General features: G+C 74.0%; 48 protein-coding genes and 2 pseudogenes (1 of these 50 running past the window's edge). 32 read left to right on the top strand and 18 right to left on the bottom strand.

Translation table 11 applies throughout. From position 1 onward, the window contains the following. The 7 genes from ABT369_RS06870 to ABT369_RS06840 all read left to right on the top strand — a co-directional run. Positions 1 to 550, top strand: partial view of a cytochrome P450 gene (locus ABT369_RS06870; RefSeq protein ID WP_350610745.1) — the final stretch only. Its footprint begins 713 nt before the window's first position; only the last 550 of its 1,263 coding nucleotides appear in the window; its start codon lies beyond the left edge, outside the window; its stop codon occupies positions 548 to 550. Between the two features lie 143 nt (positions 551 to 693). Continuing rightward, on the top strand, positions 694 to 4,140 hold the full coding sequence (locus ABT369_RS06865) for a PA14 domain-containing protein (protein WP_350610744.1): 3,447 nt from the start codon (positions 694 to 696) through the stop codon (positions 4,138 to 4,140). Between the two features lie 17 nt (positions 4,141 to 4,157). After that, positions 4,158 to 6,242 (top strand): glycosyltransferase family 2 protein, encoded by a 2,085-nt coding sequence (locus ABT369_RS06860; protein WP_350610743.1) that lies wholly within the window; start codon positions 4,158 to 4,160, stop codon positions 6,240 to 6,242. Beyond that, on the top strand, positions 6,239 to 7,750 hold the full coding sequence (locus tag ABT369_RS06855) for an ArnT family glycosyltransferase (protein WP_350610742.1): 1,512 nt from the start codon (positions 6,239 to 6,241) through the stop codon (positions 7,748 to 7,750). The genes ABT369_RS06860 and ABT369_RS06855 overlap by 4 nt, the downstream gene beginning before the upstream one ends. Beyond that, on the top strand, positions 7,747 to 8,199 hold the full coding sequence (locus ABT369_RS06850; RefSeq protein ID WP_350610741.1) for a GtrA family protein: 453 nt from the start codon (positions 7,747 to 7,749) through the stop codon (positions 8,197 to 8,199). Before ABT369_RS06855 ends, ABT369_RS06850 begins: the two co-directional genes overlap by 4 nt. Continuing rightward, on the top strand, positions 8,196 to 8,981 hold the full coding sequence (locus tag ABT369_RS06845) for a phosphotransferase (RefSeq protein WP_350610740.1): 786 nt from the start codon (positions 8,196 to 8,198) through the stop codon (positions 8,979 to 8,981). Before ABT369_RS06850 ends, ABT369_RS06845 begins: the two co-directional genes overlap by 4 nt. 54 nt (positions 8,982 to 9,035) lie before the next feature. Beyond that, positions 9,036 to 9,476 (top strand): universal stress protein, encoded by a 441-nt coding sequence (locus tag ABT369_RS06840; protein WP_350610739.1) that lies wholly within the window; start codon positions 9,036 to 9,038, stop codon positions 9,474 to 9,476. Here the strand turns inward: ABT369_RS06840 and ABT369_RS06835 are convergent. From ABT369_RS06835 to ABT369_RS06820, 4 genes are read right to left on the bottom strand one after another with little or no spacing between them, the layout of a single operon-like run. Further along, entirely contained in the window at positions 9,460 to 10,026 is a 567-nt protein-coding gene (locus tag ABT369_RS06835) for an O-methyltransferase (RefSeq protein WP_350610738.1), read from the bottom strand. The genes ABT369_RS06840 and ABT369_RS06835 overlap by 17 nt on opposite strands. Further along, positions 10,023 to 10,568 carry a GNAT family N-acetyltransferase gene (locus tag ABT369_RS06830; protein WP_350610737.1) on the bottom strand — a complete coding sequence of 182 codons (546 nt, stop codon included), beginning with the start codon at positions 10,566 to 10,568 and terminating at the stop codon, positions 10,023 to 10,025. The genes ABT369_RS06835 and ABT369_RS06830 overlap by 4 nt, the downstream gene beginning before the upstream one ends. Before the next feature lie 7 nt (positions 10,569 to 10,575). Next, entirely contained in the window at positions 10,576 to 12,345 is a 1,770-nt protein-coding gene (locus tag ABT369_RS06825) for a PAS domain-containing protein (RefSeq protein WP_350610736.1), read from the bottom strand. A 47-nt stretch (positions 12,346 to 12,392) separates the two neighbouring features. Further along, positions 12,393 to 13,352 (bottom strand): phosphotransferase family protein, encoded by a 960-nt coding sequence (locus tag ABT369_RS06820; protein WP_350610735.1) that lies wholly within the window; start codon positions 13,350 to 13,352, stop codon positions 12,393 to 12,395. Positions 13,353 to 13,469: 117 nt separating this feature from the next. Here ABT369_RS06820 and ABT369_RS06815 point away from each other — a divergent pair, with 117 nt between their 5' ends. The 3 genes from ABT369_RS06815 to ABT369_RS06805 all read left to right on the top strand — a co-directional run bounded on the left by ABT369_RS06815 (position 13,470) and on the right by ABT369_RS06805 (position 17,218). Beyond that, the gene (locus tag ABT369_RS06815) at positions 13,470 to 15,431 is read left to right on the top strand and encodes a hypothetical protein (RefSeq protein ID WP_350610734.1); all 1,962 of its coding nucleotides are present in this window, start codon (positions 13,470 to 13,472) and stop codon (positions 15,429 to 15,431) included. 18 nt (positions 15,432 to 15,449) lie between these two features. After that, positions 15,450 to 16,514, top strand: a complete 1,065-nt coding sequence (locus ABT369_RS06810; protein WP_350610733.1) for an FAD-dependent oxidoreductase — start codon at positions 15,450 to 15,452, stop codon at positions 16,512 to 16,514. A gap of 185 nt (positions 16,515 to 16,699) precedes the next feature. After that, the gene (locus ABT369_RS06805) at positions 16,700 to 17,218 is read left to right on the top strand and encodes a hypothetical protein (RefSeq protein WP_350610732.1); all 519 of its coding nucleotides are present in this window, start codon (positions 16,700 to 16,702) and stop codon (positions 17,216 to 17,218) included. A gap of 24 nt (positions 17,219 to 17,242) precedes the next feature. Here ABT369_RS06805 and ABT369_RS06800 read toward each other — a convergent pair whose 3' ends face one another. From ABT369_RS06800 to ABT369_RS06785, 4 genes are all read right to left on the bottom strand, one after another. Beyond that, positions 17,243 to 18,436 carry an SWIM zinc finger family protein gene (locus ABT369_RS06800; protein WP_350610731.1) on the bottom strand — a complete coding sequence of 398 codons (1,194 nt, stop codon included), beginning with the start codon at positions 18,434 to 18,436 and terminating at the stop codon, positions 17,243 to 17,245. Next, positions 18,433 to 20,862 (bottom strand): DUF6493 family protein, encoded by a 2,430-nt coding sequence (locus ABT369_RS06795; protein ID WP_350610730.1) that lies wholly within the window; start codon positions 20,860 to 20,862, stop codon positions 18,433 to 18,435. Before ABT369_RS06795 ends, ABT369_RS06800 begins: the two co-directional genes overlap by 4 nt. Before the next feature lie 6 nt (positions 20,863 to 20,868). After that, complete coding sequence (locus ABT369_RS06790) at positions 20,869 to 22,437, bottom strand: ABC-F family ATP-binding cassette domain-containing protein (protein WP_350610729.1); 1,569 nt, start codon at positions 22,435 to 22,437, stop codon at positions 20,869 to 20,871. A gap of 153 nt (positions 22,438 to 22,590) precedes the next feature. After that, positions 22,591 to 23,475 carry a septum formation family protein gene (locus ABT369_RS06785; RefSeq protein ID WP_350610728.1) on the bottom strand — a complete coding sequence of 295 codons (885 nt, stop codon included), beginning with the start codon at positions 23,473 to 23,475 and terminating at the stop codon, positions 22,591 to 22,593. A gap of 142 nt (positions 23,476 to 23,617) precedes the next feature. On the opposite strand from ABT369_RS06785, the pseudogene ABT369_RS06780 reads away from it, so the two are divergent. Continuing rightward, positions 23,618 to 23,722, top strand: a pseudogene (locus tag ABT369_RS06780) (pentapeptide repeat-containing protein); the annotation flags it as partial. A gap of 69 nt (positions 23,723 to 23,791) precedes the next feature. Here ABT369_RS06780 and ABT369_RS06775 read toward each other — a convergent pair. After that, complete coding sequence (locus ABT369_RS06775; RefSeq protein ID WP_350610727.1) at positions 23,792 to 25,015, bottom strand: aromatic acid exporter family protein; 1,224 nt, start codon at positions 25,013 to 25,015, stop codon at positions 23,792 to 23,794. Between the two features lie 220 nt (positions 25,016 to 25,235). Here ABT369_RS06775 and ABT369_RS06770 point away from each other — a divergent pair, with 220 nt between their 5' ends. The 3 genes from ABT369_RS06770 to ABT369_RS06760 all read left to right on the top strand — a co-directional run bounded on the left by ABT369_RS06770 (position 25,236) and on the right by ABT369_RS06760 (position 28,315). Next, a complete protein-coding gene (locus ABT369_RS06770; RefSeq protein WP_350610726.1) occupies positions 25,236 to 25,961 on the top strand; it encodes a tyrosine-protein phosphatase in 726 nt (241 codons plus the stop codon). Positions 25,962 to 26,107: 146 nt separating this feature from the next. After that, the gene (locus ABT369_RS06765) at positions 26,108 to 27,307 is read left to right on the top strand and encodes a polysaccharide lyase family 7 protein (protein WP_350610725.1); all 1,200 of its coding nucleotides are present in this window, start codon (positions 26,108 to 26,110) and stop codon (positions 27,305 to 27,307) included. Positions 27,308 to 27,613: 306 nt separating this feature from the next. After that, positions 27,614 to 28,315, top strand: a complete 702-nt coding sequence (locus ABT369_RS06760; protein WP_350610724.1) for a DUF3159 domain-containing protein — start codon at positions 27,614 to 27,616, stop codon at positions 28,313 to 28,315. 145 nt (positions 28,316 to 28,460) lie between these two features. Here ABT369_RS06760 and ABT369_RS06755 read toward each other — a convergent pair whose 3' ends face one another. Further along, a complete protein-coding gene (locus tag ABT369_RS06755) occupies positions 28,461 to 28,811 on the bottom strand; it encodes an STAS domain-containing protein (RefSeq protein WP_350610723.1) in 351 nt (116 codons plus the stop codon). Between the two features lie 676 nt (positions 28,812 to 29,487). Here ABT369_RS06755 and ABT369_RS06750 point away from each other — a divergent pair. Beyond that, positions 29,488 to 30,147, top strand: coding sequence for a hypothetical protein (locus ABT369_RS06750; protein ID WP_350610722.1), 660 nt, complete (start codon positions 29,488 to 29,490; stop codon positions 30,145 to 30,147). 436 nt (positions 30,148 to 30,583) lie between these two features. Here ABT369_RS06750 and ABT369_RS06745 read toward each other — a convergent pair whose 3' ends face one another. Beyond that, the gene (locus tag ABT369_RS06745; RefSeq protein ID WP_350610721.1) at positions 30,584 to 31,078 is read right to left on the bottom strand and encodes a type II toxin-antitoxin system PemK/MazF family toxin; all 495 of its coding nucleotides are present in this window, start codon (positions 31,076 to 31,078) and stop codon (positions 30,584 to 30,586) included. Positions 31,079 to 31,356: 278 nt separating this feature from the next. Between ABT369_RS06745 and sthA the strand changes: the two genes are divergently transcribed. From sthA to yidD, 6 genes are all read left to right on the top strand, one after another. After that, positions 31,357 to 32,760: a Si-specific NAD(P)(+) transhydrogenase gene (gene sthA / locus ABT369_RS06740; RefSeq protein WP_350610720.1), complete on the top strand. Its 1,404-nt coding sequence runs from the start codon at positions 31,357 to 31,359 to the stop codon at positions 32,758 to 32,760. A gap of 102 nt (positions 32,761 to 32,862) precedes the next feature. Continuing rightward, entirely contained in the window at positions 32,863 to 34,368 is a 1,506-nt protein-coding gene (locus ABT369_RS06735) for an NTF2-like N-terminal transpeptidase domain-containing protein (protein ID WP_350610719.1), read from the top strand. Between the two features lie 43 nt (positions 34,369 to 34,411). Then, positions 34,412 to 35,632, top strand: a complete 1,221-nt coding sequence (locus tag ABT369_RS06730; protein WP_350611061.1) for an MFS transporter — start codon at positions 34,412 to 34,414, stop codon at positions 35,630 to 35,632. Between the two features lie 274 nt (positions 35,633 to 35,906). Continuing rightward, positions 35,907 to 39,017 (top strand): putative bifunctional diguanylate cyclase/phosphodiesterase, encoded by a 3,111-nt coding sequence (locus ABT369_RS06725; protein ID WP_350610718.1) that lies wholly within the window; start codon positions 35,907 to 35,909, stop codon positions 39,015 to 39,017. A gap of 18 nt (positions 39,018 to 39,035) precedes the next feature. Further along, complete coding sequence (locus ABT369_RS06720; protein ID WP_350610717.1) at positions 39,036 to 40,307, top strand: aminotransferase class I/II-fold pyridoxal phosphate-dependent enzyme; 1,272 nt, start codon at positions 39,036 to 39,038, stop codon at positions 40,305 to 40,307. Between the two features lie 48 nt (positions 40,308 to 40,355). Beyond that, a complete protein-coding gene (gene yidD, locus ABT369_RS06715; RefSeq protein ID WP_350610716.1) occupies positions 40,356 to 40,784 on the top strand; it encodes a membrane protein insertion efficiency factor YidD in 429 nt (142 codons plus the stop codon). Between the two features lie 20 nt (positions 40,785 to 40,804). Here the strand turns inward: yidD and ABT369_RS06710 are convergent, their stop codons facing one another. Continuing rightward, positions 40,805 to 41,587 carry a universal stress protein gene (locus tag ABT369_RS06710; RefSeq protein WP_350610715.1) on the bottom strand — a complete coding sequence of 261 codons (783 nt, stop codon included), beginning with the start codon at positions 41,585 to 41,587 and terminating at the stop codon, positions 40,805 to 40,807. A gap of 186 nt (positions 41,588 to 41,773) precedes the next feature. Between ABT369_RS06710 and ABT369_RS06705 the strand changes: the two genes are divergently transcribed. Further along, entirely contained in the window at positions 41,774 to 42,181 is a 408-nt protein-coding gene (locus ABT369_RS06705; RefSeq protein WP_350610714.1) for a hypothetical protein, read from the top strand. A gap of 8 nt (positions 42,182 to 42,189) precedes the next feature. On the opposite strand, the gene ABT369_RS06700 is transcribed toward ABT369_RS06705, so the two are convergent. Next, the gene (locus tag ABT369_RS06700) at positions 42,190 to 43,335 is read right to left on the bottom strand and encodes an ROK family transcriptional regulator (RefSeq protein ID WP_350610713.1); all 1,146 of its coding nucleotides are present in this window, start codon (positions 43,333 to 43,335) and stop codon (positions 42,190 to 42,192) included. 146 nt (positions 43,336 to 43,481) lie between these two features. Here ABT369_RS06700 and ABT369_RS06695 point away from each other — a divergent pair, with 146 nt between their 5' ends. From ABT369_RS06695 to ABT369_RS06685, 3 genes are read left to right on the top strand one after another with little or no spacing between them, the layout of a single operon-like run. Then, complete coding sequence (locus tag ABT369_RS06695) at positions 43,482 to 44,300, top strand: class I SAM-dependent methyltransferase (protein ID WP_350610712.1); 819 nt, start codon at positions 43,482 to 43,484, stop codon at positions 44,298 to 44,300. Between the two features lie 15 nt (positions 44,301 to 44,315). Continuing rightward, positions 44,316 to 46,970, top strand: coding sequence for a DEAD/DEAH box helicase (locus ABT369_RS06690; RefSeq protein WP_350610711.1), 2,655 nt, complete (start codon positions 44,316 to 44,318; stop codon positions 46,968 to 46,970). A gap of 49 nt (positions 46,971 to 47,019) precedes the next feature. Further along, positions 47,020 to 47,310, top strand: a complete 291-nt coding sequence (locus tag ABT369_RS06685; protein WP_350610710.1) for a peptidoglycan-binding protein — start codon at positions 47,020 to 47,022, stop codon at positions 47,308 to 47,310. Here the strand turns inward: ABT369_RS06685 and ABT369_RS06680 are convergent. Further along, positions 47,307 to 48,053: a hypothetical protein gene (locus ABT369_RS06680; RefSeq protein WP_350610709.1), complete on the bottom strand. Its 747-nt coding sequence runs from the start codon at positions 48,051 to 48,053 to the stop codon at positions 47,307 to 47,309. The two genes, ABT369_RS06685 and ABT369_RS06680, sit on opposite strands and share 4 nt — an antisense overlap. A gap of 262 nt (positions 48,054 to 48,315) precedes the next feature. On the opposite strand from ABT369_RS06680, the gene ABT369_RS06675 reads away from it, so the two are divergent. Further along, a complete protein-coding gene (locus ABT369_RS06675) occupies positions 48,316 to 48,786 on the top strand; it encodes a hypothetical protein (RefSeq protein ID WP_350610708.1) in 471 nt (156 codons plus the stop codon). 82 nt (positions 48,787 to 48,868) lie between these two features. Next, entirely contained in the window at positions 48,869 to 49,633 is a 765-nt protein-coding gene (locus ABT369_RS06670) for an SDR family oxidoreductase (protein ID WP_350610707.1), read from the top strand. 398 nt (positions 49,634 to 50,031) lie between these two features. On the opposite strand, the pseudogene ABT369_RS06665 reads toward ABT369_RS06670, so the two are convergent. Further along, positions 50,032 to 51,192: pseudogene (locus ABT369_RS06665) on the bottom strand (MFS transporter); the annotation flags it as partial. Between the two features lie 104 nt (positions 51,193 to 51,296). Here ABT369_RS06665 and ABT369_RS06660 point away from each other — a divergent pair. Then, complete coding sequence (locus ABT369_RS06660; protein WP_502891715.1) at positions 51,297 to 52,106, top strand: winged helix-turn-helix transcriptional regulator; 810 nt, start codon at positions 51,297 to 51,299, stop codon at positions 52,104 to 52,106. 63 nt (positions 52,107 to 52,169) lie between these two features. After that, positions 52,170 to 53,093, top strand: a complete 924-nt coding sequence (locus tag ABT369_RS06655; protein WP_350610705.1) for a GNAT family N-acetyltransferase — start codon at positions 52,170 to 52,172, stop codon at positions 53,091 to 53,093. Positions 53,094 to 53,097: 4 nt separating this feature from the next. Here ABT369_RS06655 and ABT369_RS06650 read toward each other — a convergent pair whose 3' ends face one another. Next, positions 53,098 to 53,556 (bottom strand): group II truncated hemoglobin, encoded by a 459-nt coding sequence (locus ABT369_RS06650; RefSeq protein ID WP_350610704.1) that lies wholly within the window; start codon positions 53,554 to 53,556, stop codon positions 53,098 to 53,100. A gap of 54 nt (positions 53,557 to 53,610) precedes the next feature. On the opposite strand from ABT369_RS06650, the gene ABT369_RS06645 reads away from it, so the two are divergent. Next, a complete protein-coding gene (locus ABT369_RS06645) occupies positions 53,611 to 54,018 on the top strand; it encodes a winged helix-turn-helix transcriptional regulator (RefSeq protein WP_350610703.1) in 408 nt (135 codons plus the stop codon). Here ABT369_RS06645 and ABT369_RS06640 read toward each other — a convergent pair. After that, entirely contained in the window at positions 53,972 to 54,583 is a 612-nt protein-coding gene (locus ABT369_RS06640; RefSeq protein WP_350610702.1) for an HAD family hydrolase, read from the bottom strand. The genes ABT369_RS06645 and ABT369_RS06640 overlap by 47 nt on opposite strands. Before the next feature lie 42 nt (positions 54,584 to 54,625). On the opposite strand from ABT369_RS06640, the gene ABT369_RS06635 reads away from it, so the two are divergent. Further along, the gene (locus tag ABT369_RS06635; RefSeq protein WP_350610701.1) at positions 54,626 to 55,732 is read left to right on the top strand and encodes an ROK family transcriptional regulator; all 1,107 of its coding nucleotides are present in this window, start codon (positions 54,626 to 54,628) and stop codon (positions 55,730 to 55,732) included. Here ABT369_RS06635 and ABT369_RS06630 read toward each other — a convergent pair. After that, on the bottom strand, positions 55,719 to 56,318 hold the full coding sequence (locus ABT369_RS06630; protein WP_350610700.1) for a C40 family peptidase: 600 nt from the start codon (positions 56,316 to 56,318) through the stop codon (positions 55,719 to 55,721). The two genes, ABT369_RS06635 and ABT369_RS06630, sit on opposite strands and share 14 nt — an antisense overlap. 71 nt (positions 56,319 to 56,389) lie before the next feature. On the opposite strand from ABT369_RS06630, the gene ABT369_RS06625 reads away from it, so the two are divergent. Then, a complete protein-coding gene (locus ABT369_RS06625; protein WP_350610699.1) occupies positions 56,390 to 57,535 on the top strand; it encodes a trans-sulfuration enzyme family protein in 1,146 nt (381 codons plus the stop codon). Positions 57,536 to 57,671: the final 136 nt, after the last annotated feature.

Here is a 57,671-nt window from a genome sequence, read left to right as displayed (position 1 = left end):
CCAGCTGGTGCGGCTCGACGACCTGAGCGAGGACGAGCTGCTGGCGACCGCGGGGCTGCTGCTCGCGGCCGGGTTCGAGACCACCGTGAACCTGCTCGGCACCGGCGCCTGGCTGCTCATGCGCCACCCGGAGCAGCTGGCGATCCTGCGCGAGCAGCCGCAGCGGTGGGGCAACGCGGTCGAGGAGACGCTGCGTTTCGACTCGCCGGTGCAGGTGACCGCGCGTGTCTGCCGGAAAGCCACCGAATTCGGCGGAGAAGCGATCGAGCCGGGGCATGTCGTGATGGCGATGCTCGGCGGCGCGAACCGCGATCCGGAGGTATTCCCCGATCCTGACACATTCGACGTGACCCGGACGAATGCGCGCGAGCATTTGTCGTTCTCCGGCGGGGTGCATTACTGCCTCGGCGCCGCGCTGGCCCGGCTCGAGGGCGAGATTGGGCTGCGGATGCTGTTCGAGCGCTATCCTGACCTGCGCATCGACGGCGAACCACATCGACGGACCACCCGGGTCCTGCGCGGATTCGAGTCGCTGCCGGTGACGATCTGAGCAAGCGCGTGTTTCCGGATGAGTCCTGCGGCCTCACGCGTGTGCATCCCTGAATTGCTGGAAACGGCGCCGAATCAATGCTGTGACGGCGTATTCGTGGAAATGCCACGGGCGCATCACACCGCGGCCGGAGCATTCTCGCCGTGCGCCGGACGCTGCCGTTCACCCTCCTGCTGGCCCTCGTGGCCGCGCTGCTCGGGCCCGTGCCCGCGGCCCGCGCCGCCACCCCCGCCGGGTTCGCCACGCAGCTCGTCGTCGGGGCGGGACTGGACGGGCCGACCGGGTTCGAGATCGCGCCCGACGGGCGGGTCTTCATCCTCGAGCGCACCGGCAAAGTCAAGATCTTCAAGGACGGCCACCTGCTCGCGCAGCCGTTCGCCGACCTGCCCTCGGAGGCCTCCGGCGACCGCGGGCTGATCGGGGTCGCGTTCGATCCCGGGTTCGGGGTCGCCAACCACTGGGTGTACTTCTACTTCACCGGCCACGACCTGCGAAACCATCTCGTGCGCTTCGACGCGTCCGGCGACGTCGGCACCGAGGGCCCCTTCACGATCTTCGAGACCCAGTCGCCGTCGCAGCTGCTGCACGTCGGCGGGAGCATCCGCTTCGGGCCGGACGGCAAGCTCTACTTCGCGGTCGGGGACAACGGCTACCCGCCCAACGCGCAGGACCTCTCCAACCCGCACGGCAAGATCCTGCGGATCAACCCGGACGGCTCGATCCCGGCCGACAACCCGTTCGCCGGGCAGCCGGGCCGGCTCGGGGCGATCTGGGCCTACGGCTTGCGCAACCCGTGGCGCTTCCAGTTCGACGCCGCGACCGGGCGCCTCTACGCGGGCGACGTCGGCGACTACACCTGGGAGGAGCTCAACCTCGTCGTCAAGGGCGGCAACTACGGCTGGCCGGTGCACGAGGGCCGCTGCGCCACCGGCTGCGCGGGCTACACCGACCCCGTCTCGGCCTACAACCACGACGGCGGCAGCGGCGCGGTCACCGCCGGACCCGTCTACCACGGCACGCAGTTCCCGGCCGAGTACGCCGGGAGCCTGTTTTTCGGCGACTACTCCCGGGGCTTCATCAAGCGCGCGGTGCTCGACGAGACCGGGCAGGTCCGGCGCGTCGAGGACTTCGACCTCGAGGCGGGCAGCGTGGTCGACCTGAAGGTGGCGCCCGACGGGTCGCTCTACTACCTCACGTACTTCCCCGGCCAGCTCTACCGCGTGTCGTACAGCCCGGCCGGCAACGCCCCCGTGGTGCACGCCGCCGCCGACCCCACCGGCGGCCCGGCCCCGCTGACCGTGCACTTCTCCTCGGCCGGCACGAGCGATCCCGACGGGGACGACCTGACGTACGCCTGGGACTTCGGCGACGGCAGCAGCAGCACGGCGCCGAACCCGGCGAAGGTGTACGCGAACGTCGGGGTCTATCCCGCGACGCTCACGGTCTCCGACGGCACGAGCACCGTCGCCTCCCGGCCGATCGTCGTCCAGGTCGGCACCCCGCCCACCGTGCGGATCGCGGCGCCGGTCGACGGCAGCGCGTACGACTCGGGCGACACGATCACGGTCAACGCCTTCGGCAACGACGCGGCCGGCTTCGACGTCTCCGACGGGGACATCAAGACCGAGGTCTTCCTGCACCACAACACCCACGTGCACCCGTTCGTCGGGCCGCTGACCGGCCGGGTCGGGCAGTTCACGATCCCGACCACGGGCGAGGCGTCGGCGAACACCTGGTTCGAGATCAAGGTGACCGTCACCGACCGCAACGGCCTGTCGAGCGCCCGGTCGGTGTTCATCTACCCGCGCACGTCCACGATGACGTTCGCGACCAGCCCACCCGGCCTCGGCCTGACCCTCGACGGCGTCCCGATCGCCACCCCGGACCAGGTGCCGGGCGTGGTCGGCTTCCAGCGCGAGCTCGCCGCGCCGCCGACCGCCGTGGACGCGGCCGGCACCGTCTACCACTTCACCGGCTGGTCCGACGGCGGCGCGATCCGGCACTTCGTGACCACCCCGCCGGCCGACGCCACCTGGACCGCGACCTACGCCCCGTCGGCCCCGTTCACCGGCGAGTACTTCGACAACCAGAACCTCGACGGCGCCCCCGCGCTCGTCAGGAGCGACAAGACCGTCGACTTCGTGTGGTCCACCGGCTCGCCCGATCCGAGCATCGCCGCCGACCACTTCTCGGCCCGCTGGACGAAGACCGAGTACTTCGCCTACGGCCGCTACCGCTTCACCATCGCCTCCGACGACGGCGCCCGCCTCTTCATCGACGACGACCTCGTCATCGACCAGTGGCACGACCAGGGCCCGACCGCCTACGACCACGTGGCCGACCTCGGCGCCGGTGAGCACACGGTGCGGATGGAGTTCTACGACAACGTCGTGGACGCCAGCGCCCGGCTGAGCTGGGACACGACGCCGGACCAGCCGCGGGACGTGTTCACCGCGCAGTACTGGAACACCCCCGGCTCCGGCGACAAGCCCAGCGTGCCGTCGGCCGCCCCGGCGCTGACCCGCGACGAGCCCGCGATCGACCACGACTGGCAGCTCGGCTCGCCTGATCCGAGGATCGCCGACGACCACTTCATCGCGCGGTGGACCCGGTCGCTGACGCTGAGCGCCGGGTACTACGACTTCACCACCACGACCGACGACGGGGTGCGCCTGTGGGTCGACGGGCAGGTCGCCGTCGACCACTGGGGCGACCAGGGGCCGACGCCCTACACCGCGCACCTGCCGCTGGGCAACGGCGCGCACACCGTGGTCATGGAGTACTACGAGAACGGCGGCGGCGCCCTGGCCCGGCTGGCCTGGGCCCGCACCGGGGACATCCCGGCCGCCCCGCCGTACCTCGCCAGGTACACGGACGCGAACGCCGACTATTACGCGAGCGAGTCCACAGTGGACCACGAGTGGGGCGAGGGCGGGCCCGGGCACGGGATCGGGGTGGACGACTTCCGCGCGGAGTACACCCGCACCGTCGTGCTGCCCGCCGGGCTCTACCGCTTCTCGGGCGCCTCCGACGACGGGGTCCGCGTCTCGGTCGACGGGCTGCCGATCGTGGACAAGTGGCGCGACCAGAACGAGGACTTCAGCGCCGACGTCTCCCTGCTCGGCGGCGCGCACGACATCAGGGTCGAGTACTACGAGCACGCCGCCGGCGCCCGCCTGCACTTCGGCTACAAGCGCGTCGGCGACGTCGCCGCCCCGGCCGGCTGGACCGGCGCCTACTACGTGGGCACCGACCTCGGCGGCGCCCCGGCGATGCTGCGCACCGACGGCGCCATCGACTTCGACTGGGGCAGCGGCTCGCCCGGCCCGGCGATCCCCGCCGACGGCTTCTCCGCCCGCTGGACGAGGACCGACCACCTCGCCGGCGGCGCCTATCGCATCACCGCCACCAGCGACGACGGGATCCGCGTGCGCCTCGACGGGGACGTGGTCATCGACGGCTGGTCCGAACACCCACCGGCCACCTACACGTACGACACCACCCTGCTCGAGGGCGACCACACGATCACGGTCGAGTACTTCGAGCGCGGCGGGAGCGCACTGGCGCGCTGTTCGGTCATCCGTCTGTGATCTTGAGGAGATCCGCTGTGACCAGCCCAAGGGCCACGATCGTCATCCCCTGCCGGCACGAGGAGGACAACGTGGGGCCGCTGATGCACCGGCTCGCCGCGGTCGTCGACGACGTCGAGCTGCTCTTCGTGGACGACAGCGACGACGACGGTACCGTCGCCGCCATCTCGAGCGCGGCCCGCGAACTGCCCGCGACCATGCGCGTGCGGGTCTTCCACCGCACCGGCGCGCAGCGCGTGGGCGGACTGGCCGGCGCGGTCGTCGACGGCTACCGGCGCGCCCGCGCGACCCGGGCGCTCGTGATGGACGCCGACCTGCAGCACCCGCCGGAGCTCGTGCCCGCGATGCTGGCCGCGCTCGACGAGCACGACCTCGTCATGGCCAGCCGCTACCGCGAGGGCGGCACCAGCGGCGGGCTCGACGGGCCGCTGCGCCAGGCCGTCTCGACCGGCTCGACGCTGCTCGCCCGGGCCGCGTTCCCGGTCGCGCTGCGCGGCGTCACCGACCCGATGACCGGGTTCTTCGGGGTGCGGCTGGACAAGGTCGACCCGGACCGGCTGCGCGCCCGCGGATTCAAGATCCTGCTGGAGATCCTGGCCCGCTACCCGCGGCTGCGCCGGACCGAGCTGCCGCTGGAGTTCGGCGCGCGGCTGGCGGGGCAGAGCAAGGGTGACCTGCGGCAGGGGCTGCTGTACCTGCGCCAGCTGCCGACCCTGCGGGCGACGACCTGGTTCGCGACCCCGGCCGCCCGCTGGGGCACGCTGCTCGGGCTCGTCGGCGCGGTCACCGCCGGGCTGGTGGCCGCGCCGCTGTCCGGGGCCGCGGTGCTGGCGCTGCTCGTGACCGCCGTCGCCGTCTACAACACCGTCGTCGGCGCGCTGGAGGTGCGCTGGCGGCTGTACGGCTGGCGCACGCCCGAGGCGGTCTCGCAGATGCGCTGGCCGTTCAGCGACGGCGTCCACCACGAGCGGTTCACGATCATCGTGCCGGCGCTGCACGAGGACCTGGTCATCGCCGGGACGCTGCGGCACCTGCTCGAGCAGGACCACCCGGACTACGAGATCCTCGTGTCGCTGTGCGAGGGCGACGACGCCACGATCGCCGAGGTCGAGCGCGTGCGGGCCGGTCACGACCCGCACGGGCGGGTGCGCACGGTGATCCGCGCCTACGAGCGCTCCAACAAGCCGCGGCAGCTCAACGCGGCCCTGGCGGTGGCCACCGGCACCGTCGTCGGCGTCGTCGACGCCGAGGACGACGTGGCCCCGCAGCTGCTCACGCGGGTCGACACGCTCCTGGGGCGCACCGGGGCCGACGTCGTGCAGGGCGGGGTGCAGCTGATGACGCTGGGCTCGCGGGCGCGGGACTGGTTCAAGGTGCACAACGTCATGGAGTACTTCTTCTGGTTCACCAGCCGCATGTTCTACCAGGTGCGGACCGGCTTCGTGCCGCTCGGCGGGAACACCGTGTTCATCCGCCGCGCGCTGCTGGAGAAGGCCGGCGGGTGGCCGGACAACCTCACCGAGGACTGCGCGCTCGGGGTGCTGCTGTGCACGCGGTACGGCGCGAAGGTCGTCGCCGCCTACGAGCCGGAGCTCGCGACCCGGGAGGAGGTGCCGCAGACCATCGCGAACAAGCGGGCCGGATCGCTGTTCTGGCAGCGGGTGCGCTGGAACCAGGGGTTCCTCAGCATCCTGCTCGAGGGCCGCTGGTCGGCGCTGCCCACGCTGCGGCAGCGGGTGCTGGCGGGGTACATCCTGGCCACCCCGTTCCTGCAGGCCTTCTCGGCGCTGCTGCTGCCGCTGTCGATCGCGACGATCGTGTGGCTGAAGGTGCCCGTGGTCGTGGCCATGCTCATGTACGCGCCGTTCCTGCCCATCCTCATCACGCTCGCGACGCAAATCCTGGGGCTGCGGGAGTTCGCGCGCTCGTACCGGCAGAAGGTCCTGTGGCGCCACTACGCCTTCCTGCTCATCGGCGCCCCGGTGTACCAGTGGGTGCTGATGGGCGCGGCGTTCTGGGCGGTCTGGCAGCACCTCGACGGCAACACCACCTGGCACAAGACGGCCCACGGCGGCCACCACCGCCCGGTGCTCGCGTCATGACCGCGGTCCTGGAGATCGAGCGCTCGGTCGCCGGCCCCGCACCGGCGCCCCCGGCCAGGCGACGGTCCTACCGGTCCGCCTGGATCCTCGCGCCGCTGCTCGTCGTCGCCGGGCTCGTCAACGGGTGGAACCTGCACGGCTGGCCGGGCCGGATCAACGACGACGAGGGCACCTACGTCGACCAGGCCTGGGCGATGCTCGACCACGGCGCCCTGGCCCACTACACGTACTGGTACGACCACCCGTTCCTCGGCTGGGCCATCATCGCCGGGTACGCCGGCCTGACCGACGGCTTCGGCCGCGCCCCCAGCGGCGTCATGGTCGGCCGCGAGGTCATGCTCATCGCCGCGCTGGTCAGCTGCGCCCTGCTGTGGCTGCTGGCCCGGCGGCTGAAGTTCAACCGCGCCTGGTCGGCGGTCGCCGTCGCCCTGTTCGCGCTGAGCCCGCTCGCCGTGTACTTCCACCGCATGGTGTTCCTGGACAACCTGGCCACCATGTTCATGCTCGCCGCCCTGGCCGCGGCCGCCTCCCCGCGGCGCAGCGTCGGCGCGGCGCTGTGGAGCGCGGTGTGGTTCGCCGGGGCCGCGCTGTGCAAGGAGACCATCGTCATCCTGCTCCCGGCGCTGGTCTGGCTGCTCGTGCGGCACACGGACCGCCGCACCCGGCCGTGGAACCTCGGCGTGTTCGGGGTCGCGTTCGTCGTGCTCGTCTCGGCGTACCCGGTCTTCGCCCTGCTCAAGAACGAGCTCGTGCCGGGGGACGGGCACGTGAGCCTCGGCTGGGCGCTGTGGTGGCAGGTGTTCGGCCGCGCGGGCAGCGGCAGCCTCCTCGACCCTTCGTCGGGCGCCTACTCGCTGGCCCACTCGTGGGTGGACCTCGATCCCTGGCTGATCATTCCAGGTGTACTGCTCGTGCCCGCGGCATTGCTCGTCCCGCGCCTGCGCCCGATCGCCCTGGCGCTGCTCATCCAGGTCGCGATGATGTGCCGCGGCGGCTACCTGCCCTTCGCCTACGTCATCGCCCTGCTCCCGTTCGCGGCCCTGCTCATCGCGGGCGCCGGCGACGAGCTGTGGGCGTGGCTGCCCTCCTGGCGCCGGTACCTCCCGGCGGGCGCGGCCGCACTGGTGGCCGTGACCCTCGTGCTCCCCGCGTGGGCCTCGACGATGATCGCCCAGTCGAGGACCGACGGCAGCGCCGACTCCCGCGCCGCCACACGCTGGGTCGTCGACCACGTCCCCCGCGACTCGGTCGTCGTGACGGACGACTACATCTGGCTCGACCTGAAGCTCGCCGGGTTCACGAAGCCCGTCTGGCTCTGGAAGGTCGACACCGACCCGGAGGTGATGGAGGAGGTCCTGCCCGCGGGCGTGTCGAGCATCGACTACATCGTGATGGCGGGCCAGGCCGACAGCACCCTGGCCTCCCTGCCGACCCTGCGCGCGGGCGTCGCCGGCTCCGACGTCGTCGAGCGCTTCGGCGAGATCGAGGTCCGGAAGGTCCGCCGGTGACCCGCCTGCTGCGCCTGGCGGCCTTCGGCGCCGCGGGCGCGTCGGGCGTCCTGCCGAACCTGGCGGTCATGTGGCTGCTGTCGGACCGGCTGGGCGTGCACTACCTGGCCTCCGCGGTCGCGGCGACCGAGGTGGCCGTCCTGTGGAACTTCGTCCTGGTCGACTCGCTCGTCTTCCGGCGCCGCCGGGCGGGCCGCCCCTGGTGGAGCCGCCTGGCCCGGTTCGCCGTGCTGAACAACCTCGACCTGGCCGTACGCCTGCCTCTCCTGACGCTCCTGGTCGCCACCCTGCACCTGAGCTCGGTGCCGGCGAACCTGGCCACGCTGGCGGCGGCGTTCGTGCTGCGCTTCGCCGTGACCGATCGCTTCATCTACCGGGAACCGGCCCCGGAGCCGGCCCTCGCCCCGGCACGCGTCGTGATCGATGGGTACAGCAGGATGGGGGCGTGAGCGACGAGCGACGTATGGCCGGCGGCAACACCGGCGGGGCGGTGCGGGTCGGTGACACCGTGCGGCGGGCGGCCGGCCGCTGGACGCCGTCCGTGCACGCGGTGCTCCGGCACCTGGAGGCGGCCGGCTTCGACGGTGCGCCCCGCGCGCTGGGCTTCGACGAGCAGGGCCGGGAGGTGCTGTCGTTCCTGCCCGGCGACGTGGTGGGCGACGCCCGGCCCTGGCCCGCATGGGTCCACAGCGACGACGCGCTGCGCCAGGTCGCCGGCTGGCTGCGCGACCTGCACACCGCCGTGGCCGGCTTCACGCCCGCGCCCGACGCGGTCTGGCGTGAGGGCGGGTCCTGGCGGCCCGGCCTGGTCATCGGCCACAACGACGCGGCGCCGTACAACGCGGCCTGGTCCGGCGGGCGCCTGACCGGGTTCTTCGACTGGGACTTCGCGGCTCCGGTCACCCCCGAATGGGACCTGGCCTTCACGGCCTTCGCCTGGGTGCCGCTGCACGCCCGGCACGTCGTGACGGCGGAGGGATTCACCGCCTTCGAGCAGCGGCCGCGGCGGCTGCGGCTGTTCCTGGACGCCTACGGCTGGAGCGGGTCCCTCGCCGAGTTCGCCGAGATCGTGCGCCGGCGCGTGAGCGCCTCCGCCGAGGGCATCCGGCGCGTCGCCGCGGCCGGCGACCCCGCCTACCAGCGGATGATCGAGCACGGCGTGGACACCGCGCTGGAGACGGCCGTGCGCGAGCTGGACGGCTTCCCCGGGCCGGAGGCGGCGACCGGGTGACTGGCCACACCCCTCCCACCGGCACGACCAGACCTAGTACGGCATCCTGTTCCCGTGCAGTTCGAACTCGGGACCGACGGCCCGAAGGTCATCGTGGTCGGTGTCGACGGCTCGGACACGTCGATGCGGGCCGGCGCGTACGCCGCGGGGCTGGCCCGCCGCCAGCGCGCCCGCCTGGTCGTCGTCTTCGTGACCGGAGCCCCGGCCGCGAGCCGCCTGGTCGCCGAGGCGGCCGGGGCCGTCGAGCAGGCCATCGCGGAGTCGATCGAGGACATGCGCCGGCAGGTCCACGAGGGCGCCCTGCACACCGGCGTGACGACGGACTTCATCGCCGTGCGCGGCGACCCCTACCAGGAGCTGGTGCGCGTGGCGACGGAGCTGCGCGCCGACGCGGTCGTGGTGGGGGCGAGCCGCCGCTTCGGCCATCGCTGGGTCGGCTCCCTCGCCGTGCGCCTGGTGAAGTCGGGCCGCTGGCCCGTCACCGTGGTGCCGTAGCGCCGGGGAGGTAGGTCGCCAGGAGGGTGGCGGCGTCGGGGGTCACGTTCACCTGGGTCGCGCGCAGGTCAGGGTGGGTCAGCCACCACTGCCGCGCCTCGTCCACCCGGCCCTCGTACGTCGGGGGCCAGCTCGTGCACGGCGTGAAATCGTCCATGACGACGAGGCCGCCCGGGCGGAGCCACTCGGCCGGGTCCAGCGGCGGCTCGGAGCCCTTGCCCTGGCCGCCGCCGTCCAGCACCAGCAGGTCGAACGGGCCGTACGGCCGCAGCGAGCGCCAGTCGCCGGTCACGACCTCGACCCGCGGCTCGTCCCGGAACAGCCGAGCGGCCGCGGCGGCGCGCGCCGGGTCCCGCTCGATGCTCACCAGGCGTGCGCCCGGCGCCGCGCCCGCCGTGAGCCAGGCCAGGCCGACCCCGGCGCCGGTGCCCGTCTCGCCGATCACGCCGTCGCCGACGCCCCGGGCCAGCACGCGCAGCAACTCGCCGTGCTCGTCCCGGCAGGACCGGGCGAAGCCGGCGGCCCGGGCGGCGTCGACCAGCGGGGTCACCACGGCAGGCCGCGCAGGTCGACGAGGCCGGAGGGCCACTCGGACAGGGGGCGGCGGCCGGGGCGGACGAAGGTGGGGAAGACGCCCTCGACGACCGAGCGGGCGTCGCGCACGCGCAGGTGCCGGGTCGGGTTGGGCACGCGCGTCCAGCCGGTCGCGGCGTAGAACCCCGCGACCTCCTCCCGGCACTGCAGGAACCCGAAGTCGGCCGCGTCCGGCAGCACCTCGGCGAGCGCGTCCATCAGCGCCGAGCCCAGGCCCCGGCCCCGATGCGACGGGGCGACGGCCACGTCGCCGACCCCGGCGATGAGGACGTCGCCGGCCGCCGTACCGGCGAGGCGGCGCTCGAATCCGAGGTGCGCGACCGGCCGGCCGTCATCGGTGAGCCAGACGCGGAACTCCTTGCGCGCCCACGACGCCGGCCAGGAGCGGTCGGGCTCGAACTCGGGGCCGGGGAAGGCGGCGCGCAGCAGCGCGGACAGGGCCGTGTGGTCCTCGGGCGTGAGTGCGGTCTCCCAGGCGGTGTGCCGTTGCCAAGTCACCGGCGGGTCACTGGAACTTGCGGGCCGAGCTGTCCCGATTCTGGGCCGCCGGGGTGTCGGTGAAGGCGCGGCGCAGCACTTCGTGCTCGGCGCGGCGGTCCTGGGTGACGTCGTGCAGCGTCACGACCATGCCCCGGACCAGGCGGTCGTCGCGCAGGTCGCGGAAGATGACCTCGAGCAGGATGCGGCGGCCGTCGGGGCGGCGCAGGCTCCACTGGTCGCGGGTGCCGTCGCGGTCCTCGGCGCGGGCGCGGGCCACGGTGCGCTCGACCTGCTCGCGGTCCTCGGGGGCGACGATCTCGCGGAGGGTCGCGAACGGCGTCGGCCAGATGCCGAGCACGTCGGCGACCGACGGGCTGGTGTACCGGATGCGCTGGTCGTCGTCGAGGACGAGCACCACGTCGCCGCCGTGTTCGGTGACGGCGCGCAGGTATTCGTCGCTGTCGCGGCGGCTCGCGGCGTCGGTCAGGCCGATGCGGGCCAGGGCGAGGGCCGCCTGCCCGGCGACGACGGAGACGGCGTCGATCGCGGTGAGCAGGTCGCGGCGGCGCCCGGCCACGTAGAGCACGCCGGCGTCGAGCGGGCAGACGAGCACGTGGTCCCACTCGGAGAGCTTCGCGCTCCACAGCGGCGGGATGTCCGCGATCGGCTGGATGCGGGGCGCGCTGAGCTCGCCCATCGGCAGCAGGTCGGTGAGGCTGAAGTCCACGACGATCGCGTGCGGGGCCTCGGCGGGCAGCAGCGTGGCGACGGCCGACTTGACCGCGGCCGCGACCTGGCCGGCGTCGTGGGCGCCGACGAGCACGGTGCCGGTCTGGCGCAGGGCGCGCTCGCGGCGCAGGGCGCTGGCGTGCTTGCCGACCGCGTCGCTGAGCCGCACCACGAGCAGCACGAGCGTGATGCCGGAGGCGATGGCGATCATCGGGCCGTCGTGCACGCCGCCGGTGAGCGCCTGCACCATGAGCACGAGCGGGGCGAACGCGACGCAGACGAGCAGCAGGATCAGGCCGAGGCCGCCCACCGGCTCGCGGGCGGCGCGCACGGCGCCGGTCGGCGGGGCGGTGAGCCTGGTCATCGCGGACAGCAGGGCGGCGGCGCCCCAGGCGGCGTACGACACCACGTAGGCGAGGTCCGCGGGCCCGCCGGGGCGCATCGCGTCGTGGGCGGCGTGGCCGACGCCGTACCACACATCGCCGGTCAGCATCGCGGCCGCGCCGGCGGCGAGCAGGATCGCGGACGGGCTGCGTGGCGCCGCGGTGACCAGGCGGACGGTCACGACGAGCACGATCACGTCGCCGAGGGTGAAGGCGGCCTCGGTGGACCAGTCCGCCGGGCTCAGCCCGCCGTCGAGGCGCGGGGAGGCGATGAACACCCAGGCGGCCAGCAGCGCGGCGGTGCCGAGCGCGAGCAGGTCGATCAGGCGGGTGCGGTCGTCGAGGACCGTGCTGGCGCGGGTCAGGCCGATGAGGGCGACCGCGCCGACCGGGAACATCGTGAGGTAGGCGACGTCGGCAAGGGCCGGCGGGTTGTCCGGCGCGAGGCCGTAGAGGACGTCGCCGACCGTCATCGCGATCAGCGCCGCGGACAGTGCCCACCACGGGGCGGGCCGCTGCGGGCGGTGCCGCGCGATGCCGGTGACGATCGCGCCGGCCGAGGCGAGGCCGATCGCCGCCCAGACGACCGGGGCCAGGCCCGGCCGGACGAAGAGCGCGATCGCCAGCGCCGCCACGAGCACGGCGAAGCCAACCAGGAGTCGTCTACCGCGCAGCACACCCATCGACATCCTCACCGTAGGTGATGCCATCTATACCACATTGTGATCGATCAGCCCAGATCCCGCAGGTCCGAAAGCAGCCAGGGCGTGACCCACTCCCGGCGTTCCCGCTCCGCTTCGCCCACGACAGCCCGGCTCGGCATCTCGATCAGCAACAGCAGGCAGAACTGGATTCGGTACAGCATGAGCCGCACCCGCTGCGCGTCCGTGAGCGCGACCGATGACTGCCCGTAGTACCCCCGCAGGACGGGGTGCCCGGGCTCGTCCTCGATCCGGCGCCCGATGGCGGGGGAGACGAAGTCGTAGAGCGGGTCGCCCCAGAAGTACCGCTCGCCGTCGACGAGCCCGGTGAGCCGCCCGCCCTCGCTCAGCACGTTGCCGTCCCACAGGTCGAAGTGCACCAGGCTCGGCACCGTGACCTCGGCCAGCGTTCCCGCGTGGCGATCGAGCGCCGCCATGATCCCGGACTCGGGCACCGGCAGGTCCACGCCCCAGTCGCGGCCGTCGGCGAGCAGGTCGGCGGTCATGGCCGCGAACGCCGCGGGCCACGTGTCGCCGCCCGCCCGGCCGGGCCCGTCGTAGCCGAACCGCTCGCCGGTCACCGTGTGCAGGCGCCGGAGTGCCTCGCCCAGCTCGTGCCGTACCGATGCGTCGTCTGTATCCGGCTCCGTCAACGGGCGTCCCGGCAGCCGTCCGGCCAGGACCAGGTCCTCGTCGGCGGCGAGCACCGGCGGCACCGGCACCCCGGGTGCCTGGCCGGCCCGGCGGTAGTAGCGCGCCTCGGCGGCGATCAGCCCGCGCTCGTAGCGCAGCAGCGGCACCCCGGGTGGCGGGCCGATCTTGACCACGGCCTCGGTGCCGTCGTCGAGCGTGACCGCCCAGACGGCCGCGAAGGTGCCGCCCGACAGCGGTCCACAGTGGACGGCGACGCGGCCGGAGCGCTCGCGCAGCAAGGCCGTGACGGCCGCCGGCGTCAGCTGCCGCTGGGTGGGACTGATGACCGCGGACACCCGTACACCCTACCGCCGGCCAGGACATTGACGTCCCTCGGTCGATCGATCGCCTTACGCATTGAAGTGCATCATTGGTAGCGTGCTCGGATCAGCCTTACTCAATGGGGAGGCCAAGTGAGGAAGAGGCTCGCGAGTATCGCCGTGGCCGGCCTGATCGCCGGGGCCGGGGTGGTAGTCGCACAGACACCGGCGGCCGCGGCACCCAAGGCCCCGCACGGTGATCTCCAGGCGGGAATCCGGCGGCAGCTCGCCGCGGGGGTCCAGGTGGTCCCGAAGCAGACCGCGTCCGGCAAGCTGGCCGCGACCGGGGCCGCGAACCCCTACACCGCGCTGCTGCGGGACCCGGCCAAGGTCGACAAGTATTACTGGTCCGAGCAGTCCAAGGCGGCCGGCAAGGCCCGCGCCCAGCAGCAGGCGCAGAACAAGCTCGCCGCGGCGAACCCGATCGTCCACGACGAGGCCGAGCCGAAGGGCACCCACGGGTCCAACGACTCGCACGCCACCGCCGAGCTGATCAAGGGCTTCGGCACCGGCAAGAAGCTCAACAACCGCGTCCGCGTCCTGGGCCAGCTCTCGCCGGAGGCGGTGAGCCCCTCGGCGCTCAACCCGGCCGCGGAGGACGACGGCTCGATCCCGCTCGCGTTTGAGTTCGGCCTCGGCGCCAACCGCAACGGGTTCAGCACCACCGGCGCCATCGGCGACGGCCCGCACGGCAGCACCGGCGACGCGACCGGCGACTTCGACTTCGTGAAGGTCCACGGCCACGCCGGGCAGCGGCTCATCGCCGGCACCTCGGGCGCCCTGGACACCGTCGTCGGCCTGTACGACGCGACCGGCGAGATCGTCGCCGCCGACGACGACAGCGGCCCCGGCCTGAGCAGCCTGCTCGACTTCGCCATTCCGGCGACCGGCGACTACTACCTGATGATCGCCGGGTACGGCCTGGGCACCGTGTTCCCGGCCGACCCGTTCGACTCCGGCAGCGGCCTCGGCACCGGCCGGGAGGGCGCCTACAACCTCGACGTCTCCCTCGCGTACCCGGACCTCGACTTCTACGCCGTGGACCTGGTCGCCGGCGACGTGCTCGGCGGCTCGGTCGCCGGGGTCGGCACCCGCCTGACCGTCCGCGACCCGGGCGGGAGGGTCGTCTTCGGCTCCGAGCAGGACGCGAGCTTCATCTACGCGCCCGCCTCGCCGCTGCCGGGCGGCGGCAACGCGGTCGTGTCCTACGTGGCGCCGCGCGACGGCCGCTACACCGTCGAGGTCGGCGGGCTCGCCGGGCAGTACGACATCACCGTCGAGGCCTACCGGCCCGGCCCCGAGGCCCTGGAGCAGGGCGTCACCCAGACGCTCTACCTGGACTTCGACGGCGCCCGGATCAACACCGCGATCTTCGGCGGCCCCGGGGTGCGCCAGCTCAGCCCGCTGCAGGGCTTCCTCGGCCGGTGGGGCCTGAGCGCCGCCGACGAGGACAAGGTGATCAACGAGGTCATCGCCACGGTGCGGGAGAACATCCTGACCGACGCGAAGGCCCGCGGCACCGACCCGCGCGTCGGGCTGAAGATCCTCAACAGCCGCGACGACGCCGACCCGTTCGGCCGGCCCAACGTGCACCGCATCGTCGTCGGCGGCACGATCGCCGAGTCGGGCATCGACACGATCGGCATCTCGCAGTACATCGACCCGGGCAACTACGCGACCGAGGACAGCGCGATCGTGCTGCTCGACGTGCTCAGCGACCCGGGCGGCGACGCGTCCCTGAACACGTACATCACCCCGGCCAGCGACAAGATCAAGTTCATCGGCCGGGCGCTGGGCAACGTGATCACGCACGAGGCCGGGCACCTGTACGGCAACTTCCACACCGACCCGCTCAACGACACGCCCAACCTCATGGACGCCGGCGGCGCGTTCCCGGGCCTGTTCGGCGTCGGGCCGGACAACATCGGCGGCACCGCGGACGACTTCGACTACGACTTCGGCGAGGACGTGTTCACGCCGGACGAGGGCCTGGCCGGCACCGAGGACACGCTGAACACCACCGCCTGGGCCCTGGTGAAGGGCAAGGCGAAGTAAGGCCGGTCACCTTCCGGCATGATCCGCGTCCCCGGCGGGGTTGTACCCGCCGTGGACGTGGACGTGCTGGTGATCGGTGCGGGACAGGCCGGGCTGTCGGCCGCCTACTGGCTGCGGCGGCGCGGCCTGTCCTTCGCGGTGCTCGACGCCGGCCGGGGCCCGGGCGGCGCGTGGCGGCACCGCTCCCCGTCGCTCGCCGCCGGCTCCCTGCACCGCATCTTCGACCTGCCCGGCCGCCCGTTCACGCCCCCACCGTCCGGCTCGGCGGCCGAGGTCGTCCCGGCGTACTTCCGCGACTACGAGGCCGCCTTCGACCTGCCGGTGCTGCGCCCGGTCGCGGTGACCGCGGTGACCCGCGACGGCGACGGCTTCCGCGCCGACGCCCGGACCGGCTCGTGGACCGCCCGCGCCGTCATCAACGCGACCGGCACCTGGACCGCGCCGTACGTCCCGTACTACCCGGGGGCGTCGGACTTCCGCGGCCGCCTGCTGCACTACGCGGACTACCGCGGGCCGGAGGACTTCGAGCACCAGCGGGTCCTCGTGGTCGGCGGCGGCGCGTCGGCGATCCACCTGCTGGCCGAGCTGCCGTCCGCGGTGTGGGTGACGCGCCGCGAGCCGGTCTTCCACGCCGGCGAGTTCACCGAGGACTACGGCCGCGAGGTCGTGGCGCAGGTCGCCGCCCGGGTGTCCTCGGGGCTGCCGCCGCGCAGCGTGGTGAGCGTGACGGGCCTCGGCTGGACCGATCTGGCCCGGCGGGCCGAGGCGCGCGGCGCCCTGCACCGGCGCCCGATGTTCGACCGGCTCGTGGCCGGCGGCGCCGTGTGGGGGCCGCGGTTCGAGCCGTTCGACGCGGTCATCTGGGCGACCGGCTTCCGCGCGGCCCTGGCCCACCTCGCCCCGCTGCACCTGCGCGAGCCGGGCGGCGGCATCAGCATGGAGGGCACCCGCACCGTTCGTGAACCGCTGGTTCATCTGGTCGGCTACGGCCCCTCGGCGAGCACGGTCGGGGCCAACCGGGCCGGTCGCGAGGCTGTTCACGCATTGGCAGCAGTTCTTGGCTCGGGCCGCGTCACGATCTGACCGTTGTTCCCACCAGGAATCCCGGCGTCCGCGGGTCAAGACCGCACCGTGTCATCTGCACATGCAAGTCTTGTGTTAAATCTCAGCCGCAGGGCCCGAGGGTCTGGACATCGAAGGGTGCGACTGCCAAAGTCTGCCGCGTGGCTGACAACGGGTTACCGGTCCTTCGCTCACGGGTACGGTCGGTGTCCAGCGCCGTGAAGGCGAATCCCGGGCTGTACTTCGGCGCCTATCCGGCCGCCGACTGGCCCCTGGTGATCGCCGCGTGGACGGCCGCCGACCTGCTGCGCCTCGCCCCCGCCGCCCCGGTGGTCGACGTGATCCTGCACCACGGCGGCTCGCTGTCGGCCACCGTGCGCGGCGCGACGGTCGCCGCCCCGCCGGACGCGGCCCGGCGAACCGTGGCCGACATCATCCGCTCCGGCCTGTGGTACACCGAACTGTCCCGGTCCACGACCGTCCACACGACCTCGGACCACCCGTCGCCCCTGCCCGGCGAGCCGGACCGGGTCTGGAGCGGCCTGACCGTCACCGTCCACTCGGACCTCGACGCGAACCTCTTCGGCCTGCCCGACGGCACCTGGTGGCGCGACGGCATCGCGCGCTTCACGAAGATCCTGGCCACCCCGCGGCACCGCCCGCCGGCCGGCCGCCGCGTCCACGTCACCGACGAGCTCACCGGCGAGAGGGCCAGCCTGCCGTAGCCGGAGGCCTCGGCAGGACAGTGCCTAGGGGTGGCTCAGCCGCACGGCCAGGATGTGCTTGCAGGGGCCGCGGCCGAGCCCGTGCTGGGCGAACCACTGGCACGTGCACCGCTCCCCGCCGTCCGTCGCGCGTACCGTGTACGGGGTGCCTCCACTGTGGACCACGGCACCGTCCGCCGACGGGTGCACGGCCCCGGCCGCGACCAGCGCCCGCGCGTCGCGCATCCGCGGCTGCTCCCCGGCGTCGACGAGCGCGTCCAGCGGCAGCACCCGCTCGAACGCGACCCCGTCGGCGAGGTCGAACCCGGTCCCGCCGGCCAAGTCGCCGCCGGTCGGATCGCCGCCGTCGAGGATGCCGCCCTCTCCGGAGAACGCGCGGCTCGGCGCCGGGCTCAGCATGGCCGTGAACCGGGCACCCGGCAGGTCGAGCACCCAGGCGGAGGCGGTGCCCAGCCCGAAGGTGCGGACCCCGCTCGCCCGGCGCAGCAGCGGCTCCACCACCCGCAGCCGGTCCAGCCCCGCGATCCCCACCGCCCCGGGCACCGGTCGGGTGGACAGCCGCGGGCCGCCCGGCGACGGAGCCGCGAAGAGGGTGCCGTGCTGCGGCCCGCGCGGCTGGGCCTGCAGGAACCGGCGCACGGCCGCGGCCGGGTACCGCGCCCCCGGCTCCATCGCCCGCGCCAGCACGTGCACCTCGGCGAGGCTGCGCACCCAGCGCTCGGGCAGCGGTACCCGCCGCTCGACCACGTCACCGTCCAGCGTGGACAGCCGCAGTTCGTCGGCCCCGACGGCGAGCCGCATCGGATCGAGCCCGCCGATCCCGGCGAGGGCCTCGCGCATGGGCGCGTTGACGTCCACATTGGTCGTTCCGCACGCGCGCGGCGCGGATTCGAGCGCTTCGGGGAGCAGGTCGAGCCGGCCGTACACGCCGCAGCACGCCGACAGCGCCTCGAACCGCAGGTGCCCGGCCGCGTCCGCGGTCACCACCGGATCGGCGGCCCGGATCGCGGCCGCGACCATGTTCGGCGGGGTGTAGAAGCGGGTGCGGGCGATCCTGGCCACGGCCAGCAGGGCGGCGGCCACCGGCTCGGCGTGCTCGACGAGGCCGTCGTAGAAGTACGGGTTCGGCTCCGGGCCGCCGCTCGTGGACAGCACCGTGCCGCGATCGTCCACGGTGGATGGACGCAGGTACCGGTAGGCCTGCTCGACGTCGCTCATGCCGGCTCAGCCAGCAGCGCCCGGGCGGTCTTCGCGGCCTTGGACGAGCCCGCGAACCCCGCCAGCCACGCGCGCAGCTCGGGCGACACGGGGACGCCACCGGCCCGGACGGACTCCTCGTGCAGGGTCGCCATGAGCGCGTGCAGGCCGGGGTGGTCGCGGGGCAGGCGCGGCAGGGCGCGGGACAGCACGTCGGCGACGGCGGGCGCGGCGCCGGACGCGCGCAGCGCCGAGGACCAGCGGCTCGCGGTCGCGTGGTGGGCCAGGGTCACCATCGCGCCGGCGAGGAGGGCCGGGTCGAGGCGGCGGGGCGGTACGACCGCGGCGAAGGCCTCGGCGGCGAGCGTGCGGGGCCCGATCTCGGTAGCGGTCAGCCCGGCGGCGAGGACCCCGGCGGCCAGCGGCCCGAGCCGCCCGGGGTGCACGGCGAGGGCGTCGAGGACCGCGGACGCGCCGTAGGCCCGCTCGGTGCCGGCCGCGCCGAGCATCTCCCCGAGGGCCTCGCCGCAGAAGACCTCGGCGTCGTGCGGCCAGGTCTGCGCCAGCCATGGAATCCAGCCGGGCCCCGGCCAGTCCCGGACGGCGAGGACGGTCGGCTGGTCGGCGACGCCGTTGCACGTGCGCAGGTCCGGCTCGGACCACTGCACCGACCGCGTGTACGGCCCGTCCCGGTAGGTGTGCCGGTGCTCGGTGACCCGCAGCGGGATGTCCACGGCCCGGCCCTGGCCCGGATCGCCGAGCCCGGCGGCGAGCAGGTGCGGGTCGTCGTCCAGCGGGGCGCGGGAACGGGCGGCGGCGATCCATACGGCCCGGTCGCCGATCGGGGCGGGCGGCCCGCCGAGCGCGTACCGCACCGCGGCGCCCGCCTCGCCCGGCAGCCCGGCCGCGGCGCGCAGGGCCCCGGCCCGGCCGCCGGGGTGCACGCGCAGCAGGGCGGCGACGAGATCGTGGTGCGGCGGCTGCGGGGCGGCGGCCAGGCGCGCGACGAGCTCGGCCGGGTCGAGCCACCCGGACGCGTCGGTGGGCGTGGCCAGCAGCGTGCGCGGCGGCCCGGCCAGGCGGTGCAGCTCGCGGATCCGCTCGGCCGGGAGCGTCCCGCGCGCCTTGGGAGGCTCGCCGAGCACGAGGGCGGCGACGGCGTACCCGAGCGACCCGTCGTCGCCGCGCCGGTGCACCCGCCGCGCCGGTCCGGACAGGTCGCGGCCCACCCGGCCCGCGGCGACGTCGGCGAGGAAGCGCTCGATCTCGAACGGGTCCGTCTCGCCGGCGAGCAGCGCCGCGACCCGCTCGTCCACCGATCGCTGCGGTCCCGGCCCCGCCGCCGGCTCCGTTCCCGGCCCGGCTGGCTGCTCCGTTCCAGACCCGCCCGGCGGCTTCGTTCCCGGCCCGGCCAGCGGCTCCGTTCCCGGCGACGCGCCCGGCGGCTTCGCAACCGAGGGTTGATCCACAGTGGACGGACTCGCGCCGAGCCAATCGGCGGCCTCGCGGGCGACCGTCGGCTCCAGCAGCTCCACGCGCTCGGCGATCTCCGCCGTGGCGCCCGCCGCCCGCAGCAGGGCCAGGGCGCGCTGCTGCACCTCGCGATGCCGATGCTCCAGGCCGAGCGCGACGACCGCCGTGATGTCGTTGGCCAGCAACGGGTTGCGCGCCTGAATCCGGTCCAGGAGCGCCAGGACGGCCAGGGGAGTACCCTTCGCCGGTACCGTCAGCGCCGCCCCGGCCCCGCCGACGAAGGCGGGATCGTCCAGCCCGCCCGCCTTGTCCGCGGCGACCAGATGCCGCGCCGCGAACGAGACGGTCGCGGGCACCCCCGACGCGAGCAGGCGCAGCAGCCGCGCCTGGTCGAGCTCGGCCGGGGCCGGCGCCAGGGCGGTGTACAGCTGCGAGAAGAAGCCGGCGCGGTACGCGCTGAAGTCCCGGGCCAGGGCGCGCAGGCAGGCGTCGAGGAGCCGCGCGCGGGGCAGCGTGCCGTCGGCCGCGAGGGTGCGCAGGCAGGTGCTCCAGCCCGCGTCCGGGTGGCTGAACTTGTCCACGTTGGCCAGGCTCACCTCGCCGCCGCCCTCGACCTCGAAGACGCGCCACAGCAGCGACTCACGCAGCTCCTCGTCGGCGCGGATCGCGGCCAGGCGGGGCTCGGCCTCGCCCCGGTCGCCCAGGGCCGAGATCATCGCCAGCACGTAGGTCTCGTCGTGCTCCAGCGTGATCTGGCCCAGCCGTTCCAGGGTGCGCACGCCGGCGAACATCGCCCGCTGCGGCCAGTGCACCGCGATGTTCCCCACGACCTCGGCCACCTGCTGCCGCAGCCGCGCGGGCGGCGGTCCGGCGGGCGGCGGCCCCGGATCGAGCCGCCACAGGTCCGCCAGGAGGATCCCGACGCCGTCGTCCGAGTCTCGCAGCCGCGCGTACATGGCGTCGATCGTCACCATCGCGGCTCAGCCCAGCTGCCGTGTGCGACCCGCCCAGCGGGAACGCAGCCAGCGGTCGTGGCTGGCGACGATGAACGCGCCGGGGCCGGTGGCGAGCGCCGCCTCGAGCTCGTCGCACAGCGCGGGGGAGAGGTGGTTCGTCGGCTCGTCGAGCAGCAGCAGGTCCGGCGGGTCCGCGATGAGCAGGGCCAGGTCGAGCCGGCGGCGCTGGCCCACGGAGAGCTCGCCGACGGGCCTGGCCGCGTCGCGCGGGGTGAGCAGGCCGAGGCTGCGTAGCGGTACCGCCGCCGCTCGATCCTCCCCGAGAACGGCCTCGTAGGTCGCCAGGGCCGTGCGGTCCGGGCGCTCGAAGGTCGTGTCCTGCGTGAGCAGCCCGACGCGCAGGCCGGGCCGGCGCTGGACGCCCGCGGCCGGGACCCGCCCGGCGACGACGGCGAGCAGCGTCGACTTGCCGGTGCCGTTCGCGCCCGTGACGAGGAGCCGGTCGCCGGCCGGGATGTCGAGCCGGTCGAGGGTCAGCCGGCCCGGCACGTGCACGTCGCGCAGCGCCACGAGCAGGCCGTCGGCCTCGGTGGCGAGCGCACCGGCGCGGAACCGCAGCGGCGGCGGGGGCTTGCGGACCTGCTCGCGGGTGAGCGTGTCCAGGCGCCGGGCGGCGTTGCGGACGCGGCGTGAGATCTGGCCCTCGACCCGGCCCGTGGTGCGGCCGTAGTTCATCTTCTCGTTGTCGCGCTTGGGCCGGTTGTGGGCGACCTGATGCGCGGTCACGGAGGCGGCGTGGCGCAGCGCGTCGAGCTCCTCCTGCTCCTCGGCGAAGCGGCGCTCCCAGCGCTCGCGTTCGGCGCGGCGCTCGGCCTGGTACGCGGAGTACCCGCCGCCGTAGCGGACCGGCCCGTCGACGGCCGGGTCGAGGTCGACGACGTCGGTGCAGACCGCGTCGAGGAATGCCCGGTCGTGGCTGGCGAGCACGACCGCGCCGGGCAGTTCCCGCAGCTGCGCCTCGAGGAACGCCGCGGCGGCGTCGTCGAGGTGGTTCGTCGGCTCGTCCAGCAGCAGCGCGGCCGGTCGGCGCACGAGCAGGGCCGCGAGCGCGAGGCGTCCGCGCTGCCCGCCCGAGAGGGTGGACAGGCGCCGATCATGCGGTACCGCTGCCAGACCCAGACCGTCGAGGACGATCCCGGCGCGCCGGTCGGCGTCCCAGGCGTCGATCTCCTGGGCGCGCTCCAGCAGCCCGGCGTAGTCGTCGAGGTGCCCGGCGGCGAGCGCGGCGTCCATGGCGGCCAGGCACTCGCGGGCCTCGCGCACCGCGTCGGCGACGACGTCGGCCACGGTCGCGGCCGGGTCGAACGGCATCTCCTGGTGCAGGTACCCGAGGTCGGCCGGGCGCTCGACGGTGCCGCCGTCGGGCTCGTCGGCGCCGGCCAGCAGCCGCAGCAGCGTGGACTTGCCGGTGCCGTTCTCGCCGATCAGGCCGATGCGGCGGCCGGGCGCGGCGGTGAGGGAGACCCCGTCGAGCACGCGGCGGGTGCCGAACGTGCGCACGAGGTCATGGGCGAGCAGAGGCTGTCGAGACAAGGCGGACCACCAGTCGGGTAGACACTTCCGCCCGCCGGGCACGTGGGTCCTCAGGCGCGGGCGCGGGAAGGTCTGGTGATCACATCCCCTTGAAGATAACCCGTCCGCCCGGCCCCGGCAATGTGATTTCGCCGCCTCCCGCGATCGCCGTCGTCAGATCTGCCCGTCCCCGGCCCCCTTGAGCGAGCGGCTGATCTTCTTCTTCTCGATCATCGCGTAGCACCGGGCGCTGTGGTTGCCCGCGGCCCACTCGTCCTCGTCGCCGGTCATCCAGTACCCGTAGTAGAGCGCCTTCTGCGAGTTCCAGCTCGTGCGGCTCATGTTCGCGTAGGACAGCAGCTTGGTCTCGCACGCCTTGCCGAACGCGGCGTCGTAGGCCTTCTCGTCGGCCGGGTAGTCCTTGACCGGGCTGGACACCGTGCCCACGTACTCCGCGTCGTGCGGGTCGGTGCACTTCGCCGGCGTGATGTCGTCCCAGCTGTCCTGGGTGGTGCCGACCAGCACGCCGCAGCCGAGCTTCAGGTCGCCGGCGACCGCGCCCTTCATCGTCGTCTTGCGCGGATCGAGCATGCCGGCCTCGGAGCGCAGCGCCCCGACGTCGCAGCGGTAGAACCGCGCGCCGCCCTCCCACTGCCGGGCGGTCGGCGCGGTGACCACGACCCACACGCGGCCGCCCTGCCACTCGCCGCCGAGGTAGTCGCTCGCGGCCTGGTCGCACTCCGTCCACGCCGTGGCGAGGGCCGCCGCCACGGGCGGGTTCGTGCTCTTCTCCGCGGCGCCGGTGAAGTGCCCGACGCTCACCGTCTCGAAGACGTGGTCCATGTCGCACGGCTGCTGGATCATCGCCACGCTGGCCGCGGCGGAGGCGGTGCTCGCCGTGGTCGACCAGCAGCTGCCGGCGGTGGGCTCCGGGACCTTGGCGGCCGTGAGCATGGCCCAGTCGTCGACCAGGTTGCCGTCGCCGGCCCGGGCCGGACCGCAGCCGGCGGCCGCGGCGACGAGCGCCACGGCACAGGCCAGTAGCGCGATGCGCTTCATCGGTTGCCTCCCCCGCGAATGATGCGAGGGGCACTGTGTCACCTTCTCGGGGGCGCCGGAATCAACCGAACAGTCGACGGGCGGCCGCGGGCTGCGCGGGTCGAGATGTCGGGCGCTGCGGGGCCGATGCTGGGCGGGGCCGATGCTGGGCGGGGCGATGCTGGGCGGGGCGATGCTGGGCGGGGCGATGCTGTGCGGGGCGACGCTGTGCGGGGCGACGCTGCGTGGGGCCACGCTGTGCGGGGCGACGCTGCGTGGGCCGAAATGTCGGGCGCTGCGCGCCGCGACATTTCGGACTTATCGCCCGACGGGGTATTCACTCATTTCGCGGGAGAGTGTCCGGATCGACCAGGGCCTCGGCGGACTCGCCCGCGATGTCCTGGCGCAGCTGGTCGAGCCGCCCGAGCAGCGACACCGAGTCGAGCACCGCGATCGCCGTCGGGAACACGGTGTGCACGCGCTCGACCGCCGCGATCAGCCCCGCCCGCAGCGACGTGTCGTTGACCTCCTCGCCCTCGATGCGCCGCTCGAGCAGGTGCGCGAGCGCGTTGATGAGCGCGCGCAGCGTGGCGCGGTCGAGGGCCGGCGGCTGGCCCGGCCGGTCGTACAGCCGGTCCGTCGCGAGCGAGATCGCCCGCACCTGCAGCGTGACGCGCACGAGCCAGAGTTGCTCCCGCCGGACCTGCTCCACGTCCCGCCGCAGCCCGCGCGCGAACACGTTGAGGAGCGTGACCTCCTCGACCCCGGCGACCGCGGCGGCCGCCTCCGAGCCGACCTCGTTGAGCTTGCGCGACTCGGCGATCCAGCCGTGCCGCTCGGTGGGCCCGAGCGGCCGGACGGCCTCGCCCGCCGGTGGCGCGCCGCCCGCCGCCGGGTCCGGGCGGGTGCCTTGCCCGCCCTTCGCCGGGTTGCGGCGGGTGCCCGGCTCGCTCGCGGGTGGCGTGCCGCCCGCCGCCGGGTCCGGGCGCGTACCCAGCTCGTCCGCGATGCGCTGGAGCACCGAGACGCACCCGCGGCCCCACGCCTCCAGCGTCGCCCGGATCTTCGCGATCCGCGGCCGTTCGGGCACGATCACCGCGATCGTCAACCCCACGACCGAGCCGAGGGCCACGTCGATGAAGCGCCATTGGCCGTACCCGCGCGCCATCGGTGCCAGCACCAGCACCGCCAGGGTCGCGATGGTGAGCTGGTTGCGGGCCAGGGGCGTGTTCGTGACCTGCCGGGCGACCGCGAGCGCGGCGAACGCCGCGAGGGCCAGCGACCACCAGGTGAGCCCGAGCAGCTGCGTCCAGGCGCTGGCCAGCGCGGTGCCGATGAGGTTCGCGAAGAGCAGTTGGAGGCCGGTGGCGATGGAGCCGTACACGCTGGCCTGCAGTGTCAGCACCGCCACGACGGGCGCGAAGAGGACAGCGGCGTTCTCGTTGAGCTGCCGGGCGAGGGCCCACGCGATCGTCGCGGCCGCGGTGGTCTTGGCGATGGTGAGCCAGCTCGGCTTGCTCCGCGGCACGCTGGCGAGCAGTGCTCCGAGCGGTTCGGTCACGACTTCATGGGGTCTGCGCGCCACGGCTCGATCCTCTCAACCTCGGGCCTCGTCAACGCCGCGAAGCGGTCAAGGACACACTCGCCTGCGGCGCCCTCCGCGCAATGGCATTGAAAGCCGCACGCACCGGTAAATCGTGAAATGTCCGATAAGTCGCGCGCGGAGCGCCCGACTTATCGCGCCCCCACCGCGAGGAGCGGCCTCGCGTAGGGTCCAAGCCGTGCGGAACTACGACCACCCCAACCTGTTCAACTTCCGCGACCTCGGCGGGTACCCCGCGGCCGACGGGCGGACGACCCGCTGGCGCCGGCTCTTCCGGTCGGACTCGCTCAGCCGCATCGACCCGGCCGACGCCGCCTCGTTCACCGCGCTCGGCGTGCGCACCGTCATCGACCTGCGCCGCCCGCGCGAGATCGAGCGCGACGGGCGGGTGCACGCGTTCGACGGGCTGACGTATCACCATCTGCATCCGGTACACGCGGAGTGGGAGGCGTCCGTCGACGCCGACGAGGCCAGCGACGCCCGCTGGCTGGCCAACCGCTACCTCGAACTCGCCGAGGACGGGCGGGCCGCGGTCGTGGCCGCGGTCGAGATCATCGCCGACGCCGAGAACGCGCCCGTCGTGGTGCACTGTGTCGCCGGCAAGGACCGCACCGGCGTGGTGTCCGCCGTCACGCTCGGTGCGCTCGGCGTGCCCGACGACGTGATCGCCGAGGACTACGCGCTCACCCAGGGCGCGACCGAGCGCAGCATGGCGTTCCTGCGCGCGCTCAACCCCGAGGTGGCCAGGATGCCCGCGCGGTGGCTGCTCTCGCCGGCCGAGACCATGCAGCTGTTCCTCGCCGACCTGCGCGCGAGGCACGGGTCGGTCCGCGACTACCTCGGCCTGTCCGCCGCGACCTTCGCCCGCCTCGAGGAGAACCTGCTGGAGCGGCCGGCTGGCTAAGCGAAACTTAATTTAAGTTTCCTAACAACGGTGTGAGCTGCGCGGATGCCCGTTTTCGGGTTCGCGGGCCGGTTGACAATGCATCGATGGGAGCGTTTATTGGCAGCCACTCTGCCAGATAACCCCCGATCGGCAAGGGACCGCCCATGAAACGCCGCTCCAAGATTCTCATCGGGTTCACCGCCGCCGCCGTGGCCGGCGCGCTCGGCGTGCTCGGGGTCACCGCGGCCACCGCGGCGACCGCCGGGCCGATCGTCGGCCTCGGCGGCAAGTGCGTCGACGTGGCCGCCGCGAGCTCGGCGAACGGGGCCGCGATCCAGCTGTACGACTGCAATGGCACGAACGCGCAGAGCTGGACCGTCGGCACCGCAGACAACACCGTCCGAGCGCTCGGCAAGTGCCTCGACGTGACGGCGGCGTCGACCGCCAACGGTGCGAAGATCCAGCTCTACGACTGCAACGGCACCGCGGCCCAGCAGTGGACCGCGAACGGGTCGGCGCTGGTCAACACGGGTTCGGGCAAGTGCCTGGACGCCACGGATCAGAGCTCTGCCAACGGTACTCGCCTGCAGATCTGGACCTGCGCGGGTTCGGCGAACCAGGCGTGGACGCTGCCGGGCGGTACGACGACGCCGACGACGCCTTCGTCGGGCCTCGACCCGGCCGTCGCGCCGGGCGGGAACTTCGACCTGTCCATCTGGCAGCTCCAGCTGCCGACGGGCAGCCCCGGATCGCCGACGCAGATCCCGCCCTCGCAGCTGAAGGGGGCGAACGGGTACGTCAACCCGGCGTACTTCTTCACCGACAAGACCGACGGCTCGATGACGTTCTGGGCGCCGGAGAAGGGCGTGACCACGCCGAACTCCAACTACGCGCGCTCCGAACTGCGCGAGATGAACGCCAATGGCAGTGCGGCCGACTGGAAGCTCGCGGGCTCGCACAAGCTCTCCGCGACGCTGCGCATCCCCTCGGTCACGAAGAACGTGTGCGTCGGGCAGATCCACCTCGGCACCGGCGGACCGTCGACGAAGCCGCTGCTGGAGCTGTACTACCGGCCGAACGGCGACATCATCCTCGGCACCGAGAACTCGCCGGACGGCGGCCAGACGCTGCACACCGTGGGCAACGTGCCGCTCGGGGTGAAGTGGAGCTACGTGATCGCGGTCTCCGGCGGGAACACCATCAAGCTGACGATCAACGGCAGCACGACGAGCTATGGGATTCCGTCGTCGTTCAACCAGTACGGGATGTACTTCAAGGCCGGCTCCTACAACCAGTCCTCGTCGGAGAGCACCACGAACGGCGCGAAGGTGAAGTTCTACGCGCTGACCGTGAGTCACGGCTGACCGGCTTCGCGCGTTTGCGGTCGCGTCTCATGGGAAGCGCCTGGTGTGCTGACCGTGAGGCGCGGCGTGCGTGTTCGGACTGCTGACCGTGCGTCATGGCCGTGATGCCCAGCGCATTCGTCTTCTTGCCTCGCTCACCTCCGATAGGGCAGGCTAACCTTCGTTCGAGCGGAGCGTGGGCGAGGCGGGGGACGGATGGCGCGCGAGGGTGAGCCGGCAGAGCTGGCCAACGCGGGGGACGGCCCGAGTGGTGCCGACGCGGTTCGACCCTCCCGCGATGATGCTCCTGTGACTCCTGTGACTCCTGTGACTCCGGCCGCTGCGGACGCCGTCGGCTCGGATCAGCCCGCGGACGCCGCCGGTTCTGGTCAGCCCGCGGACGAGTCGCTCACCGATCTGCTCGGCGGCTGGCGCTCGGCCGTCGAGACCGCGGCCCCGCTGGCCGGCTTCGCGATCGGCTGGCTGGCCGGCGGCCACTCGATCCCGTGGGGCGCGGGCATCGCCGTGCTGGCCGGCGCGATCGTCGCCGGTTGGCGTCTGGTGGAGCGCCGGCGCCCGATCGGCACGGTCCTGAGTCTGCTCGTCGTCTGCGCCGGTGCCCTGGTGGCCCTGCGTACCGGGCGGGCCGAGGACTTCTTCGGCGTACGCGTGCTGACCAACGCCGTCTCCGCCCTGGCCTGGGCCGCGAGCATTCTGGTCCGCTGGCCCTTCCTCGGCCTGATCGTCGGCACGGTCCTGGGCCAGAAGACCCGCTGGCGGTCCGACCGGGCCCTGCTGCGGGCATATCAGCGCGCGAGTTGGGTGTGGGTGCTGCAGTACGTCATCCGCCTCGCCGTCTTCATCCCGCTCTACGCCGCGGGTGCCGTGCTGTGGCTGGCCGCCGCGCAGACGATCCTGACCTGGCCTCTGGTGGCCGCTTGCCTGGCGGTGAGCTGGTGGGTTCTGCGCCGGGCTCTGCCCGCGGACCACCCTGGCATCCGCCACCCCCGCCCGGACGAGCCCGCCTGACGCACCGCGGCCCGCATGGCACGGCCGGCTGTCTTTTCGCCCGCGCGCCATGCGTGCGAGCCATTCCGGCATCCGCCCGTCCGCGTCGCCCTACCCGGCTGGACGAATCCGCCTCGCGCACCGCGGTCTGGTCGGTGCCGCCCGGCTACCGGGGCGTCTTGCTGAGTGCCGCCAGGGCCTCGTCCACGGTGTCGGTCAGCGTCAGTACCCGGTCGAGCGCGGTCAGGTCGAAGATCCGCCGGATGCGCGCGTGCGGGCACACCACGGCGAAGCCGCCGCCCTCGCGCAGGCGCTTGTGGATCGACACCAGCACCCGCAGCGCCGTGGAGTCGATGAAGTCGACCTGGGACAGGTCGAGCACGAGCCGCGTCTCGCCGTCGTCGAGGGTCTGATGCAGCAGCGCGTGCAGCTCCGGCGAGGTGGCAACATCGAGCGCCCCGGTCGGCGTGACCACCACGCACCCACCCACGGTGCCGGTCGCGATGCCGTCGGTCATTTCCGCCCCCATGGCCTGTCACGCTGCGTCAAGCGAGGTCCCTCTCCGGTCGAACACGCGGCATGTTACCGCCCCCGTGGTCGGCCCTCGCGATCCCACGCCCGATTTGAAACCAGCGCGTGTCGGTTAGCGCCGCCCGCCTTCACCCCCTGTATTCGAACCTATCGCGATCCGCTTTCCCGCCGCCTCGACAACTCGGCAGACCGGCGTCGAACCCCACAAGCGACGGATTCGGTAGGTGCCCCGGCGGCCAGCGGCGAGTCCTCCGGGCGGTGGAAGGTGAGTCCTACGAGCGGGCGGATTCGGGGTGCTCCGCGGGCGATCGGTGGCGGCTTCACACAGGCGACGGATTCGGTGGGGGCCCACCAGAGGTCGGCACCCGAAGGCGAGTCCTGCGGGCGGTGGAACGGACGGTGGATTCGGTGCGTGCCCTCCGGCGGCCGGCGGCGAGTCCTGCCGGGGCAGCGAAGACGGGTCCTGCGGGCCGCGGAACGGGAGGTGGGATTCGGTGCGTGCCCTCCGGCGGGCGGCGGTGAGTCCTGCCGGAGGTGGAATCGATGCGTGACTCCCGGCGGCCGGCGACGTTGAGCCTTTCGACCCCTCGATGCGGCGGAGCGTTCGCCGCGCCGGTCGCAGGGGGCATTGCCACGACAGCCGCGCGACGGGATAGGACGCCATGGACGGGACCTCCACCGAACAGCTCAGCATGACCGCCGCCGAACTGTCGTTCCTGCTGGCCAGTGCCAGTCAGCCGGGGCAGACGCCGCGGCTGCTCGGGCTCACCGAGGCCGACCGCACCGACTCGGTGCTCAGCGCGGGAGTCGGGTCGCTGCTCCTGCGCCACCTGGCCGCGCCGGTCGAGGGGAGCGGCAGCCGGCTCGAGCTCGCCCCCGCGGTCGCGGCCGTCGCCGCTGGGCTGCACGGGCCCCGCGGGTTCGTGCAGGTCGGGCTCACGGCGGACGATCACGCGGACGGTGCGCTGATGCTCGACGCCGAGCGCATTCGGGTGCTGGTGGCCGCGCGCGCGTACCGCTGCTATGACATCACCCCGATCCCGGCCGACACCGACGTGCGCGAGCCGCTGCTCGCCGTCGCCGACCGATTTTTGCACCGCCACCGCCCGGCGGTCGCCACGTTCACCGCCTCCTCGACCGCGGACTTCGAGCGCGGCATTCAGCCCAGCCGCGCGACCCTGTCCTCGTCGGCCGACGGCAAGTGGCGCGTGGTGACCCGCGACGGCACGGAGACCAAGGCCGACGACTTCGACGCGGCGGCCGCGGTGATGCGCGAGGAACTCGGCCGGATGCTGCCGATGCAGGTCACGCAGCAGTCGTAAACCCCGGCATATACGAAAAGTCGGAAATGTCCGGATATGAAGTGTTCGGACATTTCCGTGGGAAACCGGCGCCGTTCACTTGCGAAGCCGCACCGCCCGAACTCGATTGAGCCGGGCACCGGGCACCGATCGTCGACCCGGGCAGGCGGGAGCTGACCTCGCCGAGCGCCGGTGGCCGAACCGGGCTGAGCCGAGTGCTGGTGGCCGGGCCGGGCTGAGCCGAGCGCCGATGGCCGGGCCGCGCGTGGCCGAGTGCTGGCGGAGGAGCCGGGCCGCGTCGCACACCGGCGACCCCGGACCGGGCACGGCCGGCCGGCGCACCGACGACGGGAGGGCCGGTCGGCCCGGGGCCGGGCGCCCGGATGAGATTCGAGCCGAGCGCCGGCGGCCGTGCCAGACGTGGGTGCGCGGAACAGGGCGAAAAGAGCCGGGAGCGTCAGGACCAGCCGTAGCCCGAGCGCAGCTCCGCCGCGACGCGGTCGAAGCGCTCGCGGTCCAGGATCGCGCCCTCGCGCCGGATGCCGTCGGCGTCGACCGTCAGGACGCGGTCCAACCGTACCCAGCTCGGGCGCTTGTCGCGGTCCCACGAGCCGGGGCCCAGGGCGAACCAGTTGCGCTGCCCGTCCCGCTCCGACTGGCTCGACAGCATCAGGCCCAGCACCGCGGCACCCTGCCGGCCGACGACCAGCACCGGGCGGTCCTTGCCCTGGTGCGGGTCCTCCTCGTACTGCACCCAGGTCCACACGATCTCGCCCGGGTCGGCGTCGCCGTCGAGGACGGGGGAGTATTCGAGCAGCTTCTCGGTCTCGTGGCGCTGCGGCGGCGGGCCGGGAACGGGGTGCGGGGCGCGCGGGCGGGGGGCCGGCGCCGGAGCGGGGGCGGGGCGGCGCACACCCAGGCGCGTGGCCACGGCTTGCAGAAGACGCTTCACGCCGACGACCATAGCCGCAAGGCCCGCCACCCGCCGCGGAGCACGCCCGCCACCCGCCGCGGAGCACGCCCGAGCCCGCCGCGGCCGGCGAGAGAGCAGCCCCGCCGCCGCAGCACCCCCGGCCGCAGCCGGGCCTAAAGCCGTAGCCGCAGCCAGCGAGAGAACAGCCCGGCCGCCCGGGGAAGCAGACCCGGCTGTGTAGCCGCAGCTTGAAGAGCGGGCGACCATAGGCGCACGCGTCTTTACGCGTCCCGGGCGCGCCGGGGAGACTGTGGACCATGTACGACTTCGATGTCCTCGTGCTCGGCTCCGGGCCGGGTGGTCAGAAGGCCGCCATCGCCGCCGCCAAGCTCGACCGCCGGGTCGCCGTCGTCGAACGGCGCAACATGATCGGCGGGGTCTGCATCAACACGGGCACCATTCCGAGCAAGACGCTGCGCGAGGCGGTCCTGTACCTGACCGGCCTCAACCAGCGCGAGATGTACGGCCAGAGCTACCGCGTCAAGGAGGACATCACCGTCGGCGACCTGGGCGCGCGCACCACGCACGTCATCGGGCGCGAGATCGAGGTCATCCGCAGCCAGCTCGCCCGCAACCGGGTCCGGCTGCTGCAGGGGACGGGGCGGTTCGTCGACCCGCACACCATCGCGCTCGAGGACGACCAGGGGCGCGAGTCGCACGTGAGCGCGGAGAAGATCATCGTCGCGGCGGGGACGCGGCCGGCCCGGCCCGACAGCGTGGACTTCGACGACGTGACGATCATCGACTCCGACGGCATCCTCAACCTCGACAAGGTGCCCGCCTCGATGGTGGTGGTCGGCGCCGGGGTCATCGGCATCGAGTACGCCTCCATGTTCGCGGCCCTGGGCACCAAGGTGACCGTGGTCGAGCGGCGGGAGCGCATGCTCGACTTCTGCGACCTGGAGATCGTCGAGGCGCTCAAGTACCACCTGCGCGACCTGTCGGTGTCCTTCCGCTTCCGCGAGTCCGTCGCCGCCGTCGAGCGGCACGGGCGCACCGCGGTCGCGGTCCTGGCCAGCGGCAAGCGCATCGCCGCCGACACCGTCATGTACTCGGCCGGCCGCCAGGGCGCCGCCGACCTGCTCGGGCTGGACAAGGCCGGGCTCAGCGCCGACACGCGCGGGCGGATCAAGGTCGACGAGCACTTCCGCACCGAGGTCCCGCACATCTACGCCGTCGGCGACATCATCGGCTTCCCGGCCCTCGCCTCGACCTCGATGGAGCAGGGCCGCCTGGCCGCGCATCACGCGTGCGACGAGCCGGTGCGGGGCATGGGCCAGCTCCAGCCGATCGGCATCTACACCATCCCGGAGATCAGCTTCGTCGGGCGCACCGAGGATGACCTCACCGACGCGAGCATCCCGTTCGAGGTGGGCATCTCCCGTTACCGGGAGCTGGCCCGCGGGCAGATCATCGGCGACTCGTACGGCATGCTGAAGATCATCGTCTCGCCCGAGGACCGCAAGATCCTCGGCGTGCACGTCTTCGGCACCGGCGCCACCGAGCTCGTCCACATCGGACAGACCGTGATGGGCTGCGGCGGGACCGTGGACTACCTGGTGGACGCGGTCTTCAACTACCCGACGCTCGCGGAGTCGTACAAAGTTGCCGCACTTGACGCAATGAACAAGATGCGATCCGTGTCGCGCTTGTCCGCATAGCGTGAGCGGTCCGCAGCGAAGCGGAGGGGCCGCTCACCAGGAGGCACAGCTTGGAAGGCCTCCGCCGGAGCTTGCGGAGGCGGAGGCCGCTATCGTCGGCGGGTGACGAGGCTACGGGGGATCCTGCTGCTGCTCGGCGCGCTGACCCTGGTCGCGCCCCTGGCCGCCGCCTGTGACGACGATCGGGACAAGGCCGTGAACGACAGGTTCACGGCCTTCCTCGCCGACTGGCGCAAGGCCGACTTCACCGGCTTCCCGGACCTGCTCACCCCGCAGGGCCGCACCCTGGACCCCGCGGCGGCCAAGGAGCTGCTGGCCGGCACCGAGGGCGACCTGTCCGCGCGCCGGCCCGAGCTCACCCCGCACGGCAAGGCCAAGCTTCAGGCGTCCGACGCCACGCTGAGCGTCGCCGTGGCGTGGACGCTGCCCGACGGGCGGAAGTGGGCCTACGACACCACCGTGCACGCGCGGCTGCTCGGCAAACGCTGGCAGGTGTACTTCGGCCCCGGCACCGTGCACCCGGAGCTGGAGGACGGCCAGCACCTGTCCCTGCGCGCGACCCCGGCCAGGCGCGGGAAGATCGCGGCCGCCGACGGCACCCCGATCGTCGCCGAGACGCCCGTCGTCTACGTCGGCGTCGAGCCCCAGGCCGTGCCGAACGTGCCCGACCTGGTGACGCACCTCGGCGACGTGTTCCGCTCGGTGCAGGCCGACGTCGACGTGCAGGGGCTGCCCGCGAAGCTCCAGGCGGCCAAGCCGGACGCGTTCGTCGACGTGGTGACGCTGCGCAAGACCGACTTCGACGAGATCGCCACCGACCTGAACAAGACGCCCGGCATCCGGGTGAAGGCGGGCACCCTCTCGCTGCCGATGACCCGCACGTTCGCCCGGGCTCTGCTCGGCACCTCCGGCCCGGCGACGAAGGAGATCATCGACGCGAGCAAGGGGGCGCTCAAGGCCGGTGACGTCTCCGGGCTCACCGGGATGCAGCGACGGTACGACACCCAGCTCCGAGGGCTGCCGGGAGTCTCCATCGCGCCGTTCGAGAAGGACGCCGTCGAGCCGCTGTTCACGCTGCCGGCCCAGGACGGGGCGGTCATCGCCACGACCATCGACGTGAAGGTGCAGCAGGCCGCCGACGCCGCCCTCGCCGGCAGCGGGAAGCCCTCGGCGCTGGTGGTCGTGAAGGTCAGCGACGGCACCGTCCTCGCCGTCGCGAACGGGCCGGGCCCGGCGGGGTACAACCTCGCCTTCCTCGGCGAGATCCCCGGCCCGGCGTGGCCCGCGGACCCGGCGAGCCTCGGCGTCGGCGGCACGTGGAACCTGGGCGCGGACGTGTTCACCGGCCGCGCCGACGCGAACGGCGTGACGGCCGCCCCGATCGGGTACGCCGCGGCCGCCGCCGCCCTGGATCGCGGTGCGTGGCAGGAGCCGGTGCTCATCAAGGACACGAAGGCCCAGGCCGGCGCCAAGGTGACGGGAACGCTCAGCGTGCCCGGGCTGAGCGTCGGCGTGCGGGACGGGATCGCCTACTGCGTGTACGTCACCGACGGCACGAGCCAGGCCACGGGCGCAATTGCGGACGCGTTCCTCGCCGCGATCAAGTAGCGTGCGCGGCATGCCGTTCGGTTGACGCAGAACACCGGAGCCCCTGCCCGCCGACGTCCGCCGCCTGAGCCGCCGCGGGGTCGGCTGGGCGCTGCTGTCCGACGCCGTTCCGCTCTATCCGCTGTACGCCCTGCTGTTCACCGACACCGGCCTGTCCGGCGGCGAGATCTCGCTGCTGTTCGCGCTCTGGTCCGCGGTCGGGATCGCCGCCGAGGTGCCCACCGGCGCCCTCGCCGATCGCTTCTCCCGCCGCGCCAACCTGGTCGCGGCCGGGCTGCTGCAGGCGGCCGGGTTCGCGCTGTGGACTGCGCTGCCCTCCTTCGCCGTGTTCGCGGCCGGGTTCGTGCTCTGGGGCCTCGGCGGGGCGCTGGCGAGCGGGTCGATCGAGGCGCTGCTCTACGACGGGCTGCTGGCGGCCGGGCACGAGAGCCGGTACGTGCGCGTCTCCGGCCAGGTCACCGCGGCCGGGCTGGTCGCGCAGGTGCCGGCGGCCGTGGTCGCCGCGGTGCTGTTCCCGCTCGGCGGCTACCCGCTCGTCGGCTGGGTCAGCGTCGCCATCTGCCTGGCCGCGTCCGCGCTCGCCGCGCGGCTGCCCGAGGTCCGCGGGGCCGCGGGCGGACCCGTGGCCGGCGACGGCGACGGACCCGGGGCCGGCGACGGCGACGGACCCGGGGCCGGCGACGGTGGCGGACCCGGGAACGGTGGCGGGCTCGGGTACTTCGCCACCCTGCGCGACGGCGTGCGCGAGGCGGCCGGGCGCCCGGCCGTGCGCGCCGCGGCCCTCGTGCTCGCCGCGCTCGCCGGGCTCGACGCAGTCGAGGAGTACTTCCCGCTGCTCGCCCACGGCTGGGGCGTGCCCACCGCCCTGAACCCGGCCGCCACCCTCGTCATCACGCTCGGCGGGGCCGCCGGGGCCGCGCTGGCCGCCCGCGCCGGGGGACTGCCCGGCCGGGGACTCGCGGGGCTGATGCTGGCCGCCGGGCTGCTGCTGGCCGGGGCGGCCGCGCTGGACCGCCCGGCCGGGATTGTCCTCGTCGCCGGTTTCTACGGGTTGTACCGCCTGGTGCTCGTCATCGCCGACGCGCGCCTGCAGGCCGTCATCGACGGGGCCGCCCGGGCGACGGTCACCTCGGTCGCGGCCCTGGCCACGGAGCTCTCGGCGCTGCTGCTGTTCGGGGCCTGGGCCGTCGGCGGGGTCTGGTGCGTCGCCGTCCTGACCGCGGCCCTCTCAATCACCATGGTCAGACGCGAACAGCGCGAATGACTGCGCATGACTGCGAGTGACACTGAACGTTTGCGTGAATGAATCCGATCGTTTGGTTGCCCAGCGTAAAACGGGTCATCGCACGGTGTAGATATGACGGGCACTGGGCAGTACCATCTAAACCGCCAAATGCGCAAATGGCGTCAAAAGCGTCGCGCGGGCCGCTCGGAACGATCCTGCCAGGTACTCCTCATTCGGCAGCGAACTGGGTAGCGTCTGCCTCGCCGCGAGCGCGCGGGGCGGGGCTGGTGATCGCTAACGAAAGCAGCAGAGAGTGAGCGGGTCGGCACGCGGGGTGCTGGCGGGTTACGCCGGTGCGATGGCGGTCCTGGTGATCGCCAACTTCGCGCTGCCCAGCCTCCATCCCGTGCTGTGGTCCGCGATCGGCTGCTCGAGCGTGGCCGCGATCCTGCTCGGCGTGCACCTGCACAAGCCCCGCAAGCGGGCGCCCTGGCTGCTGCTGGCCGGCGCGGTCGCCTGCTTCATCACCGGCGACCTCATCGCCGACGTGCTGACCCGGCTGCTGCACCAGTCCGGCTTCCCGTCGCTCGCGGACGCGTTCTACCTCACGATGTACGTCCTCATCGCCGCGGCCCTGGTCTGGCTCTACCGCCTCGGCGTGGTCCGGCGCGACCTCGGCGGCCTGTTCGACGCCGTCACGCTGACGGCCGGGCTCGGCCTGCTGTCGTACATCTTCCTGATCCGGCCCTACGTGGACAATCCGAACCTGTCCACGCTGGACCGGACCATCTCCATCGCCTACCCGCTCGCCGACATCGTCGTGCTGCTCGTCGGCGCGCGGCTCATCGCCTCCGTGCGGTTCCACGCCGCCCTGGCGCTGCTCGCCCTCGGCGGTGTCGGGCTGCTCAGCTCCGACGTCGGCTACGGTCTGCACCAGCTCGCCGGCAGCTGGCACACCGGGGGCCCGATCGACATCGGCTGGGCCGCGTTCTACGTGCTGTGGGGCGTCGCCGCGCTGCATCCCTCGATGCGGCAGCTGACCGAGCCCCAGGTCCATCGCGGCGGCGAGGAGCGGCTCGGCCGCCTGCTGCTGCTCGGGCTGTCATTGTTCATCGCTCCGATCGTGCTGTTCGTCGAGATGCGGGGAGGCCAGGTGCGCGACGCCGCCGCCATTGCCGCCGTGTCGGCGCTGCTGTCCGGACTGGTCCTGCTGCGGCTGGGCCGGGCGGTGCGCGCGCAGCGGCTCACCGTGCAGCGCGAGCGACGCCTGCGCAGCGCCGGTGCCGCGCTGCTCATGGCCACCGACGCCGGGGGTGTCGCCCGGACCGTCCGCGGCGCCGTCGCCGAGCTGCTGCCGCCCGGACGCTCCTACGCCGTCGCGCTCGGCCCCGCCCGCGGGCCGAAGGTGTCGATGCCGTACCTGTCCGAGCTGGACCCCGAGCTCGCCGCCGAGCTCGGCGGCTTCGAGGTCGCCCTGTGCTGCCCGCTGGCCCTGGCCGACGGGCGGGCCGCCGAGCGGGCGCTGTACGTGGCCGCCGACGAGGTGGTGCTCGCCGGGCTGCAGGAGGCCGCGCAGATCCTCGCGACCCAGGCCGCGATGGCCCTGGAGCGCATCGCGCTCGGCGATGAGGTCGGGCGGCGCAACAGCGAGGCGTACTTCCGCACCCTCGTGCTCAACACCGCCGACGTCATCCTCATCGTCGGCGACGGCGACCTCGTCGGCTACGCCAGCCCCTCCGCGCGGGCGCTGTTCGGCTCCGACCTGCTCGGCACCCCGCTGCCGACGGCGTTCGCCGAGGAGAGCGCGGCCGAGGTCGCCCGGCGCCTGGCCGAGGTCCGCGCCACCGAGCCGGTCCACCGCCCCGCGCCGCTGCCCGCCGACCTGCCCCGCCGCCCCGTGGACGCGCCCGTCGCCGACAGCGCCCGGCCCGGGCAGGACCTGCAGGTGACCGGCCCCGACGGGCGGCCCGCGCTGGTCGAGGCGACCTTCCGCGACCTGCGCGGCGAGCCCACCGTGCGCGGGGTCGTGGTGACCCTGCGGGACGTGACCGAGCGCAGCCGGCTGCAGGCGGAGCTGTACCAGCGCGCCACCTTCGACGCCCTCACCGGCCTGCCGAACCGCGAGGTCTTCCTCACCCGGGTCCAGGAGGCGGTCGCGTCCGGCGCCGAGACGGGCGCGACGGTCGGCGTGCTCATCGTCGAGCTCGACGACTTCAAGGTGGTCAACGACACCTTCGGCCACGGCGCCGGCGACGCCCTGCTCGTCGCGGTCGGGCAGCGGCTGACCGAGGCGCTGCGGGCCGTCGACGGCTCCTACGGCGCGGCCGGCACCGTCGCGCGGCTCGGCGGCGACGAGTTCGCGGCCCTGGTCCGCCGGGCCGGGACCTCCGCCGACGTGGAGCGGGTGGCGGAGCGGGTGCTGCAGAGCTTCAAGGCGCCGTTCGAGCTCGCCCACGGCACGGTGTCGGCCACGGCCAGCATCGGCGTGTCCACCACCGCCGAGGCCGCGAGCGCCCAGGAGCTGCTGCGCCACGCCGACCTCGCCGTCTACGTGGCCAAGGACGCCGGCCGCGACCGCTGGCGGCGCTTCGAGTCCTCGCTGCACAGCGCCGTCGTCGAGCGGCACAAGCTGCGCGCCGACCTCGACCGGGCCATCGCCGGCGAGGCCTTCCTGCTGCACTTCCAGCCCATCGTCACGCTCGCCGACGACCGCACCCGCGGCTTCGAGGCCCTCGTGCGCTGGGACCATCCGACCCGCGGCATGGTCCCGCCGGACGAGTTCATCTCCGTCGCCGAGGAGAGCGGGCTCATCGTCCCGCTCGGCGCCTGGGTGCTCAGCCAGGCCATCACGGCCGCGGCGCAGTGGCGGATCGCGTACCCCGAAGATGAGATCTATGTCTCCGTGAACGTCTCGGCCCGGCAGTTCCGCGCGCCGGACTTCGCCCAGTGGGTGCTCGCCGAGATCGACCGGATGGGCCTGCCGCCGGGCGGGCTGCTGCTGGAGATGACCGAGAGCCTGCTGCTGCACGACGACGGCGAGGTCGCGGCCGAGCTCGCGGCCCTGCGCCAGGCCGGGGTGCGCATCGCCATCGACGACTTCGGCACCGGCTTCTCGTCGCTGTCCTACCTGCGGCGACTCCCCGTCGACGTGCTCAAGCTGGACAAGAGCTTCATCGACACGGTGGTCTCCTCGGCCGAGCAGCACGCGGTCGTGGACATGATCGTGCAGCTCGCCCGGATCCTCAAGTTGCAGGTCGTCGCCGAGGGCATCGAGACATCGGCGGAGCGCGAACTGCTGGTCACGATGGGTTGTGACCACGGCCAGGGGTACTTGTTCTCGAGGCCGCTGAGCTACGGTGACGCGAGTCAATGGTTGTCGGACGATGCGTCGGGGCCTCAACGGGGAGGCCGAACCGCGGCCTGAAACACCCCGGAGGATTTTGTGCACGCCTCAGAGCTGGCCACCGAAGTTGACCTTGACCCGCGGTACAGCGGCATCGCCCGCCTCCGCACCGAGACGCGATTCTACGACGCGGTCATCGACGAGATCGACGGGCGGCGCATCCGCGTCGGGGAGCACTGGCTGACCGACTGGGCCTCCTGCAACTACCTCGGCTTCGACCTGGAGCCGCAGATCATCGGGGCGGTCGAGGAGCAGCTGCGCCGCTGGGGCACGCACCCGTCGTGGTCGCGGATGCTGGGCAACCCGGCGCTGTACCCGCAGATCGAGGAGCGGCTGGCCGCGCTGCTCGGGGCCGAGGACGCCCTGGTCCTGCCGACCATCACGCAGATCCACCTCTCCGTCATCCCGGTGCTCGCCCAGCAGGGCCAGATCCTCATCGACGCCCGGGCCCACAAGACCATCTGGGACGGCTGCGTCTTCGCCCGGGCCCAGGGCGCCACGCTCTCGCGGTTCCGCTCGCTGGACGAGCTGGCGTCGCTGCTGCCCGGGGCGGCCGCGGCGGCGTCCAAGGCCGGCGGCCCGGTGCTCGTGTGCATGGACGGCGTCAACAGCATGACCGGCAACATCCCGGACGTGCGGGAATACCTCGACCTGTGCCGGGCCCACGGCGCCGTGCTCTACGTCGACGACGCGCACGGCTTCGGCGTCATCGGCGGCCGCTCGGCCGACGAGACCAGCCCTTACGGCACCGCCGGGAACAGCATCATCCGGTACTGCGGGGAGTCCTACGACGACGTGGTGCTCGTCGGGGGCTTCTCGAAGGCGTACTCGTCGCTCATGGCCTTCCTCGCGGTGCCGGCGGCGCTCAAGAACCGGCTCAAGGCCTCGGCGGCGCCGTATCTCTACTCCGGCCCGTCCCCGACCGCCTCGCTGGCCACGGTGCTCGCCGGCTTCGACGTGAACGCGGAGCGCGGCGACAAGCTGCGGGCCGAGCTCTACCGGATGTCGATGCGCGTGCTCAACCACGTGCGCGGGCTCGGGGTGTTCACGCCCAACACCGACGACACCCCGATCATCGAGCTGCCGATCGCGCTGGACCGCGACCTCGTCGACGTGTCCGAGCTGCTGTGGGAGCGCGGGCTGTTCGTGACGCTGGCGCCCTACCCGGGCGTGCCGCGCGACCAGGTCGGCTTCCGGGTGCAGGTGACCGCGGCGAACACGGACGCGGAGATCGACACCCTCAACGACGTCATCTCGGAGCTGGCGGGCGCGGGCGTGTTCCAGGAGGCCCGGGAGTCCAGCGCGAGCTGACGTCGGGGGGCTCCCCTACGGGTGGCGCCGGGGCGGTATCACGGAGTCATGCGCGAACGATGGTCCCGCCGGCGGCACCGGCATCACGACGACTACGGCTACCGGCGCGGCGGCGGCAACAGCTGCCTGCGCGATGCCTGCCTGCTCGAGGCGGGCTGCTGCATCGGCGAGGCGATCGACGGGCCCTGCCTCATGGTGGGGCTGCTGTCGCTGCCGGCGATGCTCTTCACGATGGCGCGGGCGCCGCGGCGGGCGGCGTCGCCGGAGGGCCCGCTCGTCGGGGCGATCCGGCGGTACCAGACCGAGGTCTCCGCCAAACGGGCGCGGCCGTGCTGCCGGTTCACGCCGAGCTGCTCGCACTACGCGGCCGAGGCCATCACCCGCCACGGCGCCGTGCGGGGCGTCTGGCTGGCCACGCGACGCCTGGCCCGCTGCCGCCCGGGCGGCGCCCGCGGGGCCGATCCGGTGCCCGTCTAGACGCTGCTCTAGACGCCGCTCTAGACGCTGCGGGTGACCAGGACCGGCGAGGCGGCGTGGTGGACGACGAGCTGGGTCACCGGGTTCGGGCGGGGCTGCTCGTACCAGCCCACCCGGTGCGCGCCCACGACGAGCATGAGGGCGTTACGGGCCGCTTCCGTCAGGGTTTCCAGCACGCCCGTGTCGCGGCTGTCGAAGTGGGTCTCGACCTCCGGGTGGCGGTACAGCCACGGCTCGAGCCCGGCGGCGACGACCTCGTGCGGGCGGGCCCGGCCGGCGTGGACGGCGAGCAGGGGCACATGGCGGGAGGCGGCCTCGCCGTAGCCGAACGCGAGGGCGCGCTGGCTCGACGGGGAGCCGTCGACGCCGACGACGACCGGGGCGTGGGCCGGCAGCGCGGTCGTCGGGTCGGCCCAGCGCCAGCCGTTGTTGATGACGAGCACGGGGCAGTGGGCGAAGGACGCCAGGTGCGCGCTGACCGACGCGTCCAGCACGCTGCCGTCGTGGACCCGGCCGCCGATGACCACCAGGGCGGCCGTGCGGGACTGCTGGCGCAGGATCCACGCGGGGGAGCCGCCCAGGGTCATGGTCTCCACCGCGATGCCCGGCTGCCAGCCCTTGGCCTCCGTGGCCGCGTCCAGCACCAGGCCCTGGCCGTCCGCGGGCCCCTTCCAGCTCAGCGCGTGCACGATCCGCAGCGTGCGTTGCTGTCGCGCGGCCTCGTCGGCGGCCCAGCGCACGGCGCCCAGCGCTGCGGCCGAGCCGTCCACACCGACCACGATCGGGCAGTGTTCCAGCAGCATGGCGCGCCTCCTTCCCGATTGTCCCGATTCCACCGTCTCTCGCGGCGTGCCCCGGCACAAGGGGCGCCCGCGGTTCCCGCTCGAGGCGGTGCGGTCCTCGTCCGTGCCGCCGCGGAGGCCGGGATTTCTGGCGGGAGCGACGGTCCGCAGGTGACGCGGGCCCGAGCAAAACGCATCGAAGCAATCGTGTACGGTCCCGTCTCGACCGACACGCGAGGGGAGCGCGCGACCAACATGCACATCAACGACTTCTGGGTGGCCATCCCGATCGGCCTGCTCATCGGCGTGCTCGGGCGGCTGGTGCTCCCCGGCCGGCAGTCGATCGGCGTGTTCATCACGTTCCTGATCGGTGTCGGCGCGGCGCTGCTGGGCACGCTCGTGGCCGAGCTCGTCAACCTCGACGACAAGGCCGTCGTCAAGGTGTGGAAGATCCAGTGGAGCTGGTGGGAGCTCGGCATCCAGGTGCTGTTCGCCGCGGTCGGTATCGGGCTGGCGAACATGCTGACCTACACGAAGCTGGCGTCCGGGGCGCCGAAACCGCGCAAGCGGGCCGCCGCCCGCAAGCGTAAGCCGAAGAAGTCCGAGGACGACTGACCCGCGGGCTACGGGCGGCTCAGGTCGGCCAGCAGGGCCTCGCGCACCGAGGCCCGGCCGGCCTCCTGGGCGCCCAGCAGGGCGGCGTCGTCCTGCACCCGCGTCGTGGCGATGGTGGTGTCCAGCGGGGCCGCCTCGGCCAGGGCCGCGGCCACCGCGGCGCCGAGCAGCTCGCCGCCGGCCCGGCCGACCTCGCCGCCGATGACGACCAGCGGCGGGTCGAGCACCGCGACGACGGCCGAGAGGCCAATCGCGATGCGGCCCGCGAGGACGGTGACGAACTCGGCCGCGGCCGGGTCCCCGTCGGCGGCCCGGGCGGCCACGGCGGCCATGGTGCCCGCGGCCGTCGGGGCGGCGAACCCGTGGGCCGCGCCCAGCTCGAGGACCGCGGCGCCGCCGACGAGGGTCTGGAAGTCGGTGCTCGCGCCGATCGGCATGTATCCGATCTCGCCGGCCCCGCCCCGCGCGCCCCGCAGCAGGGTGCCGCCGAGGTCGATGGCCAGGCCCAGGCCCGCCTCGCCGAGCCACAGCAGCGTGAAGCTCTCCGCGTCGCTCCCGGCGCCGTGGGCCCGCTCGGCGACGGCGGCCAGGTTCACGTCGTTGTCGACGCCGACGGTCACGCCGAGGCGCCGGCGCAGGTCCTCGACCAGCCCCGAGCGGCCCCAGCCGGGGATGTCCACGTGGTGCAGGACGTCGACGCGCTGGTCGTAGGAGCCGGCGACGGCGATCTGCACGTGGGCGACCGGGTCGCGGGCGACGCCGGCCTCCTTGCACACCTGGTCGACGATGTCGGCGACCACGGCCACGGTGTCGGTGCCGGTGAAGTCGACGGCCGACTCCAGCCGGCCGCGGACCGCGCCGGCGAGGTCGGTGACGGCGGCGGTGACCGCGGGCGTGCCGTGGCTGTCCGGGTCGCGGACCGACCGCACGGACAGCGCCACCGCGTAGGCGGCGTCCGGGTTCACCGCGTACACCTCGGCGTTGGGCCCCGGCCCGGCGCTGACGTAGCCGACGACGCTCACCAGCCGCGCCTCCGTCAGGCGGCGCAGCGCCTCGGAGATCGTCGGCTTGGACAGCCCGGTGAGGTCGCGCAGCTCCCCGCGGGTCAGCGGCCCGCGTTCCAGCACATGACTCAGGGCGGCCGCGTCGTTCATGGCCCTGAGCAGCTTCGATGATCCGCCGAGGTGCGTCATGGTGGCTCGAAACTTATGGGCGGCCCCGGGCGGTGTCAATCCGAGACCTGACATAAACCCAACTCAACCGACAAAATGCGACGAAGGCCACCGTCTATGCTTCCGCCGTGGCCGATCTCGGGGCGATCCAGCAGACCATGTTCATCACCTTGCACGCCCGCGCGACCTCGGGCGACGCGACCGCCCGGCGGCTGGTCGAGGCGATCGACTACGACTTCGGCATCTTCGAGCGGCACGCGGGCCTGACGGCACTGTTCCACGTGCTGCGCTCGTCCTCGTACGACGCGTGGACGCGCGACTTCCTCGCCGAGTGTCCGAACGGGACGGTGGTGGAGCTCGGCGCGGGGCTCACCACGCGGGCGGACCGGCTCGACAACGGCACCGCCTCCTGGGTGTTCGTGGACCTGCCGGACGCCGCCGGGCTGCGCCGCGCCCTGCTGCCGGACGGCCCCCGCCGGCGCACGGTGGCCGGCTCGGTGCTGTCGGCGGACTGGGTTCCCGCGGTGCTGGAGTCGCCCGGCCCCTACCTGCTGCTGGCCGAGGGGGTGCTCGTGTACCTCGAGCCGGGCCAGGTCCGCGCGGCGCTCGGGCACCTCGCGGCGGGGTTCCCGGGGGGCCGGGTGGCGCTGGACACGTACGGCTCGTGGATCGTCGCCCGGCCGCGGGGCCCGCTGCAGCGCATGGCCGCCGGCCTCGTGTGGGCGTGCGAGGACCCGCGCGAGCCGGAGGGCTGGGGCCTGGGCCTGACGCTGCGCGAGTCGTACGCGCTGAGCCGCCCGGACCGCTCCGTGCGCCGCGCCCTGCCCCGGCGCACGCGGGCGGCGCTGTCGGCGATCAACGCGTTCGTGCCGCGGCGGATGGTGAACACCCCGCGTGAACCTCTACGCCGTGGCATCGACGGATGCGTAGCGCGTGAACGTGCATGACAGAATCGGGCTCCTATGGAGCCCAGCCGCGTCCTCGCCGCGCTCGCCGACCTCGCGCCGGCCGGCCGGGACCGCGTGCTCGACGTCGCCAAGGGGGCGCCGGCACCGCTCTGGCTGACCGAGCCCGACCGGGTGCCCGCCGGCAAGGCCGCGCAGCGCCTCGCCGCGCTCGACTCGCTCCACCGGGAGGAGCGGCTGCTGCGGCGGGGCTGGGCGTGGCTGGTCGGCACCGCCGACGTCGACGGGGTCGCGCGCACGGTGCGGCTGCCGCTGCTCTTCGAGCCGGTGCGGCTGGAGGGGTCGGGGAGCCGGCTGCGCGGATACCGGGTCACCTCCGCCGGGGACCTCGAGGTCACGCCGCTCATCGGGGATCGCGGGCTCGCCGCGGTGCTGGAGTCGGCGCCCGGGATCGGGACGGCGGCGTGGCTCGCGGCCGTCGGGACCGGCGCCTGGATCGAGACCGCCGCGGACGCCGCCGGGTTCAAGCCCGACGCGCGGCTGCTCGGGCGGGCCGGCGCGGCGCTGTACGTGGCCCGCGACGTCGCCACGCCGGGCCTGCGGGACACCCTGCGGGCCTGGTCGACCCGGCCGGGGCTGGAGCGGACCGCGCTCGCGCAGGTGTACGGCGACGGCGCCGGGCCGGACGATGCCGCCGACGAGGCCGTGTACTCGCCGCTGCCGCTGAACCGGGCCCAGCGCGAGGTGGTCCGCCGGGTGCGCCGGGAGCGGGTCGTCGTCGTGTCCGGGCCGCCCGGCAACGGCAAGAGCCACGCGGTCGTCGCGGCCGCGCTCGACACCGTCCACCGGGGCGGGTCCGTGCTCGTCGCGACCCAGGCCAGTCACGCCGCCGAGGTGCTCGCGGGGCTGCTCGGGCGGTTCCCGGGGGCCGAGCCGGTGCTGTTCGGCGACGCCGAGCGGCGCGACCGGTTCGCCCACGCGCTCACGTCCGGGCGGCCCGAGGGCGTCGGCGGCAAGGAGCTGGACGCGCGCCGGGCCGAGGTGCGGGCGGCCGCCGAGACCGTCGAGCGCCTGGAGCACGCGATCGGCGCGGCGCTGGACCTGGAGCGCAAGGCCGCCGAGATGGCCGTGTGGGAGCCGCTGCTGGCCGGGCTGCGGGCCGAGGCGCCCCGGGTGTTCGGCGCCGATTTCGACGTACCGGCGGCGAAAAGGCTCCTCGCGTCCCGCCTTCTGCGCGAATGGCGCGTGCGGCGCCGCTACGGTGTCGAGCCGCGGCGGCTCGCCGAGCTGCTCGGCGCCGTCGAGGCCGACCGGGCCGCCGCCACGCTCGCCGTGCGGGGCGGGACCGACCTCGGCGCGGTCTGGCCGGCGCTGCTGGACGCCGACGCCCGGCTGCGGGCCGCCGTCGGGTCCGCGATGCGCGACGCCGCGGCCGCCGCCGACCGGTGGGGCCGCTCCGCCCGCGGCAGCACCGCCGAGCTCGGGGCCGCGCTGCGGGCCGGGCGCAACCGCCGCCGCGAGGCCCTCGCCGCGCTCGACGGGCCGGCGCTCGTCAAGGCGCTGCCGCTGTGGGTCGGCACCGTCGCCGACGTCGAGGACCTGCTGCCGCCCGTGCCCGGCCTGTTCGACCTCGTCATCCTCGACGAGGCCGCGCACATCGACCAGATCCGGGCCGCGCCCGTGCTGGCCCGGGCCCGCCGGGCGCTCGTCGCCGGCGACCCGAGCCAGCTGCGGTTCGTGTCGTTCGTCGCCGACGTCGACGTGGCCGCGACCCTCGCGAAGCACGGGCTGCCGGACCGGATCGACGTGCGCCGCTCCAGCGCCTTCGACGTGGCCGTCGGCGCCGCCCCGGCGACCTGGCTCGGCGAGCACTACCGGTGCGCCCCGCACCTCATCGCGTTCGCCGCGCGCCGCTTCTACGACGGCCGGCTCACGCTCATGACCCGCACCCCGGCCGCCGAGCGCGAGGACGCGATCGACGTCGTGCGGGTCGCCGGGGCCGCGGTGCGCGACGGCGTCAACCAGGCCGAGGTCGACGCGGTGCTGGGGACCGTGCGCGGGCTGGCCGCCGCCGGGCGCACCGGGATCGGCGTCGTCACGCCCTTCCGCCCGCAGGCCGACGCGATCGAGGCCGCGCTGCTCAAGGAGCTCACGGCCGAGGAGATCGAGCGGCTCGGGCTGCGCTGCGGCACCGTGCACGCGTTCCAGGGCGGCGAGGCCGACACCGTCGTCGTCTCGCTCGGCCTCGTCGACGGCGACACCCCGGCCCGGCTGCGCTTCGCCGCCGAGCCGAACCTGTTCAACGTCATGACCACCCGCGCGCGCCGCCGCCTGGTCGTGGTCACCTCCCTCACGAGCGGCAGCGGCCTGATCGCGGACTTCCTCGCCCACGCCGGCGACCCCCGCCCGGCCCTCGATGCCGCGGATCCGGCGGCGGTACCGTGGGCCGCCCGCCTCGCCACCGAGCTGTCCGCGGCCGGGCGGGAGGTCCACTCCGCCTACCGGGTCGGGGACTGGACCGTCGATCTCGTGGTGGACGGCGACGGCCTCGTCTGCGCCCCGCACCCGGACGGCAACCGGGCCCACCTCGAACGCCAGCGGGCCCTGCTGCGCGCCGGCTGGACGCTGCGCGAGGCGTTCCCGAGCCGCTGGCAGGGCGACCCGGTCCGCGCCGCGCTGGACCTGACGACGGACGTTTTCAGGGTCGGTTGACAGGGTTTTCCCTGACGCCTGCCGAACGTTTGCGCAACACACTCGACGTATGACCGTTCGCCGCATCTTCACCGTCGTCGGCGCCGCCCTCGCCGGCACCGTCAACGCGACCGACGAGGCCGTCCCGCCCGCCGATCCGCGCGAGGTCCGGGCGCTGCTCGCGGAGCTCGGGCTGATCCGGCCCGGCGCGTTCGAGGCCGAGCTGCCGCAGGCGCTGCGCCGCTTCCAGGCCCGCGCCGGGCTCGCCGTCGACGGGATCGCCGGCCCGCGCACGACCCAGGCCCTCGCCCGCTCCGCCCGGGAGGCCCGCCACCTGCGCTCCCTCGGGATGGCCGCCTAGGCCGGCATCGTCGCCAGGAGGTGCGTGAGCCCTTCCTCGGTGCCGATCGAGCCGCGGTCCTCGGGGTGGTTGAGGTAGTGGTTGACCGCGTCGTGCAGGAACTCGCGGTGCACGGCGCTGGACTGCAGCTGCAGCTGGATGCGCTGCAGGTTCTTCTTGCGCCCGAACCCGGTCGTGGTCACCAGCTCCGGCCACAGGATGCCGAGCCGGCCGACGCCGAAGACCGTCGGCAGCGGGCCGGACATGATGGCCGCCCACGGCACCTCGTGCGTGGTGGTCGCGTCGACGACGCTGAGCCCGTCGGCGCGCAGGACGAGGCGCCCGGTGCCGCGGATGAGCATGACGAGGGCGTACACCATCAGATAGGCGAAGCCGAGCGTCACCGCGAACAGCATCCAGGTGAACACGCCCCAGTCATCGTCGTCGTAGACGATGCTGCACAGGATGCCCACGATCGGCGGCAGGCCCGCGGCGTTGACGGCAAGCCGGAAGTACGCGGGCGGCGCCTCGAACGCGTCCGGGCGCACCACGAGCGTGCGCGGCTTGCGGGTGCGCCAGCTCGTCAGGAACCCGACGACGCAGGAGCCGGCCAGCAGCAGGATCGCGACGAGCTGCGGCCAGAGCTCGGCGTGCAGCGCCACCGTGAACGGCAGCAGCACGATGCCCACACCGCCGACGAGCAGGTAGTAGAGCCAGGCGTTGCGCCGGCCTAAGTTGTCGTCCCCGTTCGCACTCTGTGACACCGTGCCACCTCCTATGCAGGGGAATGTATCGGGTCACCGGGAGGCCCCGCCGCCGCCAATTCGACACAGCCTAGGGCAACCTCGCGCCGAGTCCGGCACGCCCCTCCGCCAGCGCCGCGACCAGGTGTTTCGCCGGATTTCGGCCCCGGTGGGGCCGGATGACGGATGCGTGAGGATCCACGAGCGGCGGTTGCCGGCCCGCTCCGGCGGACTGCCGGATTCGTCACAGCCCGCCGCGGACCGGCCGGTCTAGGGTGGCGCGATGGACCTGCCTGGCACCGACGATCTGCTGCGGGCGATGACCGTGCTCGGCATTCCCGGGGATCCGCGGTACATCATGCAGGACCTCGACCCCGACCGCCGCCGCGCGCATCTGCTCGCCCATCTCACGGCCGCGCTCGTCGACCGGCAGGAGTCGCTGGAGACGCTCGCCGGCCTCGACGTCGAGGACCGGGCGGACCTGCACTGGGCGGCGGACCGGGCCGCGGCCGGCGCCGGCGGGGTCGAGCGGCTGGAGACGGCCCGCCTGGCCTGGGTCCAGCACACCGTGGCCCGCCGCCGTGGCCGCCGCCCCGACCCGGTCGCCGACGCGGTGGCCACGACGCTCGGGGTGCTGACCGAGCTGCTGGCGGCGCCGCCGCCCACGGGCCCCGTCGCGGCCGACGCGATCCAGGCGCTGTGCGGGGCCGCCGACCATCTCGGCGCGGTGCTGCGGTCGCTGGCGGACCCGTGACACCACCGCCGGGTCGTGCCTCCCCGCGGCTCCTTCGGGGCGGGGGAGGGCGGCGGGGGCGCACCACGGGTTCGCTGGGGGCATGACCGACGACTCCCTGCAGGGCCGCGTCGCGCTGGTCACCGGCGCGTCCAGCGGCATCGGCGCGGCCACCGCGACCGTGCTCGCAGACCGCGGCGCTCGCGTCGCCCTGCTCGCCCGCCGCCAGGACCGCCTCGACGAGCTCGTCGGGGAGATCACCCTGGCCGGCGGTACCGCGCTCGGCGTGCCCGTCGACGTCACCGACGCCGACGCCCTGACGGCCGCCGCCGACCGGGCCGCCGCCACGCTCGGCCCGGCCGACCTGGTCGTCAACAACGCCGGCGTGATGCTCCCGGCCCCGGTCGAGCAGCTGCGCACCGACCAGTGGCAGCGCCAGATCGACCTGAACGTGTCCGCCGCGATGCACACCATCGGCGCCGTGGTCCCGCAGCTCGTGTCCGCCGCGGCCGAGGGCCGCCGGGCCGACCTCGTGAACACCTCGTCGATCGCGGCCGAGAACATCTTCCCGAACTTCGCCGTCTACGCCGCGACGAAGGCCTTCATCACGCACCTCTCCCGCCACCTGCGCGTGGAGCTCGGCGCGAAGGACGTCCGCGTCACGGCGATCGAGCCCGGCATCGTGGGGACCGAGCTGCAGGACCACGTCACCGACCCGGGCGCGCGCGAGTGGCTCGACGACACCCGCGACACCGTCGAGTGGCTGACCCCGCAGGACGTCGCCGAGGTCATCGCCTTCACCGCGGCCCTGCCGAGGCACGTGAACCTGCAGCAGGTCACCATCATGCCGACCCGCCAGGCCACCTGACCGGCGCCGCGCGCGAGGGCCCGGGGTGTGCGTGCGCGGGCCGTCTAGACTCGGTCCGCATGATGGCTACGAAGCTGGGTCGTAGGTCCGCCGCGCTCGCCGCCGGGTTCGTGCTCGCGCTCGGGGCGGGCGCGTGCAGTACCGACAACGTCGACTGCACCACGAGCGCCTGCACGGTCACGTTCGACCGCGGGGTCGACGCCGAGTCCTCGGTGCTCGGCGTCGACGTCAAGCTCGTCGGGGTCGACAACGGCCAGGTCAAGCTCGACGTCGGCGGGACGGTCGTCAGCGTGCCCGTCGACGGCAGCACCTCCGCGGAGGGCTTCGACATCTCCGTGCAGAAGGTCACCGAGTCCGAGGTCGTCGTGCGGATCCAGACCAGCTGAGCGGATGCGGGCGCTCGCGAGCAGGGCGAGCGGGGCCAGGACCGTCGCCGCCGCGGCGGCGAAGAGGGCCGTGCGGGCGTTCGTCGCGTCCGCCAGGAGGCCCGCGAGCAGCCCGCCGACCGGGATCGCGCCCCACGACACGAAGCGGACCGTCGCGGCCACCCGCGGCAGCAGCTCGGGCGGGGTGGCGAGCTGGCGGTAGGTGCGCGTCGTGACGCTCAGGACCACCACGCCGCCGGCGAAGACGATGTTGCCCAGCGCGAAGGCGAGGTAGGCGGCCCAGCCGCTGCCGATGGGAATGGTCGTGGCTCCCAGTACGGCGACGAAGGACGCCAGGATCAGGGCGCGCCCGGCACCGGCGCGGGCCGTGACGCGGGACGTCAGGGCGGCGCCGAGCAGCGTGCCGGCGCCCTCGGCGGCGAGCAGCACGCCGAGGAGCCCGGGCGGGGTGTGCAGGACCCGGACGAGGTACAGCGGAAACAGCGCCAGCTGCGCCCCGCACACGAAGTTCACGGCCGTCGCGGTCCACATGCCCGGGCCCATCACGGGGTGGCGGGCCACGAAGCGCCAGCCCTCGGCGATCATGCGGCGCATCGGCGGCCAGGCCTGCGGCGCGGGGGTGCGCCGCGCCGGGAGCGTGCGCAGGAACGCGGCCGAGGCGATGTAGCTCGCGGCGTCGGCGAGCAGCGTGGGCACGGGCCCGAGCAACTGCACGAGCAGGCCGCCGGCCGACGGGCCGCCGAGCTGCACGACCGCGTCGGTGGCCGAGGTGAGGCTGTTGCGGGACTGCAGCTGCTCGCGGGGCACGATCGCGGGCAGGAACGTCGCGTTGGCCACGCCGAAGACGACGGTCGCGAGGCTCACCACGAGCGCGACCGCGATGAGCTGGGCGATGGTGAGCACGCCGAACGCCCACGCGACCGGGATCGACGCGACCGCCGCGGCGCGCAGCACGTCCATGGCGATCTGCGCGCCGCGCAGGGGCAGCCGCTGCACGAGCACGCCGGCGGGCATGCCGATGAGCAGCCAGGCCGCGTAGCCGGCGGCGGCGACGAGCCCCATCTGCACCGGGGTGGCGTCGAGCACCGTGAGGGCGGTGAGCGGCAGCGCCACGGCGCTGATCGCGGACCCCGCGGAACTGGCCATACCTGCCGACCACCAGCGCCAGAACATGCGCACTCCTCAGTGGGTTCCAAATTGGAACTGACTATACTGCATGGGTGCGGCACGAGGATCTGGCCGACGCCGACTGCGGGATCGCGCAGGCGCTCGGCGTCATGGGCGACTGGTGGACGTTCCTCATCGTGCGGGACATCGCCGGGGGGACCACCCGCTTCGACGCGCTCGCGAAGGGGCTGGGCGTGAGCCGGCGGGCCCTTACCGAGCGGCTCGGCGCCCTGGTCGAGCACGGCGTGCTGCGGCGGCGGCCGTACTCGCAGCACCCGCCCCGCCACGACTACGTCCTCACGCCCAAGGGCGAGGGGCTGCTGCCGGTGCTCGTCGCGCTGCAGGACTGGGGCTCGCGGCACGTGATGGGCGACGGCTCGCTGGACGCGATCGGCACCGAGGCCGAGGCGCGGCGGGTCCACGCCCTCGTCGGCCACCCGGTGCCGGGGCTGCACAGCAAGAACTGGACGGTGCTGTACTGCTTCCCCGGCGCCTTCGCACCCGGAGCCGGAGGGCACCCGCCCGGCTGGGGCGACATCCCGGGCGCCACGGGGTGCACGCTGGAGTCGCTGACGTACGCCCAACGGGAGCCCGCCTTCCGTGAACTCGGCGCGGACATCCGCGGGATCAGCACCCAGCGCCCCGACCAGCTGCGGGCCTTCGCCGAGCACGCGCGGCTGCCGTTCCCGCTGCTGTCCGACCAGGACGTCCGGCTCGCGGCCGCGCTGCGCCTGCCCACGTTCCGGGTCGCCGGCGCCGACCGGCTCAAGCGGCTCACGCTGCTGCTCGACCCCGCCGGGGCGGTGCGGGCGGTGCAGTTCCCGATCACCGACCCGGCCGGCTCGGTCGACGCGATGCTCGGCGAAATGCGGTTGCGGGCCGGGGCCGGCGCCGGTAGGAAGGTCGGCGGCGACACGTGATCGCCGGAAGGGAGGAGCCGGTCATGTCCGCAGTCCGTGCACCACGCATTGGAGCAGTCACACATGCACGTCACCTTCCGCCCGATCACCGGGCCCGCTGAACTACCCCTGTTCCTCCGCCTGACCTACGAGCTCGACGGCGAGGTGCCGGGCGACCTCGAGCGCGGCAACCGCCGGCCCGAGTGGCTCTGGATCGCCGAGCGCGACGGGGATGTCCTCGCCCGCGCCGGCTGGTGGGCGCGCCCGGGGGCCACGGAGCCGCAGCTCATGGACTTCTTCGACTTCGCCGACGGCCACGCGGCGACCGGGGAGGCGCTGGTGCGCGCCGCGCTCGAACGGCTCGTGCCGGCCGGGTCGGCCCCGCCCGAGTACATCCGGTTCGTGCCGCCGGACTGGCGTCAGGCGGACGCGACGGCACAGCCGCGCCTGGCCGCCCTGGAGCACCTCGGCGCGCGCCTGCTCGTCGAACGGCTCCGGCTCGAGTGGCGGCCCGGCACGCCGGTCGCGCCCGACGAAGGCCCCGACGAAGGCCGGCTGCGCTTCCGCGGCTTCGCGGGCACCGGGGAGGCGCTGGACCTGATGACCCGCGCCGTCGCGGGCACCCTCGACGCGCACCACCGCGCCGGCCTCGAGCGTATGAGCCCGCGCGCGGTCGCCGAGGAGCACTTCCACGACGAGCTCGAACGATATTCGAGCCCGCAGGACTGGTGGCGCGTCGCGACCCGGCCCGACGGCGAGCCCGTCGGGTTCGTCTTCCCGGCGCGCAACGACTACGGGCCGATCATCGCCTACATCGCGGTGCTGCCCGAGCATCGCGGCCACGGCTACGTCGACGCGATCCTCGCCGAGGGCACCCGCGTGCTGGCCGCGCACGACATTCCCCGGATCCGGGCCAGCACCGACGCCGGCAACGTGCCGATGGCGCGCGCGTTCGCCCGGGCCGGCTACGTCAACTACCAGAACCAGCTCGACATGACGTGGCAGTAGCGGCTCACGACGGCTGATAGGGCGGCGCCTCGCCCCAGCCCCAGCGCGGAACCGGTGCCTCGCGGACCGGTTCCGCACCGGGCCGGGAGTTGCTCACCGCGAGCCGCGTCCCCCACTCCAGGTAGCCGACGAACGCGGCCCGGAACTCGGGATCGCCGGGCAGCCCCGCCTCGTCGGCGGCGTCCATCATGAGCCCGAGCCAGCGGCGCCGCTGGGCCTCGGTGATGCCGCGGCCCAGATGCTTGCCGAGCATGTGGGGGTAGCCGCCGCGCCGCGCGGTGTACGCGGCCGGCCCGCCGAGCACCTCGCCGAGCCACATCGCCACGAAGTGCGCGTGCCCGGGGTCCATGTGCGCGAACACGGGCGCGAGCACCGGGTCGGCGAGCACCCTGTCGTAGAACACGTCGGTGAGCCGTTCGAGCGCCGCCTCGCCGCCCGCCCATTCGTAGAGTGTCGGAGTCACACCGCGACGGGATCACGGTTCGGCGGACGGCGACAAGTACGCACTTTTCGGTGCGTGGCCTTCGGGAGGAGCACGGTGAAGCGGTACCACTGCCCGGTCGAACTGGCCGTGGACGTCATCGGCGGCAAGTGGCGCCCGGTGATCCTGGCCCACCTCAAGGAGGGCGTGCACCGCTACGGCGAGCTGCGCCGCCGCATGCCGGACGTGTCGGAGAAGATGCTGACCCAGTGCCTGCGCGAGCTGGAGGCCGACGGCCTCGTCGCCCGCCGCGACCTGGGCACGAACCCGCCGCACGTGGAGTACGCCCTGACCGGGGAGGGCCGCAGCCTCGCGCCGGTGCTGCAGGCGCTCTACGACTGGGGCACGGCCCGCGCCGCCCGCACCGGCACCCCCGTCGGGTCGGCCGGCGGGGACGCTACGACTGCTGGATCAGGATGTCGGCCAGGTCCGCCAGCGTCGTGATGCGCAGGTCCGCGTCCAGGCCGCGCAGGGCCGCGACCGTGCACCCCGCCGCGTGGCCCGCGTCGATGCCGGGCCGGGAGTCCTCGACCACCAGGCAGGCGGCCGGGTCGACGCCGAGGCGGGCGGCGGCCGCGAGATACGGGTCCGGGTGCGGCTTGCCCCGCGGGGTCTCCTCGACCGTCACGAGCAGCGGCGGCTCGATGCCGACCGCGCCCAGCCGGGCCGAGGCCAGCCGGCGGTCGGCGCTCGTGACCACGGCCCAGGGCAGCTCCAGCTCCTTGAGCGCGACCAGCAGCCGGGCCGTGCCGGGGGTGGGCACGACGTCGTCGAGGTCGGCGTACTGCAGCTCGAGCTGCCGCCGCGACGCCGCCTGCACCTCCTCCTCGGACAGGTCCGGGCGCACCGCGCGGATCGTGGTCGGGGCCGGGGCGCCGTGCATGCGGGGGCGCAGCTGCTCGATCGGCACGCCGGCCTCGTTCGCCCACATGAGCCATGCCCGTTCGACCGCCGCGTCCGAGTCGACGAGGGTGCCGTCCATATCGAGTAGTACCGCCGCGAATCGCATGCCGTCCTCCAAATAAACTCGTAGGTCGAGTATATTCGAGGAATGCCCGCCGCCCTAGACCTGCTGCGGTTCGCCCACGCGAATCCCGGAGTGACCCGGGCCGAGGCGGCCGCCCGGCTCGGCCTCAGCAGCGGCTCGGCCACCGAGATCATGGGGCGCCTGCGCGCGGCCCGGCTGCTCGGCGAGGTCGCCGCGCCCAGCGCCGGGCGCGGCCGGCCCACCACCGTGCTCGTCCCGCACCCCGAGGGGCCGCTCGTCGCCGTGGTCGAGCTCACCCACGCGACCTGGCGGGTCACCACCGCGGCCGTCGGCGGCGCGCTGGCCCCCGCGCCCGTGCACCGCCACGGCGGCGACCCCGCCGCGGTGCTGGGCGAGATCGCGGACGCGGTGCGGGCGCTGCGCACCGAGCGCACCGGGCGCATCGTGGGCGTCGCGGTCTCCGTCCCCGCGACCGTGCGCGGCACGACCGTCGTGCAGGCCGCGACCCTCAACTGGCGCGACGTCGACCTCTCCGGCCTCGGCTGCGGGCTGCCGCTGACCGTCGGCAACGACGCGGCCCTCGCCGGGGTGGCCGAGGCGCTGCGCGGGGCCGCCCGGGGCCACGCGGTCGCCCTCTACCTGACCGTCGAGGTCGGCGTCGGCGGGGTCGTGCTCATCGACGGCGCCCCGGCGCCGGGCGCCGCCGAGTTCGGGCACGTGCCGTTCGGCGATCCGGCGCTGGCCTGCCCGTGCGGGGCGAGCGGGTGCTGGGACGTGACCGTCGACGGCCGGGCGATGGCCCGCGCGCTCGGCCGGCCCGCCCCGGCCGACCCCCGGGCCTTCGCGGGCGCGGTGCTGGCCGCGGCGAGGGCCGGGGACGGTGCCGCCCGGGCCGCCGTGCACGAGGCGGCCGACGCGTTCGGCCGGGGCGTCGGGGCGCTGCTCAACGCGCTGGACCCGGCCGTGGTGACCCTGGGCGGGCTGGGCGCGGACCTGATGGCGTCGGCCGGGGACGTCTTCTCCGCGGCGGTACGGCGAGCCGCGATGGCCTGGCGCCGCGACGCCCTCCCGCCGATCGTCCCGGCCGGGCTGGGCGCCCTCGGACCGTCGATCGGGGCCGCCGAGTCGGCCTTCGCCGGGCTCCTCGAGGACCTCGTCACACGTCGGTGAGGTGCACGTAGGCGACGATCTGCTCCTCGCGGGGCAGGTCCTGCAGGTGCACGGAGACGCCGGTGTGCCCGGCGTTGACCACCTGGTCGTCGCCGATGTAGAGCTCGACGTGGCCGCCGTTGTTGGTGAACACGAGGTCACCGGGGACCAGCTGGTCGCGGGTGGTCCGCTCGCCGACCTTGATCTGGTCGTACGTGACCCGGGGCAGCCGCACGCCGGCCGCCTCCCAGGCCATCATCACCAGGCCCGAGCAGTCGAACGTGTCGGGGCCGGCGGTGGCGAACTTGTAGGGCTTGCCGACCTGGGCCTTGGCGTAGGCGATGGCCGTCGCCGTCTTGCGGGCCCGGATCGCGGCCGCGTCGTCGTGCAGGACGAGCGTCTGGCCGACGCGGATGAGGGTGGACGTGCCGAGGTTGTTCAGGCGCTGCAGGTCCTGCACCGTGGTGCCGTTGCGGTGGGCGAGACCCCAGAGCGTGTCGCCGGGCCGCACCACGGTCGTCTGGGGCTGGTCGGCCGCGAATGCCGGCTGCGGTACACCCAGCAGCGCGATGGCGAGGACGACCGCTCCGATCCGTCTATGTCGCATGGAGGCAACATAACGAAGAACCCTCTCGTTCGTGGCAAATCGGGCATCTCGGAAGCGGCGATACTGGGCCCATGGAGATCCGCCCGAGCATGACCCGCCTGCTGCACCCGGACGTCCCCGAGCGGCCGGGCGGCACACCGGTGACGACACCGGTCTATCAGACGAGCACCTATGAGCTACCCCGCGGCCCCGAGGCCGCGCAGATCGCGGAGGCGGTGGCGCCGGTCGGGTACTACACGCGCTACGGCTCCCCGAACGCCGCCGAGGCCGAGGCGATGCTTGCCGACCTCGACGGCGCCGAGCGGGCGCTGCTGCTGGGCAGCGGGATGGCCGCGGTCAGCGCCGCGCTGCTGTCGAACGTGCGGGCCGGCACCCGGGTCGTCGCCCAGACCAACCACTACACGGCGGCGTTGACGCTGCTGCGCGACGTGCTGCCCTCCTTCGGCGCTCACGTCTCCCTGGTGCAGCAGGAGAACCTGCCGAGCGCCGTCGACGAGCACACGGACCTCGTCTACGCCGAGACCCCGAGCAACCCGGCGATGGTGCTGACGGACCTGGCCGCGGTGCGGGCCGCGGCGCCGGGCGCGCTGTTCGTGGTCGACAACACGTTCTCCTCGCCGTACAACACCCGCCCCCTCGACCTCGGCGTGGACCTCGTGGTGCAGTCGGCGACGAAGTACCTCAACGGCCACAGCGACGTCACCGCCGGCGTGCTCACAGGCCGGGCCGGGCTCATCGAGCGCGCCTGGGAGACCGCGCGCGTGCTCGGCCCGACCTGCCACCCGTTCGAGGCCTGGCTGCTCGCGCGCGGCCTGCGCACGTTCCCGCTGCGGATGGCCCGGCACAACGCCAACGGCCAGGCGGTCGCCGAGGCCCTGGCCGCCCACCCGGCCGTGGCCGCCGTGCACTACCCGGGCCTGCCGAGCCACCCGCAGCACGAGCTCGCGCGGCGGCAGATGAGCGGGTTCGGCGGCATGCTGTCGTTCACGGTCGCCTCGGCCGAGGTCGCTCAGCGTGTGTTGCAGGGAACCCGGCTGGCGCTCAACGCGGTGAGCCTCGGCGGCACCGAGACGCTGATCACGCACCCGGTGAGCCTGCTGTTCACGCACGGCGGCACCGCGGGCGGGATCGATCCGGCGCTGCTGCGGCTGTCGGTCGGCCTGGAGGAGCCGCAGGACATCATCGCCGACCTCACCCAGGCCCTCGACGCGCTCTGATCGGAGCGCGCCCGGCGGGCGCCTTTCGCGCGGGCGGGCGCCGCGAACCGGGCGGCGCGAACCGGGCGGCGCGAACCGGGCGGCGCGAACCGGGCGGCGCGAACCGGGCGGCGCGAACCGGGCGGCGCGAACCGGG

Source organism: Dactylosporangium sp. NPDC000244 (assembly GCF_040300725.1).
GTDB lineage: Bacteria > Actinomycetota > Actinomycetes > Mycobacteriales > Micromonosporaceae > Dactylosporangium.
Note: the sequence above shows the minus strand (reverse complement) of the source record. Positions and strands in the feature narration are given on the sequence as shown.

Bases quoted from the DNA above. Each gene is read 5' to 3' on its own strand.
- ABT369_RS06685 (WP_350610710.1), top strand. From the start codon at position 47,020: ATGACCGTTCGCCGCATCTTCACCGTCGTCGGCGCCGCCCTCGCCGGC.
- yidD (WP_350610716.1), top strand. From the start codon at position 40,356: ATGCGCGAACGATGGTCCCGCCGGCGGCACCGGCATCACGACGACTAC.
- ABT369_RS06630 (WP_350610700.1), bottom strand. From the start codon at position 56,318: ATGCGACATAGACGGATCGGAGCGGTCGTCCTCGCCATCGCGCTGCTG.
- ABT369_RS06810 (WP_350610733.1), top strand. From the start codon at position 15,450: ATGATCCGCGTCCCCGGCGGGGTTGTACCCGCCGTGGACGTGGACGTG.
- ABT369_RS06655 (WP_350610705.1), top strand. From the start codon at position 52,170: ATGCACGTCACCTTCCGCCCGATCACCGGGCCCGCTGAACTACCCCTG.
- ABT369_RS06690 (WP_350610711.1), top strand. From the start codon at position 44,316: ATGGAGCCCAGCCGCGTCCTCGCCGCGCTCGCCGACCTCGCGCCGGCC.
- ABT369_RS06660 (WP_502891715.1), top strand. From the start codon at position 51,297: ATGGGCGACTGGTGGACGTTCCTCATCGTGCGGGACATCGCCGGGGGG.
- ABT369_RS06800 (WP_350610731.1), bottom strand. From the start codon at position 18,436: ATGAGCGACGTCGAGCAGGCCTACCGGTACCTGCGTCCATCCACCGTG.
- ABT369_RS06750 (WP_350610722.1), top strand. From the start codon at position 29,488: ATGGACGGGACCTCCACCGAACAGCTCAGCATGACCGCCGCCGAACTG.
- ABT369_RS06675 (WP_350610708.1), top strand. From the start codon at position 48,316: ATGGACCTGCCTGGCACCGACGATCTGCTGCGGGCGATGACCGTGCTC.
- ABT369_RS06825 (WP_350610736.1), bottom strand. From the start codon at position 12,345: ATGGGTGTGCTGCGCGGTAGACGACTCCTGGTTGGCTTCGCCGTGCTC.
- ABT369_RS06765 (WP_350610725.1), top strand. From the start codon at position 26,108: ATGAAACGCCGCTCCAAGATTCTCATCGGGTTCACCGCCGCCGCCGTG.
- ABT369_RS06755 (WP_350610723.1), bottom strand. From the start codon at position 28,811: ATGACCGACGGCATCGCGACCGGCACCGTGGGTGGGTGCGTGGTGGTC.
- ABT369_RS06795 (WP_350610730.1), bottom strand. From the start codon at position 20,862: ATGGTGACGATCGACGCCATGTACGCGCGGCTGCGAGACTCGGACGAC.
- ABT369_RS06700 (WP_350610713.1), bottom strand. From the start codon at position 43,335: ATGAACGACGCGGCCGCCCTGAGTCATGTGCTGGAACGCGGGCCGCTG.
- ABT369_RS06855 (WP_350610742.1), top strand. From the start codon at position 6,239: ATGACCGCGGTCCTGGAGATCGAGCGCTCGGTCGCCGGCCCCGCACCG.
- ABT369_RS06635 (WP_350610701.1), top strand. From the start codon at position 54,626: ATGCCCGCCGCCCTAGACCTGCTGCGGTTCGCCCACGCGAATCCCGGA.
- ABT369_RS06640 (WP_350610702.1), bottom strand. From the start codon at position 54,583: ATGCGATTCGCGGCGGTACTACTCGATATGGACGGCACCCTCGTCGAC.
- ABT369_RS06785 (WP_350610728.1), bottom strand. From the start codon at position 23,475: ATGAAGCGCATCGCGCTACTGGCCTGTGCCGTGGCGCTCGTCGCCGCG.
- ABT369_RS06710 (WP_350610715.1), bottom strand. From the start codon at position 41,587: ATGCTGCTGGAACACTGCCCGATCGTGGTCGGTGTGGACGGCTCGGCC.
- ABT369_RS06670 (WP_350610707.1), top strand. From the start codon at position 48,869: ATGACCGACGACTCCCTGCAGGGCCGCGTCGCGCTGGTCACCGGCGCG.
- sthA (WP_350610720.1), top strand. From the start codon at position 31,357: ATGTACGACTTCGATGTCCTCGTGCTCGGCTCCGGGCCGGGTGGTCAG.
- ABT369_RS06625 (WP_350610699.1), top strand. From the start codon at position 56,390: ATGGAGATCCGCCCGAGCATGACCCGCCTGCTGCACCCGGACGTCCCC.